Source organism: Bordetella trematum (assembly GCF_900078335.1).
Taxonomy (GTDB): Bacteria; Pseudomonadota; Gammaproteobacteria; order Burkholderiales; family Burkholderiaceae_B; genus Bordetella; species Bordetella trematum.
This window is the reverse complement of record NZ_FKBR01000006.1, coordinates 1-55,320: the sequence shown is the minus strand read 5'-3', so window position 1 is coordinate 55,320 and position 55,320 is coordinate 1. Positions and strand designations below refer to the sequence as shown.

Sequence of the window (55,320 nt, the reverse complement as noted above, 5' to 3'; positions counted from 1 at the left end):
CTGCCGGGACGCTGCCTAAGGGCATGCCGGGCGGGTATCATCGGAGTTTTGTTGACCCCTGGCGCGCCCTGCGGCGCGCCGCCTGCCTTCAAGTTCCTGCGCCATGCATCCTTTGTCAGATTCGATTCCCTCCGGCACGCCGGGTTCCGCCCGCTTCGCGGCCCTGCCCGGGTTGCGCGTGCTGGCCGCCAGCGGCGACGATACCCTCGCCTTTCTGCACGGTCAGTTGACCCAGGACGTCACCGGCCTGCCGCCTGATGCCGCCCGTTTCGCCGGCTACTGCACGGCCAAAGGCCGTCTGCTGGCCACCCTGGTGATGTGGCGCGGGCAACCCGAAGGCTGGCGCGCGCTGGTGCGCGCCGACCTGGCCGAGAGCCTGCTCAAGCGTCTGTCCATGTTCGTGCTGCGCGCCAAGGTGAAGTTCAGCCTGCCTGAGCTGGCCGTGGCCGGCATCAGCGCCCAGGCCGAAGACATCCCGGCGCTTGCCCAGGCAGCCGGCGGCGACCTGCCGACCGCGCCATGGGCCCTGGCCGAGCTGCCCAGCGGCACCTGGATCGCCGCCCCCGGCGCCCAACGCCGCTGGTGGTGGATCGCCAGCCCCGAGCAGCTGGCCAGCCATGGCGCCGCGCTCGCCGCCCGTCTGTCACACGGCGACGAACAAAGCTGGCAGGCCGCCGACCTGGCCGCCGGCCTGCCCTGGATCAGTGCCGCCACCCAGGATCTGTTCATTCCCCAGACCGTCAACCTCGAACTGATCGACGGCGTCAGTTTCACCAAAGGCTGTTATCCGGGCCAGGAAGTCGTCGCACGCAGCCATTACCGCGGCACCGTCAAGCGCCGCATGGCCCTGGGCACCACCGCCCTGCCCGCAGCGGCCCCGGGCACCGACGTCTATGACGCAGCCCAGGAAGGCGGCGAGCCGGTCGGCCGCGTGGTCGATGCCGCCGGCGCCGGCGAGCAAGCCTGGCTGCTGTTCGAAACCACGCTGGCGGCGCTGCCGGCCGGCCAGTTGCGCGTCGGCGCAGCGGATGGCCCGGCCATCACGCTGCAAGCGCTGCCCTACGCCATCAACTGACGGTCTTCAGACAGATACGTCGAACAAGGCGCCGACCCCGGCGGTCAGCGCCATTGCCAAAGCGCCCAGCACCCCGACCCGCAAGGCAGCGCGCCCCATCGGCGCGCCGCCGGTGCGGGCGGCCACGGCGCCAAGAATGCACAAACCGGTGACCGAGGCGCCGATCACCCAGGGAATCACGCCGTGCACCGGCACGCTCACGGCCACGGCGAGCGGCAAAGCCGCGCCGGCCGCGAATGAGGCCGCCGAGGCCAGCGCAGCCTGCACCGGCTGGGCGCGGTTGTAGGCGGAAATGCCAAGCTCATCGCGCGCATGCGCATCCAGCGCGTCATGGCGCGTCAACTGTTCGGCCACCTGGCGCGCCAGGGCGGGCTCCACGCCGCGCTCGGTATAGATGTCCGTCAGCTCCTGCAGCTCGCTGGCCGAGTTGACCTTGAGCGAGCGCTGTTCCATGCGCAGATCGGCGGCCTCGATGTCGGCCTGGGAATGCACCGACACGTACTCGCCTGCCGCCATCGACAAGGCGCCGGCGACCAGCGCCGCCACCCCCGAGGTCAGGATCACCATCGGCGAGGACTGTGCCGCGGCCACGCCGGTGATCAGGCTCGCGGTCGACACGATCCCATCATTGGCGCCCAGCACGGCAGCGCGCAACCAATTGGCTCGGAAAATACGGTGATGACTGGCGGCGGGCATGTGTCCTCCTGATACAAGTCGCATCAAGTATAGGAGGCTTGACCTATTCGCGATAGATATGGGGCCGCATCTCGTAAATGCGAATTCCTCTGGTGCGCATCGGGTTTAAGTATTGGTCCGGGCGGCCCGCAGGCCCGATGCGCCCGGCGCGCCGCGCCCCGTTGCAGGGCACGACGCGCGCATGCTCAGTCGCGCTCGCTGGCGTAGAGGTTGACGATGCTGGAGAAGTCCAGCCCGCCGCTGCCGCCGTTGCTGTGCAGGCTGTAAAGGTTGCGCGCCAGCTCACCCAGGGGAATGGCGCTGCGCGAGCTGAGCGCCGATTCGGCGGCCAGCCCCAGATCCTTGAGCATGAGGTCCACGCCGAAACCGCCCGCATAGCCCTTGGACGCCGGGGCATGTTCCATCACGCCGGGCCACGGGTTGTACAGTTCGGTGGCCCAGTTGCGCCCGGAGCTCTTGGCGACGATGTCCGACAGCACCTTGGGGTCCAGGCCGTTGGCCACGCCCAACGCGAGCGCCTCGGCCGTGCCGGCCATCAGGATGCCCAGGAGCATGTTGTTGCAGATCTTGGCGACCTGGCCCGCACCCGCATCCCCGGCATGGAAGATGTTCTTGCCCATCTTCTCCAGCACCGGACGGGCGCGCTCCAGCGCCGCCTGCGGGCCGCCCACGATGAAGGTCAGCGTGCCGGCGGCCGCGCCGCCCGTGCCTCCCGACACCGGCGCATCGATCATTTCCAGGCCGCGCGCCTGGGCGGCCTGAGCCACTTTGCGGGCCGAATCGGGCGCAATGGTGCTGCAATCGATCACCAGGGTGCCGGCGCCGATCTGGCCCAGCAGATCCTGCTCCAGGTAGACCCCTTCGACATGCTTGCTGGCGGGCAGCATGGTGATGACGATGTCTGCGCCCTTGACCGCGTCGGCGGCCGAGCCGGCCGCACGCGCGCCGGCGTCGGTCAGCTGGCGCACGGCGTTGGGGCTCAGATCGAACACGGTAAGCGCGTGGCCGGCCTTGACCAGGTTCAGCGCCATCGGCGCGCCCATGTTGCCCAGCCCAATGAATGCAATACTGCTCATGACGCCTGTCTCCTGCTTCTTGTTTGAAAATGGAAGTCGGCGGGCGCTCGCCCGCCCGGTTCAGATGCCCTGCCCCAGATCCGCCAGCGGATGCGGCGTGCCTTGCGGCCATGGCTCCTGGAAGAAGCGCTGAACCCAGGCCTCGTCGGCCTCGGCCAACGTGGCCGGCCGCCAGCGCGGCTGCCTGTCCTTGTCGATCAGCAAGGCGCGTATCCCTTCCTGGAAGTCGCCCTCGGCGACGCTGGCCAGCACCGCTACATACTCGGCCCGGAATACGTCGCCCAGCGAGCGCATGCGGGTGTGCTGCAACAGGGCGAAAGCCAGGCGGGCCGAGCCCGGCGCGCCTGCCAGCATGGTCGAGGCCGCGCGCGCCAGCCACGGATCGTCATGATCCTTGAGCGTGGCGATCTCGCCATAGACCTCTTCGAGGCGATTCGAGCCGCACAGGCTGTTGATCAGAAAGGCATGCTGACGCAGCGGCCCCGGCTCCAGCGGCGTGGCCGGCTCGCGGGCCAGCAGCGCCTGGCGCAGCAGGCCGTCATTGATCGAGCGCGGCGCCAGATTGCCGCTGCCCGGCCCGCCCGGCTGGGCGGCCCAGGGCTGGCGCAACAGATCTTCGCAGAATGCCGGCCAGTCGGCCGAATCCAGGCGGAAGTCGGCAATGCCCGCAAAAAAGGCGTCCGACGTATTGACGTTGGCGCCAGTCAGGGCAAGGAACAGCCCGCTGCGCCCAGGCATGCGGTTGAGCAACCAGTTGCCGCCCACATCCGGAAACAGGCCGATGGTGATCTCGGGCATGGCCATGCGCGAGGTCTCGCTGACCACGCGATGGCTGGCGCCCATCATCAGGCCCATGCCGCCGCCCATCACGATCCCGTGGCCCCAGCACAGCAAGGGTTTGGAATACGTGTGGATGCGGTAGTCCAGGCGGTATTCACGCTCGAAGAAGTCGCGCGCATAGGGATTGGCCCAAGGGCCCTGCCCCTGGTGCTCGCGCATGCTGGCGTACAGACCGTGCAGATCGCCCCCGGCGCAGAAGGCCTTGCCGCCCGCGCCCTGCAGGATCACCACGGCGATGGCAGGATCGCGCGCCCAGGCCTGCAGGCGCTCATCGAGCAGATCCACCATTTCCAGCGACAGGCCATTGAGGGTCTGGGGCGCATTCAGCGTGGCTACGCCCAGGCGCGCGCCATTGTCGGCGACACGCTCTTCGAACAATACTGCGTCACTCATCGGATATCCGCTCCCTTGTCGAGCAACTGGCGGGCCACGATCACGCGCATGATCTCGTTGGTGCCCTCCAGAATCTGGTGTACACGAGTATCGCGCACCAGACGCTCCAGCGGATAGTCACGCAAATACCCATACCCGCCATGGATCTGCTGCGCGTCCAGGCAGATCTGGAAGCCCATGTCCGTGGCGAAGCGCTTGGCCATGGCGCAATAGGTGCTGGCATCGGGCGAGCCGCCATCGAGCTTGCAGGCGGCCAGCCGCACCATCTGGCGCGCCGCCACCAGGTGGGTGGCCATGTCGGCCAGCTTGAACTGCAAAGCCTGGAACTCGGACAGCTTGCGATTGAACTGGCGTCGTTCGTCCATGTAGCGGCGCGCCGCATCCAGCGCCCCCTGGGCCGCGCCTACCGAGCAGGTGGCGATGTTGATGCGTCCGCCATCCAGGCCCTTCATGGCGATCTTGAAACCCTCGCCCTCGGCGCCCAGCATATTGGCTGCCGGCACCCGGACGTTCTCGAAAGTGATTGGACGGGTGGACTGGCTGTTCCAGCCCATTTTCTCTTCCTTGCGGCCATAGGTGATGCCGGCGGCGTCGGCCGGCACGGCAAAGGCCGACACGCCATTGGGGCCGGGGCCGCCGGTGCGCGCCATGACCACCAGCAGGTCGGTGTCGCCGCCGCCCGAGATGAAGGCCTTGGCGCCGTTGAGCACGAAGGCGTCGCCATCGCGCTCGGCACGTGTGGTGAGCGATCCGGCATCCGAGCCGGCATTGGGTTCGGTCAGGCAGTAGGAGGCCAGTTTCTGCCCGCTGGCCAGGGCCTCGCCCCACTCGGCGCGCAGCGCCTCGCCGCCCCACTGCCCGACCATCCAGGTAGCCATGTTGTGGATGGTGAGAAAGGCCGTGGTGGAAGGATCGACAGCGGCCATCTCCTCGAAGACCAGCGTGGCATCCAGACGCGGCAGACCGAGCCCGCCGATGCTTTCATTGGCATAGATGGCGCAAAAACCCAGCTCGCCGGCGCTGGCAAACGCCTCGCGCGGAAAAATCCCTTCTGCATCCCACTGGGCAGCGTGCGGCGCCAGCACGCCCTGCGCATAATCGCGCGCGGCTTGCGCAAACGCCCGCTGTTCGTCGTTGAGTTCGAGATCCACAGCCTGTCTCCTGTTTTTGTCGGTACGGTTCGGGCCAGCCTGCGCCGGCATCCGGAACCTGGCGTCAGCCATTTTGGCATGACGTTAACGTAAACGTAAACAACTGAGCGATGATAAGCCAGCTTGCGCCGCCAGCTTGTCTCGACGGCGACATTGCTGCAATGCAAAATGAAGCGGCTAGAGCAGTCCCGCCGGACGCACGCGTCCGCCCGTCTCGGCGATGCGCGCGCGACGGTGCGCGTCGCGCCGGCGGCGCGACTCTTTCGGGTCGAAGCTCAGGGCGCGGTAGATTTCCACCCGGTCGCCATCACGCAGGCGCGTCTGCGGCCCGGCACGCCGGCCGAACACCCCTGCCCCGTGCTGCCAGGGATCCTGCCCGCCGAACGCCTGGGCAAAGCCGCTGGCCTGCAGAGCCTGTTCCAGCGTGGCGCCGCCGGGCAACTGCAGGGTGCGCTCCCAGATGCCACCCGCCTGCGGCGGGCGTGCATAACAGACCGAGACAGTCAGTTCATTCGCCATAGACCTGCTGGGCCCGCTTGGTAAAGGACTCGATGAAACTGGTGGCGATTCGGTTGAACACCGGGCCGACCACCATCTCAAGCGCCCGATTGGAGAAGGCATACTCCATGGTGAACAGCACCTTGCAGGCGTCCTCGGCCAGCGGCTCGAACACCCAATGGCCCACCAGGCTGGAAAATGGGCCGTCCACCAGTTGAAGATCGATGCGATGGGGATAATCATGCGTATTGCGGGTGGTGAAGCGCTGCTTCATTCCCGCAAAGCTGATCATCACCGAAGCCTGCATCCCGTGTTCATCACGGGTCTGGACTTCGGCGCCGCCGCACCATGGCATGAATTCCGGGTACTTTTCCACCTCGGCCACCAGGTCAAACATCTGGGCCGCGCTATAAGGAACCAGGACGGAACGTTGTACTTTGTGCATCGCCTACCGCAAATGGCTAGAATGATCGGATTTTACCGGCATCACGTGCCCCATTCATTGCGTCTATGAGCATTATCGACAACCGCAAGGCCACGCACGACTATTTCATCGAGGATCGCTACGAAGCCGGCATTGTGCTCGAAGGCTGGGAAGTGAAGGCGATCCGCGCCGGTCGCGTCCAACTCAAAGAGAGCTACGTCATCGTACGCGACGGTGAACTATACCTGCTGGGCATGCATGTAAGCCCGCTGGCCACCGCCTCAACCCATATCCATCCCGACGCCATGCGCACGCGCAAGCTGTTGCTCAAGGCCGAGGAAATCCACAAACTGATCGGCAAGGTCGAGCAGCGCGGCTTCACGCTCGTGCCGCTGAACCTGCACTACAAGAATGGCCGCATCAAGCTGGATTTTGCCCTGGGCCGGGGCAAGAAGCTCTACGACAAGCGTGACACCGCCCGCGAGAAAGACTGGGAACGCGAGCGTGAACGCATCATGAAGCACGATACCCGCCGCCGCGACGGCTGAGTCCGGCATCGGGCGCGCCGCCTGGCGCGCCCTTTCCGTGCTCAGGCGCGCGTGCCCTGGGTACCCTTGACGATGGTCATGGCCGAAGCCACCAGGCCGCCCACATCCGACAGATTGGACGGCAGGATGAGGGTGTTGCCCTCCTTGGCTACCGCGCCGAAGGCATCGACATAACGCTCGGCCACCTTCAGGTTGACCGCTTGCATCCCGCCCGGCTGCTGCACCGCATCGCCGACCTGCGTAATGGCCTTGGCCGTGGCTTCGGCAATCGCCAGCACCGCGGCCGCCTCACCCTGGGCCTTGTTGATCTGCGCCTGCTTCTCTCCCTCGGAGCGGGCAATCGCGGCCTCGCGCTCGCCGGTGGCGATGTTGATCTGCTCCTGGCGGCGGCCTTCGGAAGCGGCGATCAGGGCGCGCTTTTCACGCTCTGCCGTGATCTGCGCCTGCATGGCACGCAGAATCTCATTGGGCGGCGTCAGATCCTTGATCTCGTAGCGCAGCACCTTCACTCCCCAGTTCAGGGCCGCCTCGTCCAGCGACGCCACGATGGTGGTATTGATGAAATCGCGCTCTTCGAAGGTGCGGTCGAGCTCAAGTTTGCCGATCACCGAACGCAGCGTGGTCTGGGCCAGTTGCGTGATGGCGGAAATATAGTTGGACGCGCCGTACGAAGCACGCATCGGATCGGTCACCTGGAAATACAGCACGCCGTCGACCTGCAGCTGCGTGTTGTCGCGCGTGATGCAAACCTGGCTGGGAACGTCCAGCGGGATTTCCTTGAGCGAATGCTTGTAGGCCACCCGCTCGATGAACGGAATGACGAAGCCGGCGCCCGGCGACAGGACGCGGTCGAACTTGCCCAGGCGTTCGACCACCCAGGCGTGTTGCTGCGGCACGATCGCGATGGCCTTGATGACCACCAGCAACGCCAGGACGACGATGACCACCAGGGCCGTGGTAGATGTGTCGAACTGCATGATTCCCCCTACTGAAGATGAACGGGCCGCACGCTCAGCGCGCGGCTTCGGATTTGGGCGCCAGCACCAGCACTGCGCCCCGGATGGCCGTGATCACATGCAGGCCGCCGGCCTGCGGCTGGCCCGCGGCCAGCTGCGCCTGCCATTGCGCACCCCGATACTGCACGCGTGTGCGCCCCTCGGGCGACCACGTCTGCACCATGACGGTCTGGCCGATATCCAGATTGACATCGGCATTGCGCGAGGCGTCGATCTCGCGCTTTTTCAGGATGCCGCGACGACGCAGCAACAGCAGGCCCAGCACCGCCACCCCTGCGCAGGCGAGCAACTGCCACTCGAACATCAGACCGGCCCAGGACGCCAGGCCGCCTGCTGCCAGGCCCAGGGCCACCAGCAGCAGATAGAACGTACCCGAGGCCACCTCGCCGATAAGGGCGAGCGCCGCCAGGCCAAACCAGATCCACATAGCTGCCTCCGGAAAGTCGATTCCACGATTGTACGGACACTGGGGCCCGGCGGCACGGCTTTCGCCTGCCCCCTTCGCTGCGGCCCTGCATGATCCGACCCCGCCTAAAAAGAAACGGCAGGATCGCTCCTGCCGTTTTCGGCGGCATGGGCGGCGCCGCCCATGCCTGCTGACATCGCCCGGCCTCAGTTCTTGGCCAGACGCTGCCAGGTATCGACCACCGTATCGGGGTTCAGCGACATCGACAGAATGCCTTCGGCCTTGAGCCAATCGGCAAAGTCGGGATGGTCGCTGGGGCCCTGGCCGCAGATGCCGACGTACTTGCCTGCCGACAGGCAAGCCTGGATGGCACGGCGCAGCATGAACTTGACGGCCTCGTCACGCTCATCGAAGTCGGCCGCCAGCAGCTCCATGCCGGAGTCGCGGTCCAGGCCCAGGGTCAGCTGGGTCATGTCGTTGGAGCCGATCGAGAAGCCGTCGAAGTACTCGAGGAACTGCTCGGCCAGAATGGCGTTGGACGGCACTTCGCACATCATGACCAGACGCAGGCCGTTCTCGCCGCGTTTCAGGCCATGGGCCGCCAACAGCTCGACCACGCGCTTGGCCTGGCCGACCGTACGGACGAAGGGCACCATGATCTCGACGTTGGTCAGGCCCATCTCGTCGCGCACCTTCTTGAGGGCCTCGCATTCCATGCGGAAGCACTCGGCGAAGTCCTCGGCGATATAACGCGACGCGCCGCGGAAGCCCAGCATCGGGTTCTCTTCCTCGGGCTCATAGCGCGAACCGCCCACCAGCTTGCGGTATTCGTTGGACTTGAAGTCCGACATGCGCACGATGACGGGTTGCGGCCAGAAGGCCGCGCCGATGGTCGCCACGCCTTCGGCCAGCTTGTCGACGAAGAAAGCGCGCGGGCCGGCGTGGCCACGGGCGGCCGACTCGACCGCCTGCTTGAGCTCGGCGTCGACGTTCGGGTAGTCAAGCACGGCCTTCGGGTGAATGCCGATGTTGTTGTTGATGATGAATTCCAGGCGGGCCAGGCCCACACCGGCATTGGGAATCTGCGCGAAGTCGAAAGCCAGCTGCGGATTGCCCACGTTCATCATGATCTTGACGTCGATCGGGGGCATGGCGCCACGGCGCACTTCCTCGACTTCGGTCTCGATCAGGCCGTCATAGATGCGGCCTTCGTCGCCCTCGGCGCAGGACACCGTCACCGGCTGGCCTTCCTTGAGCACATCGGTGGCTTCGCCGCAGCCGACCACGGCCGGGATGCCCAGTTCGCGCGCGATGATGGCGGCGTGGCAGGTACGCCCGCCACGGTTGGTAACGATGGCCGAGGCACGCTTCATCACCGGCTCCCAGTTGGGGTCGGTCATGTCGGTGACCAGCACGTCGCCCGGCTGCACCTTGTCCATTTCGGAGACGTCGCCCACGATGCGCACCGGGCCCGAACCGATCTTCTGGCCGATGGCACGGCCGGTGATCAGCACCTCGCCGGTGGCCTTCAGGCGGTAGCGCAACTGCACGTCATTGCTCGACTGCTGCGACTTCACGGTTTCCGGACGCGCCTGCAGGATGTAGATCTTGCCGTCGATGCCGTCACGGCCCCACTCGATGTCCATCGGGCGCTGGTAGTGCTTCTCGATGATGACCGCGTAGCGGGCCAGCTCGATGACTTCTTCGTCGGTGAGCGAGTAACGGTTGCGCTCGGAGACCGGCACATCGACCGTACGCACGGCGCGGCCTTCCGGACGCTCCGGGTCGAATTCCATCTTGATCAGCTTGGAGCCGATGCGGCGGCTCAGGATCGGGTAGTGGCCGCGCTCCAGCGCGCCCTTGAAGACGTAGAACTCGTCCGGGTTGACGGCGCCCTGCACGACGGTTTCGCCCAGGCCGTACGACGAGGTGATGAACACGACTTCTTCGAAACCCGACTCGGTGTCGATGGTGAACATCACGCCGGCGCTGCCCTTGTCGGAACGCACCATGCGCTGCACGCCGGCCGACAAAGCGACTTCGGCGTGGGCATAGCCCTTGTGCACGCGATAGGAGATGGCGCGGTCGTTGTAGAGCGAGGCAAACACGTGGCGGATCTTGTCCAGCACGTCGTCGATGCCCACCACGTTCAGGAAGGTTTCCTGCTGGCCGGCGAACGAAGCGTCGGGCAGGTCTTCGGCGGTGGCCGACGAGCGCACGGCGAAGGAACCCTTGCCGTCGGCATCCAGCTTGGCGAAGGCTTCGCGGATGGACTCCTCGAACTTGGCCGAGAACGGCGCATCGACGATCCATTGACGGATCTCGGCACCGGCGGCAGCCAGCTCACGCACGTCTTCGGGGTTGAGCGTCGCCAGGCGATCGGCGATGCGCTTGTCCAGGCCCGAGGCGGTCAGAAAATCGCGAAAGGCTTCTGCAGTCGTGGCAAAGCCGCCCGGAACGCGGACGCCCGCGCCAGACAGCTGACTGATCATTTCACCTAGCGATGCGTTCTTACCCCCTACCGAGTCCACGTCCGTCATGCGGAGCTGCTCGAAACTAACCACATACGACATTGAAGTCACCTTTTACAATGGAAGAAAGCGAGTTTGGTCAGAACAGAAAACCTGTGCTGGCCAAACTGGCCTCGGCGCCCTTGGGGTGACTCTTTTTCAGGGCTGTGATTGTACCCGCTCGGGTCCTCTTAGGCCTGTCCATGGTTGGAATTTTTTACATATGAGCACTAGCCCGATCGTCCGCACTGTTTATATCGTCTCCGATAGTACCGGCATCACCGCCGAAACCTTCAGCCAATCAGTGCTTTCGCAATTCGACCAGGTCGAATTCAAGCCCATCCGGCTGCCCTACATCGACACCCTCCAGAAAGCCGAGGATACTGCGGCGCGCATCAACCGCAACGCCGAGGAAACCGGCGTGCCGCCCATCGTCTTCAGCACCCTGGTTCATCCTGAAATCCTGGCTCGCGTGCGCCAGGCCAACGGCATTTTCCTGGATCTTTTCGGTACTTTCGTCAGCCATATCGAACAGGCGCTGGGCCAGAAATCCAGCCATTCCATCGGCCGTTCGCACATGGCGGTGGACTCGGAGCGCTACCGCACCCGCATCGATGCCATCAACTTCAGCCTGGCCCACGACGACGGCCAATTCATCAACCAGCTGGACCAGGCCGAGGTTATCCTGGTGGGCGTGTCGCGTTGCGGCAAAACCCCCACCAGCCTCTATCTGGCCATGCAGTACGCCATCAAGGCGGCCAACTTCCCGCTCACGCCCGATGACTTCGAGCGCGGCACCCTTCCCAAGACCATCGCGCCCTACCGCGACAAGCTGTTCGGCCTGTCGATCCAGCCGGAACGTCTGGCCGAGGTGCGCAACGAGCGTCGACCCAACAGCAGCTATGCCAAGCTGGAACAATGCCGCTACGAAGTCGCCGAGGCAGAACGCATGATGCGACGCGAAGGCATCCCGTGGCTGTCCACCACCACCAAGTCGATCGAAGAAATCGCCACGACCGTACTTCAGGAAGTGGGGCTGGATCTGTAAGGCACGCGGCCCCCGCTCAGGGGGCCGTCATACGCTGGCGGCGCTGCTCGAACAGACAGACCGCCGCGGCCGCTCCCACATTGAGCGATTCCACCGCCTGCGCGTCATGCGGGATGTGCAGTCGCCACTGCGCGCGCGCCTGCAGCGCGGCATCGACGCCCTGCCCTTCGTGGCCGAACACCCAGGCCAGCGCCGCCGGCAGGGGCGCGCCAAACAGACTTTGGGCATCTTCCAGGGTGGTGACCGCCAACGGCACCGCCAGACGGTCGATCAGGGCATGCAGATCGACCTGCTCATGCAGGGTAAGCGCGAAATGCGCGCCCTGCCCGCTGCGCAGCACCTTGGGCGACCAGGCCGAGGCGCTGCCAGGCGCCAGATAGACCGAGCGGACGCCGGCGGCCGCGCAGGTGCGCAGCAAGGTGCCGACATTGCCGGGATCCTGGATGCGGTCGATCAGCACGCAATTGTCTTCGATGCGCGCCGGCAAGACTGCCACCGGCGGCTGCACCACGAAGGCGACGCCCTGGTCGGCCTCGACGCTGCCCAGCCCACGCATCAGACGCGATTCCAGCGCCAGGCAGCGCGCCTCGGGCACCTGGGCGGCCAGGGCCGCCAGTTCCGGGCGCTCCAGCCGCGCCGCATCGAACACGGCCTGATCGGGAGCGCCATGGCGCTGCAGCCACGCCTGGCACAGATGCACGCCTTCCAGCAGCACTGCCTGTCCGCGCCGCCCGGCCTGTTCGGCCAGCCGGTACAAGGCCTTGACGGCCGGATTGTCTCGCGAGGAAATCAGTTTCATGCGGCCTGGCCGAAGGCTTTGATGGGGGCAAAGCTGCGCCGGTGCTCGGGACACGGACCGTGTTCGCGCAGACGGCTCAGATGCAAGGCCGTACCGTAGCCTTTGTGCTGGTCAAAGGCATATTGCGGATACTCGGCATGCAGACGCAGCAGATCGGCATCGCGCGCTGTCTTGGCGAGGATGGAGGCGGCCGAGATCGCCGGCACCTTTGCATCGCCCTTGATGACAGTCTGTACCGTGCAGGCCAGATGGGGCGCCTGATTGCCATCGACCAGCGCCACCCTGGGCGCCTGCGCCAACCCCTGGACCGCACGCTGCATGGCCAGCATGGTGGCGCGCAGGATATTCATGCTGTCGATCTCCGCGACGCTGGCGCTGGCGATGCACCAGCTGAGCGCATGGGCCTTGATCTCGGCAGCCAGCGCTTCGCGCGTCTGCGCCTTGAGGGCCTTGGAGTCGGCCAGCCCGGCGATCGGCCGCGAGGGGTCGAGGATCACGGCCGCCGCATAAACGGCGCCGGCCAAGGGCCCGCGGCCCGCCTCATCGACGCCGGCGACATCCGCGCCGGCCGGAATGATTTCGCCAAAGAGGTCAGGCTGGTCCATGCGCAACCTCCAGGATGGCCTGGGCCGCCAGCGTCGGCGTATCGCGCAGCAGCTCCTGGTGCAGCGCCGTGAAGCGTGCCTCGATGCGGGCCGCGCCGGCCGCATCGGTCAGGGACGTCCAGCACGCCTCGGCCAGTTTTTCGGGCGTGGCGTCGTCCTGCAGCAACTCGGGAACGGCGAAGTCCTTGAGCAGTACGTTGGGCAAGCCCACCCACGGCAGATATGGCCGCTGCTGGCCGGACTTCCAGGCCATGATGCGCCGCATCCACGGCGACAGCACATAGGAAATCACCATGGGGCGCTTGAACAGCGCCGTCTCGAGCGTCGCGGTACCGCTGGCGACCAGCACGGCGTCGGCCGCCTCCATGACGCTCCAGGCCACCGGCGTGCCGCCCGGCTCCTGTTCGGCAGTCACGCAACGCAGGCCCGGCACCGGATGTTGCGCCAGGATCTGTTCGAATTCGGCCTTGCGCTGCGCGTTGACCATGGGCACCACGCAACGCAAGGTCGGATCACGCTGGCGCAGCAGCGCGGCCGCCTGCAGGAAGCGGGGCGCCAGAATGCGGATTTCTGAGGAACGGCTGCCCGGCAGGATCGCCAGCACCCGCTCATCGGGCTGCAGGCCGAGCCGGCGGCGCGCCGCCGCACGATCCGGCTGCATCGGTATGACACCGGCCAGCGGATGGCCGACATAGGTCACCGGGATCCCTTCCTTGCGGTAGATCTCTTCCTCGAAGGGAAAAAGCACCAGCATGTGGGACACCGCAGCCCGGATCTTGTGGATGCGCTCGTAACGCCAGGCCCAGATCGACGGCCCCACGAAATGCACCGTGGGAATGCCGGCCTGCCGCATCTGCAGCTCCAGCCGCAGATTGAAGTCCGGCGCATCGATGCCCACGAAGGCTGCGGGGCGCTCAGCCAGGAAGCGGTCGCGGGTATTGCGATAAATGGACAGCAGGCTGGGCAGACGCTTGAGCGCATCGACGTAGCCGAACACGCTCAGGGCGTGCATCGGATGCCAGGCCTCGAATCCACGCGCCTGCATCTGCGGCCCGCCAATGCCGGCGGTATGCAGATCGGCGGCGCGCGCCTGCAGGCCGCCGATGATGCGCCCGGCCAGCAGATCGCCCGAAGGCTCGCCGGCCACCATCCCGATGGATAGCGTCATGGGCGGATGATGCCTCGGTTGGAGGCGTCCAGGAAATCAAGGATGACCTGCAGCGGCCCTGCCACCTCGGGCTCCTGTTGCTGGCGCTCGCGCAAGGCTTCACGCGCCTGATCCAGGGTCAACCCACGGCGATAGAGGATTTTGTAGGCTTCGCGCAGCGCCGAAAGACTGGCCGGCGAAAAACCCCGACGCTTGAGCCCTTCGACATTGATGCCGACCGGACGGCAAGGATTGCCCGCGCTCAGCATGAACGGCGGCGCGTCCTGCATCAGCGAACTGTTGCCCCCGGTCATGCTGTGCGCCCCGATCTTGGAGAACTGGTGCACGCCGGTCAGGCCGCCCACGATGGCGAAATCGCCCACGTGCACGTGACCGCCCAGCTGCACGGCATTGGCCAGGATGGTATTGCTGGCGATATGGCAGTCATGCGCAATGTGCACGTAGGCCATGATCCAGTTGTCGTCGCCCACCGTGGTGGCGCCGCCATCCTGGACGGTGCCGGTATTGAACGTGGTGAACTCACGCACCGTATTGCGATCGCCGATCACCAGCCGGGTAGGCTCGCCGGCATATTTCTTGTCCTGCGGCATGCCGCCGATGGAGCAGAAACGATAGAAACGATTATCGCGACCGATGGTCGTCACGCCATCGATGACACAATGCGGACCGATTTCGGTACCTGCGCCGATCGTCACGTCCGGCCCCACCACACTGTAAGGCCCGATAATGACTGAGCTATCGATACGGGCGGCCGGATCAACGACTGCGGTGGGATGGATGTTTGCGGACATTTACTCTTCCAGGCTGCGAACGGCGCACATGAGTTTGGCCTCGGCCACCAGTTGGCCATCGACCAGGGCACGGCCCTGATACTTGCAGATCGTGCGGCTCAGGCGCTCCGCCTCGACCTCGATGCGCAATTGGTCGCCCGGCACCACCGGACGGCGGAAACGCGCGCCGTCGATACCCACAAGATAATACGCCGTCTTGCCGCCTTCGCATTTCAGGCCGCCATTTTCATCCGTGAACGAAAACAGCGCCGACGCCTGCGCCATGGCCTCCACGATCAGGACTCCGGGCATGACCGGATGGTGCGGAAAATGGCCGGTAAAAAACGGCTCATTAATGGAAACGTTTTTGATGGCGACAATGGATTTCCCCGGCACCATTTCCAGCACGCGGTCGATCAGCAGCATCGGATAACGATGCGGCAGACGCTCCATAATCCCCTTGATATCGAGTTCCATGACTTTCGTTCCTGCAGTTTTAAGATGGCGCAAGGCGCCCGCGAGCGCCTTGCCTAGAGTTTTCCGCGACAGCGGCGGTTACGTCTTTTCGAGTGAGCGGATACGACGGCGCAAGGAGCCAAGCTGTTGTATCACAGCGGCGTTGCGCTGCCACTCGCCATGCTCGGCATAGGGATAGACGCCAGTGTAACGTCCGGGCTTGTGAATGCTCGAGGTCACCGGAGTGCCGCCCGAGATGGTCACATCATCGCAGATCGTGAGATGACCGGACAGCATGGCGGCCCCGCCGATGATGCAGCGCTCGCCGATCACGGTCGAACCGGCCACACCGACACAGGCGGCAATCGCCGTATGCGCCCCGATACGCACGTTGTGCGCGATCATGATCAGATTGTCGAGCTTGACGCCGTCGCCCACCAGCGTGTCTTCGAGGGCGCCGCGGTCGATGGTGGTGTTGGCGCCGACTTCGACATCGTCGCCCAGCGTTACGCCGCCCAACTGCGGAATCTTGCCCCAGGCGCCCTTGCCCAGGGCCGGGTCGGGCGCAAAACCGAAGCCATCGGCGCCCAGCACCACGCCACTGTGCAAAATGGCGCGGGCCCCGACGCGTACGCCCTCATAGAGGGTCACGCGGGCATGCAGGCGGCTGTCCGGCCCGACATGGCTGCCGGCGCCGATCACACAGCCGGGGCCCAGCACCGTGCCACGGCCGATGTGGGCGCCCGCCTCGATCACGCACTGCGGCCCGATACAGGCGCCGGATTCGATCACCGCATCCGCCGCCACCACGGCGCTGGGATGGACGCCGGCGGCGGGCACGCCGCGACGTTCGGCATCAAACCATTGAGCCAGGCGGGCAAACAGCAGATAGGGATGCTTGCAGAGCACCAGCGCGGCGGCAAACCCCTGCTCTCGCAGGGCCTGCGCCACCTCGGGCGTCACGATCACGGCCGCCGCGGCGGTCGTGGCAACCTGGCTTTGATAGCGCGGGTTGGCCAGAAAAGCGATTTCATGCGGGCCGGCGCCGGCCAGGGTGCCAATGCCGGCCACCTGCGGCGGCGTATCGGCATTCAGATCCAGCGTGGGATCCAGACCCTGGGTGTTGGCTTGCGACAGCAGCGTGTCCAGCCGCGGCGCGCGGCCGAGTTCCAGCAGAACCGGCATACCGGATCAGCGACCCAGTGCCTGGATCACTTTGTCGGTGATGTCGACACGCGGATTCACGGTCACGGCGTCCTGGATGATCAGGTCGTAGTTTTCCTGCTCGGCGATGCGCTTGATGGCGTCGTCGGCCTTGGTCACGATGCCGGAGAACTCTTCGTTGCGGCGACGGTTGAAGTCTTCCTGGAATTCACGGCGCTTGCGCTGCAGGTCCATGTCGAGGTTGGACAGCTCGCGCTGACGCTTGACGCGATCGGACTCCGACAGCACCGGAGCGTCCTTGTCGAACTTCTCGGCCTGCGTGCGCAGCGTGGTGCTCAGGCGCTGCAGTTCGTCGTCGCGACGCTTGAATTCGCTTTCGATCTTGCTTTGGGCGGCCTTGGCCGGACCCGACTCACGCAGGATCCGCTCCGTGTTCACGAAGCCGATCTTCGTGCCTTGGGCCTGCACCGTCGTCACCGCGGCGGAGCCGAACAACAGCGCGCCCGCCAGCGCAAGCGACATGCTCAGTTTGCCGGCGCGGCGGCCCGAGGTGTTGAGTGCGAAATCAGACATCATGAAAATCTCACCTTTGAAAGGTAAAGGGCAAAGACAATATTGTGCCACTAATTCGAATAGGCGCGAGCGCCGGCCTATGACCCCATGTTTCAAGCGTTACCGGCAAGGGCAGGCTCAAGGGGCATATTCGCCGGCGATCGTGCAGTTAATCACGCAAAGTCTTCAAGCCGTTTGATCCGCATCAGAATCCGGTGCCGATCTGGAACTGGAAGCTCTGCGTATCGTCGCCCGACTTGGAGTTGAGCGGACGAGCATAGGACAGCTGCAGCGGACCCAGCGGCGACTGCCACGACAGGCCGATACCGGCCGAATAACGCCAGCCGCAAGGATCTTCCACGGGGCTGCTGGACTTGCCTGCCGTGCAGCTCATGCCGCTGCCTGCCGACACCTGACCCGCATCGGCGAACACGAACCAGCGCAGCGTGCGGTCCTTGTTGGCGCCCGGGAACGGCAGGTAGAGCTGGGCATTGGCAACGATGCGGCGCGAGCCACCGAGGTAGTCGCCCGTGAGCGGGTCGCGCGGACCCAGCGAGGCGCCATCGTAGCCACGCACCGTGCCGATGCCGCCACCGTAGACGTTCTTGATGACCGGATAGTCCTTGCCGCCATACGAATGGCCGTAATCGACCAGGCCGTTGAGCGCAAAGGTGTAGTCGCGACCCAGCGGGATGTAGTACTGCTGCTGAGCGCTCAGCAGGTAGTACTTCAGATCCATGGTGGAGAAGTCGCCCTTCAGGCGGGTGTATCCGCCCTTGGTCGGCGCCAGCGCGCTGTCACGCGTGTCCTTGGACCAGCCCACGTTGAAGATCATCGCGTTGGTCGTATCGCTGTACTGATTGACGAAGTCGCGATACGCCTGCGGCGAGTTGTTGTACAGATCGATCTGGTTGCGTTCGTAGTTGGCGCCCAGGAAGATGCGGTCGTACTCGGAGATCGGCACGCCGAAGTTCATGCCCAGACCCATGGACTTCACGCGGTAGTCACCGTCGTTGTTGTTCCAGGGCTCGGTGACGCGGTAGTACAGCGACGTCGTGCGGCTGATGCCTTCCTTGGTGAAGTACGGGTCGGTATGCGAGAGCACCGCGGCGCGGTTGCTCTTGCTGGTGTTTACCTGCAAGGACAGGTTGGTGCCGCTGCCGAAGACGTTGTCCTCGCTGATCCCGGCCGACAGAATGGCCTTTTCGGACGAGCCATAGCCGACCCCGAGGTTGATCATGCCGGTGGGCTTCTCCTTCACGTCGACGTTGATGTCGACCTGGTCGGGCGAGCCCGGCACCGGGTCCGTCTTGACGTTGACGTCGTTGAAGTAGCCCAGACGGTCGACCCGGTCGCGCGACACCTTGATGTCGGAGGCGTCGTACCAGGCGGCCTCTTGCTGGCGCATCTCGCGGCGCACGACTTCATCACGGGTACGTGTGTTGCCGCCGATCTGGATGCGGCGCACGTACACGCGGCGGCTCGGGTCGATGTAGAACGTCACATCGGCTTCGTGCTTTTCGCGGTCCAGCTGCGGGTTCGGGTTCACGTTGGCGAACGCATAGCCCAGATCACCCAGGTAATCGGTGATGGCCTTGGCCGAGTTGTTGGCCTTGGCCGCCGAGAACAGTTCATCGGGCTTGATCTCGATGAGCTGCTCGATTTCTTTGTTCAGCCCCAGCAGGTTGCCCGCCAGCTTGACGCTGCGCACCTTGTAGGGCTCGCCTTCGTGCAGAGTGACGGTGATGTAGATGTCCTTGCGGTCCGGCGAAATGGTCACCTGCGGCGGCTCGACCGAAAACTCCAGGTAGCCGCGATCGAGGTAGAAGGAGCGCAGGCGCTCGATATCGCCTTCGAGCTTTTCGCGCGAATACTTGTCGGTATTGGTGTACCAGGTCAGCCAGCCCGGGGTGCTCAGGTCGAACTGATCGAGCAGTTCGCTTTCCGAGAAGGCCTTGTTGCCGACCACGCGGATTTCGCGGATCTTGGCGACGTCGCCCTCGAACACGTCAAAGCTGACGCCGACGCGATTGCGCGGCAACGGCGTGACGGTCGCCGTGACCTCGACGCCGTACTTGCCCTTGCTGAGGTACTGCTCCTTGAGCTCGTACTCGGCGCGCTCGAGCATGGACTGGTCGAAAATGCGGCCTTCGCCGAAACCGACCTGCGCCAGCGACTGGATGATGTTCTTGGAATCGAACTCACGCATGCCGTTGAAGCTGATCGAGGCGATGGTCGGGCGCTCCTGCACCGCCACCACCACCACATGGTTCTCGGTGCGGATCTGCACGTCGCTGAAGAAGCCCGTGGCGTACAGCCGGCGGATGGCCTCGGTGGCATCGGCCTCGCTGAAGGTCTCGCCTACCTTGACGGGCAGGTATCCGAAAACCGTGCCGGCATCGGTCCGCTGAATGCCTTCGACGCGGATATCGCGCACCACGAAGGGATCGAAAGCGTGGGCCAAGGCCGGCAACAGCAGCGCCGCAACCAGGCTGGGCAGACGGGCGGCTTTGAACGCGCGCCCTTGCGTGTGCCTTGCGCCCCGTTGGGGATCAAACATCCGGCGTAAAGACATCCTTTGCTATCCTTGGTCGTGCAAATGGCGGGGGATTTTATTCGATTCGCGCCTACGTGAACAGGCGCGTCAAATCATTGAACAAGGCCAGCCCCATAAGGCAGGCCAGCAAACCGATACCGGCCCGCTGCCCGATATCGACCCAGCGATCGGACAGGGGTCGGCCTCTTACGATTTCGACGAGATAGTACAGCAGATGCCCGCCATCCAGCATAGGAATCGGCAGGAGGTTGAGCACGCCGAGACTGATGCTGATCAAGGCCAGGTAGGCAATATAGGCCTCCAGCCCGATGCGGGCCGTCTGCCCGGCATAGTCGGCGATGGTCACCGGGCCGCTGATATTGCGCAGCGACACTTCACCCATGACCATGCGCCCCATCATGCGCAGCGACAGCCATGCAGTATCCCAAGTGCGCTCGACACCACGCCAGAGGCTGTCCACGGGCCCGAAACGCTCGACCACCATGGGCACCTGCCCGCCGATCTCCACGCCGACGCGACCGATGCGCCGGCCGTCAACCGTTTCGGCCCGCGGCGTCAGCGTAAGGTTGATCGGCGTGCCGTCGCGGCTGAGCACCAGAGCCAGAGGCTCGCCGGCATGCTGCTGGATTGCCTGCACCAGGGCGTCCGCGTTGGGCACCTCGCGCCCTGCGGCGCTGAGGATCAGGTCGCCGGGCTGCAGGCCGGCCGCCTCGCCCACGCCGCCCTCGATGACCTTGCGCACCACGGGCCGGGCCTGCTGCAGGCGCAGCCCGATGACCTGCACCGGATCCGCCTGGGAAGGGTCTAGCCGCAGCCCGGCCGGCAGCGCCAGCGTCAGGTCGCGTCGCGCACCGTCGGCGTCCTTGAGCGTCAGACTGACCGGCTGGTCGGAGGACAGGCGCTCGAACAAGCGCCAGCGCGCCTCGGTCCAGGACAACACCGGCCGACCGTCGATGTCTTCGATGATGTCCCCGGCGCGCACCCCCGCCTGCTGGGCCGGCGTGCCGGCGGCCGGCTGACCCAGCACGGGCGCCGGCACTTCGGTGCCTGCCATGCCCAGCCCGGCATACAGCACAACCGCCAGGATCAGATTGAAGACCGGCCCGGCCGCCACGATGGCAAAACGTTGCCATACCGATTTGGCGTTGAACGACTCAGCCACCTGCGCCGGCGTCGCACCGGCAGGCGGTTCGTCCTGCATCTTGACGTAGCCACCCAGGGGAATGGCCGAGACGGCCCACTCGGTGCCGTGTCGGTCGCGACGACGCAGCAGCACGCGGCCGAAGCCGACCGAGAAACGCAAAACGCGTACGCCACACAGGCGCGCAACCCAGTAGTGCCCCAGCTCGTGAAAGGTGATGAGCGTGCCCAGCGCAATGACAAAAGCCAGCAGGGTAAAAATCATGTTTCAGGCAGCCCCGGACAGTAGCGGCTCCTGCCGGACAGCAGGAAGGAAAAGCGTGGCAGGCCGTGCGCCGGGAATGTGGCACGGCAACCAGGCCCGGCGCCGCGGGCCTGGATGAGAGGCCTGGCCCGGGATATCAGGCAAGGCCGAGATTGCCGGCAAAAACACGCACCTGACCATCCAGCGACAGCACGTCGCCAAGGCTGTCAAGCGTAACAGAAGGCCGTCCGGCCTGCCACTCAAGCGCCGCCTCGATCACCCGCGCAATCCAGGTGTAAGGCAGACGCCCCTCAAGAAAGGCGGCCACCGCGACCTCGTTGGCGGCGTTGAGCGTGATGCATGCGGCCTGCCCTGCGCGCAAGGCCGCATAGCTCAGCGCCAGACACGGAAAGCGCTTGAGATCCGGCGCTTCGAAATCGAGCCGTCCCAGGCGGGCGAAGTCCAGCGGGCTGACGCCGGAGCGCAGCCGCTGCGGGAAACCCAGCCCGTAGGCAATGGGAGTACGCATGTCGGGCTGGCCCAGTTGCGCCAGCACCGAGCCGTCTTCGTACTCGACCATGGAGTGCACCACGCTCTGCGGGTGGATCACCACCTCGATGCGGTCGGCCGGCATGGCGAACAGCCAGTGCGCCTCGATGACCTCCAGGCCCTTGTTGACCATGGTGGCCGAATCGACGGAAATCTTGCGCCCCATGCTCCAGTTGGGATGCGCGCAGGCCTGCGCAGGCGTCACCTGGTGCAGGTCTTCCAGGTCCATGCGGCGAAACGGCCCGCCCGAGGCGGTCAGGATGAGTTTGCGCACCCCCTCGGCCGGACGCTGCGGAGCCCCGGCGTGCCCGCCTTGCGGCAGGCATTGGAAAATGGCGTTGTGTTCGCTGTCGATGGGCAGCAGTTCGGCGCCCGACTGGCGCACCGCTGCCATGAAGAGCGAGCCGGCAGCCACCAGCGCCTCTTTGTTGGCCAGCAGCACGCGCTTGCCGGCTTGCGCGGCAGCCAGCGCGGCAGGCAGGCCGGCGGCGCCGACGATGGCGGCCATGACGGTGGTGCAGCCGGGATCGGCGGCCGTGTCGGCCAGCGCCTGCGCACCGACCCGCAGCTGCGGCATCGGCCCTGTGCCCGCCCAGGCGCGGCGAAAGCGCTGCGCGGCGGCGGCATCGGGCACCACCACGACCTCGGCCCCGGTCGCCGCCGCCTGCAGCGCGAGCTTATCCATGCGGCTATAGGCCGACAGCGCATATACCCGCAGCTGCTCCGGGTAGCGCGCAATGACATCCAGGGTGCTTTCGCCGACCGACCCGGTCGAGCCCAGCACCGCGATGCGTTGAAAACCGGTCAAAACAGGACTCCAGACATAAGCAAGGCCACAGGCGCGACCGGCAGAACGGCGTCCAGACGATCATAGACACCGCCATGCCCCGGCAAGAGATTGCTCGAATCCTTGCGGCCGGCGCGGCGCTTGAGCAGCGACTCGAACAGGTCGCCGACGATGGACAATACACCCAGCAAGGCCGAGGCGATGATGGCTGCCGCCCAGCCGGCCTGCAGCAGGTCATGCCCGAAGGTGCCTTCGTACTGGCCGCTGGCCAGCGTCCAGACCACGGCGCCCAGCACGCCGGCGACCGCACCGGCCTGCGTCTTGCCCGGGCTGACCTTGGGGGCCAGCTTGCGTTTGCCGAAGGCCCGGCCGGCGAAGTAGGCGGCCACGTCGGCCACCCACACCAGCGCCAGCAGCGACACCACGTAGAGCGCGCCATGCCGGATGAAAAAGAGCGCCAGCGCCGACCAGGCGGCCAGCGCGGCAAAAACGGCGAACACCGACCAGCCCAGGCTGGCCGGCTCGGCATCCGAGCGGCCACGGAACACGGCCACCCAGGCGAAGACAATCCAGACGACGGAGACCACCGGCGCCAGGCCCTGCCGGACCCAATCCTGCGTCAGGGCGGCGGCGCCCTCCCCTGTGAGCCACAGGTCGGCCAGCCACAGCATGCCGAGAAACAGCAGCGCCGACACGCCGACGGCCACCACGCCGCTGCCGCGAGGCAGCGTCAGACGCAGCCACTCCCAGGCCGCGCACGCAGCGCCCAGCGCCAGCAGCGCGACGAACCACCAGGGGTTGGCACTGGCCAGCGTGGCGGCCAGTACGGCCAGAAGCACGATGGCGGTAACGATACGCTGACCCAGCATGAACCTGTCTCCTTGTCGGTATCGCCAGCCGATCAGCGCGCGGCGCGCAGCTGCTCGCTGGTTCGGCCGAAACGGCGTTCGCGACCCTGGTACCAGGCGATGGCCTCATCCAGTTGCGCGGCGCCGAAATCCGGCCAGAAAGCATCGGTGAAAAACAGCTCGGTATAGGCGAGCTGCCAGATCAGAAAATTCGAGATGCGCTGCTCGCCGCCGGTACGGATGAACAGATCCGGCTCGGGCGCCCAGGCCATGGACAGGTGACGCGCCAGCCGGGCCTCGTCGAGGTCCTGGGGCCGCGCCGCCAGTTCCGGCTCGGCCGTCAGCAGGGCGCGCGTGGCCTGAAGGATGTCCCAGCGCCCGCCATAGTTGGCAGCCACGCTCAGGTGCAGGCGGTCGTTGTGGCGCGTACGCTCCTGGGCCTCGTGAATCAGGGTCTGCAGGCGCGGCTCGAAGGCGCTCAGGTCGCCGATGACGTGCAGGCGCACGCCCTGCTCCTGCAGCTTGTCCACTTCGCGCTCGAGCGCCTGCATGAACAGCCGCATCAGCAGCGACACTTCTTCGGCCGGCCGGCGCCAGTTCTCGGAGCTGAAGGCGAACAGGGTCAGATAGCGAACCCCGCGTCGCCCGCAGGCCTCGACCACCCGACGCACCGCCTGGACTCCCTTGGCATGGCCCGCGGTACGCGGCAGATGGCGTCGCGTGGCCCAACGGCCATTGCCATCCATGATGATGGCCACATGCTGCGGAATCGCGGCTGCCTCGGGAATCGCCTGAGTGGAACTGGTTGCCATGTGAAATGTTTCACGCCCCGTCTTTTCCACGGAGGCGTGCAAGAGGGCCGCAAATGCTGGCCTGCGGCAAGGCCGGCCTCGGCCGTAAAACCAAACGCCGCCGCAAATTCTGCCGCCCGCTCAAACGGACAGCGGCGCGGCGGCGCCAAGAATCTGCGCCTGACCCGGCTTGCGGCGGGTTTTGCGTTTAAAAGCAAAGCCCTGGCTGCAAAGCAGGCCGGACGCCTGAAAAACCCATCGTCCATGAAAATCCGCTGCGGCGCAAATTTTTTTGCACCGCAGCGGGATTTTCTCAGACAGTCATGATTTCCGCTTCTTTCTGCGCCACCATCTTGTCAATATCGGTAACAGCGCGGTCGGTCAGCTTCTGGACTTCATCCTGGGCGCGACGCTCGTCGTCCTCGGAGATGGTCTTGTCCTTGACCAGCTTCTTCAGGCCTTCGTTGGCTTCGCGGCGCAGGTTGCGCACCGCCACCTTGGCGTCCTCGCCTTCGCTCTTGACCACTTTGGTCAGGTCGCGGCGGCGCTCTTCGGTGAGGGCCGGCATCGGCACACGCAGGGTGTCGCCCATCGAGATGGGGTTCAGGCCCAGATCCGACTCACGGATGGCCTTCTCGATCGGGCCGGCCATCTGTTTTTCGTAGGGCTGCACGCTGATGGTGCGGGCATCGACCAGGTTGAGGTTGGCAACCTGGCTGACCGGCACCGGCGAACCGTAATAGTCCACCAGCACATGATCCAGGATACCGGCGTGGGCACGACCGGTGCGGATCTTGGACAGGTTGGTCTTGAGCGTTTCCAGGGACTTGCTCATCCTGGTCTCGGCCGAATTACGAATGTCTGCGACGCTCATGGATTTTCCTCTTCTTAAACGTGCACCAAGGTGCCTTCGTCCTCGCCCGAAAGCACTCGCTTGAGCGCGCCGGACTTATTGATCGAAAACACTTTGATGGGCAATTTCTGGTCGCGGCACAGCGCAAAGGCGGTGGCGTCCATGACTTCGAGGCGGCGCACGATGGCCTCGTCAAAACTGATGCGCGAATAACGCGTCGCCGTCGGGTCCTTGTTGGGATCCGCGCTGTAGATGCCGTCGACCTTGGTGGCCTTGAGCACGATCTCGGCGCCGATTTCGGCGCCACGCAGGGCGGCTGCCGTATCCGTCGTGAAGAACGGATTGCCGGTGCCCGCGGCGAAAATGACCACTTTGCCCTCTTCGAGGTAGCGCAGGGTCTTGGGACGAATATAGGGTTCGACAACTTGATCGATGTTCAACGCCGACTGCACCCGCGTGTCCACCCCTTTGTGCTTGAGGGCGTCCTGCAGGGCCAGCGCGTTCATGATCGTGGCCAGCATTCCCATGTAGTCCGCCGTCGCGCGGTCCATGCCCTGCGCGCCCGGGGCCACGCCACGGAAAATATTGCCACCACCGATGACGATAGCCAGCTCGACGCCCATGGCGGCGACTTCGGCGATCTCATCGGTCATGCGGACGATGGTGGAGCGATTGATGCCAAAGGCATCGTCGCCCATCAGCGCCTCGCCGGAAAGTTTGAGAAGAACCCGTTTATACGATCTGCTGCTCATAGGTGATATCCCGAGAAACGATCCGACGAAAGTGTAAGACAAGAAACGGGCCGGTCACAGGGGATTTTGCCCCACTGCACCGGCCCACAGGCTCGATTGACGCGTCAGGCCTGGCCAACGGCGGCGGCGACTTCAGCGGCGAAATCGGTGGTCTTCTTCTCGATGCCTTCACCAACGACGTACAGAGCGAACTGCGAAATCGAAGCGCCCTTTTCCTTGAGCATCTGCTCAACCGTTTGCTTGTCGTTCTTGACGAAGGGCTGCGACAGCAGCGTGACTTCCTTCAGGAACTTCTGCACCGAACCGTCAACCATCTTGGCGACGATTTCGGCCGGCTTGCCCGATTCGGCGGCCTTCTGGGCGGCGACCGAACGCTCGGCTTCGATGTCGGCGGCAGGCACGCCGTCGGCATTCAGGGCCTTGGGCTTGGTGGCGGCGATGTGCATCGCCAGGTCCTTGCCCACTTCTTCGGCGCCGGCGTATTCGACCAGCACGCCGATACGACCGCCGTGCAGGTAGCTGGCCAGCGAGTTCGGGGTTTCGATGCGCTGGAAACGACGGATCGAGATGTTCTCGCCGATCTTGCCGACCAGAGCGGTACGGGTCGTGTCGACGGTGCCTTCGCCGAAGGCCAGTTCGGACAGGGCAGCCACGTCGGCCGGGTTCTTGGCGGCAACCAGTTCGGCCAGCTTGCTGACGAACTCGATGAAGTCCGGGTTCTTGGCAACGAAGTCGGTTTCGCAGTTGACTTCGATGACGGCGCCTTGCTTGCCGTCGGCGGCGATGAACAGGCCGACCAGACCTTCGGCGGTCACACGCGTGGCGGCCTTGCTGGCCTTGTTGCCCAGCTTGACGCGCAGGATTTCTTCGGCACGGGCCAGATCGCCGTCAGCTTCGGTCAGCGCTTTCTTGCACTCCATCATGGGTGCGTCGGTCTTCTCGCGCAGTTCCTTGACCAGGGCAGCGGTAATTTCAGCCATGTTTGCTCCAATTCGCTAAGACATGCCCCGGACAGCACCGGGACATCGGTTTGATTCTTTGAGACACCCTGCAGGCAGCGTTAGCCGCCCGCAGGGTCAGAGGCGGGAGCCCGCCTCGGCGTGGGCGCCGCCGGATGACCGGCGGGCCGGACCGGCCTATCAGGCCTGGTCTTCCTGCACTTCGACGAACTCTTCGGCTTCGGTGATTTCTTCCACCAGGCCGTTCAGGCTCTGCTCGCGGCCTTCCAGCACGGCGTCGGCGATGCCCTTGGCATACAGGGCGATGGCGCGGGCCGAGTCGTCGTTGCCGGGGATGACGTAGTCAACGCCGTCGGGCGAGTGGTTGGTATCGACCACGGCCACGACCGGGATGCCCAGCGTGCGGGCTTCGGCCACGGCAATCTTGTGGTAGCCGACGTCGATCACGAACAGGGCGTCGGGCAGGCCGGGCATGTCCTTGATGCCGCCGATGGACTTGTTCAGCTTGTCCAGCTCGCGCTGGAACAACAGGCCTTCCTTCTTGGTCAGGCGCTCGACGCTGCCGTCGGCAACCATGGCTTCCATGTCCTTCAGGCGCTTGATCGAGCTCTTGACCGTCTTGAAGTTGGTCAGCATGCCGCCGAGCCAGCGGGCGTCGACGTAGGGCATGCCGCAGCGTTCGGCTTCGGCAGCGACCAGCTCACGGGCGGCGCGCTTGGTGCCGACGAACAGGATGTTGCCACCGCGGGCAGCGATCTGCTTGGCGAACTTGGCGGCTTCCTGGAACTTGGCGACCGTCTGTTCCAGGTTGATGATGTGGATCTTGTTGCGGTGACCGAAGATGTAGGGAGCCATCTTCGGGTTCCAGTAACGGGTCTGGTGACCGAAGTGGACACCGGCTTCGAGCATTTCACGCATAAGGGACATAACTATCTCCGAGGGTTGGGTCTTGCATCAAGCCTGCACCGTCATTGCGGCACCCTGGGTGGCTTGACACGCGATTACCTGCCGGCAACCCGGCAGGGGTAGAAACAGAAACGGGCCGGCCGATCGCAACACGCCGATATTGCGCTCGCGACAAACCCAGACGACCGTCGTGGTGCTAGACCACGGCGAATCTCGGCCGTTTTGTTGGCGACGGAATCCGGCTGCCCGCATCAGGGCCCGGGGCATTTCTCCAGCGAAACCCGGAGGATCCGCGAGAACTTAAGCCGGGCGCCCACACCGCGCCTGCACCGCCGCTCTAAAACGTGATCGAGATTGCTTGTGGACGTGCCTGGACAGCCTACCGGCCATACCTTCGCGCCGCATCCACCGCGCCCGATTTCTGCTTTACTGCTTTCTTGCCTGAAACATCATCCTTGCAGCCCGGTTGATCGAGCCAGCCCGTCACATCGTGAGCAATCGGCGGAAAGCGGCGATGCCCGGCCCTGTCCGTGCCCTGATGCCTGGCCGCGCAAGCCGCCCGGACCTCGATTGCAACCCCCGCCGTTCCTTCGCAACGACGGCGCCCGCGCCTGAGCACCCGGCCTTCCCGCATGGGCAGACCCAAAACAAAAACCACCTTGGCAAACGCAAGGAAACCACACGCCCGGGACATGCCTTCGCCACATCCACGGTACGATGCCGGCACGCCAGCGCCTTGCGAAGCGCCCGCGCGAAACATCTGCGCCGATCTCTTTCGTTACACTATCCTGCTGACCACGCCCGACACTCCGGACAGGCTTAGCGGAGCACCCCGAAAAAAGCCTTTACAAGGGGATCCGCAATGCCGCTGAACTGTCAAAACCAAAACTAAAAGGGCAAGGTTTTTTGGCAAGCCTATAATTGTACTATTTTTCAAAGCCGATACTCAAGCTGATACATGGGCATAGTTACCGACCCCGCCGACCTGGACAAGATGCGCGCCGCCTGCCGGGATGCGGCCAAGATTCTCGATTTCATCACGCCGCACGTAAAGCCCGGCGTGACCACGGGCGAACTCGACAAGCTCGCCCTCGATTTCCTCACCAATGAACTGAAGGTCAAATCGGCCACCGTCGGCTACGCTCCTCCGGGCTACCCGCCCTTCCCTGGCGCGCTGTGCACCTCCGTGAACCATCAGGTCTGCCACGGGGTGCCGGGCGACAAGGTGCTGAAGAACGGGGATGTGCTCAATATCGACGTCACCATCATCAAGGATGGCTGGTTCGGCGACACCAGCCGCATGTACTACGTCGGCGAACCCAGCATCCTGGCACGCCGCCTGACCGACGTCACCTTCGAATGCATGTGGAAGGGCATTTCCGCCGTGCGCAATGGCGCCACGCTGGGCGATGTCGGCCACGCCATCCAGAAGTACGCCGAGGCGCAGGGCTTTTCCGTGGTGCGCGAGTTCTGCGGCCACGGCATCGGCCAGCGCTTTCACGAAGATCCGCAGGTGCTGCACTACGGCAAACCCGGCAGCGGCGTGAAACTCAAGACCGGCATGCTGTTCACCATCGAGCCGATGATCAACGCCGGCCGGCGCGAAATCCGCCAGCTTTCGGACGGCTGGACCGTGGTCACGCGCGATCACAGCCTGTCGGCCCAGTGGGAGCACGCCATCTGCGTGACGGACACCGGCTGCGAGGTGCTGACGGTGTCCTCCGGCATGCCGCGCCCGCCGGCCTTCGTGCCCGAGACGGTCATCGTTCCGACCCTCTGAACCCGCCCGACCCGCGCCGCCGTTCCGCATGAGCCCGCTTGATCTCACCCCCATCAAGACGCGCATGCAGACGGCGCGCACCAACGCGCTGATGGCGTTCCGCGCGCACCCACGGCCGGACACCCTGCTGTCCGAGTTGCGCCGCATCGTCGATCAGGCGCTGCGCGAGCTGATCAAGCTGCGCCCCCTGCCGGTCGGCGCCACCCTGGCTGCCGTGGGCGGCTATGGGCGCGGCGAACTTTACCCCGGGTCCGACGTGGACCTGCTGATCCTGCTGCCCGCGCCCCCCGCCGCAGCCGACGCCGCCTCCGTCGAGGCCCTGGTGGCCGCGCTCTGGGACCTGGGGCTGGAGCCCGGGCACAGCGTGCGCACCATCGCCGAGTGCGAAACCGAAGCCAACGCCGATATCACAGTCGAGACTGCGCTGCTCGAGTCGCGCTGGCTGGCCGGCAGCCGCAGCCTCATGAAGCAGTTCGAGGCGGCCATGGCGGCCCGGCTGGATGCGCGCGCCTTCTTTCAGGCCAAGCGGGTCGAGATGCAGCAGCGCCACGTGCGCTACCAGGACACCCCCTACGCGCTGGAGCCCAACGCCAAGGAGTCGCCGGGCGGCCTGCGCGACCTGCAGGTGATCCTGTGGATGGCACGCGCGGCCGGCTTCGGCCAGAATTGGCGCGCCGTCGCGCGCGCCGGGCTGCTGACGTCCTCCGAGGCGCGCGACCTGCGCCGCGCCGAACAGGCCTTCAAGCGCCTGCGCATCGAACTGCACCTGCTGACCGAGCGACGCGAAGATCGCCTGCTGTTTGACCTGCAACCGGCGCTGGCCGAGGTCTATGGGATCAAATCCACCGCCACGCGGCGCGCCAGCGAGCTGTTGATGCAGCGCTATTACTGGGCCGCGCGGCTGGTCACCCAGCTCAATGTGATCCTGGTGCAGAACATAGAGGAAAGACTCTTCCCGCGTCCGGACAGCGATGCCCGCGCCATCGACGAGGATTTCCGCAGCCTGCACGAGCGCCTGGACATCATCCGGGAGGATTGTTTCGAGCGCAAACCGCAGCTGCTGCTGCGCGCCTTCCTGGTGATGCAGCAGCACCCGGAGCTCAGCGGCATGTCGGCGCGCACGCTGCGCGCCATCTGGCACTCGCGCCACCGCATCGACGCCCAGTTCCGACGCAATCCGGTGAACCGCAAGCTGTTCCTGCAGATTCTGCAGCAGCCGCGCGGCATCGTGCATGAGCTGCGGCGCATGACCATGCTGAACATCCTGCCGCGCTACCTGCCGGTGTTCCGCCGCATCGTCGGCCAGATGCAGCATGACCTGTTCCACGTCTACACGGTGGACCAGCACATCCTCACGGTGATTCGCAATCTGCGCCGCTTCACCATGCCCGAGCATGCCTCCGAGTATCCGCTGGCCAGCCAGCTGATGGCCGGACTGGAGCGGCACTGGTTGCTGTATGTGGCTGCGCTGTTTCACGATATCGCCAAGGGACGCGGCGGCGACCACTCCGAACTGGGCGCGCGCGACGTGCGGCGTTTCGCCCACGAGCACGGGCTGGCCCCCGAAGACGCCGAACTGGCCGAGTTCCTGGTGCGCGAACACCTCGCCATGTCCAATGTGGCGCAGAAACGCGACCTCTCCGACCCGGAGGTCATCAACGCCTTCGCGCTGAAGGTTGGCAGCCAGCGTCGGCTGAGCGCCCTCTACCTGCTGACGGTGGCCGATATCCGCGGCACCAGCCCCAAGGTCTGGAACGCCTGGAAAGGCAAACTGCTGGAAGACCTTTACCGCCTGACCCTGAACGCCCTGGGCGGCCCGCAGGACGCCAACACGGTGCTGGCCGAGCGCAAGGAAGAAGCCGCCCGCCTGACGCGCCTGGCCGGGCTGCGCGATGACGCCCGCGATGCCTTCTGGGCGCAACTGGACGTGGCCTATTTCCTGCGCCATGACGCCTCTGAGATCGCCTGGCACACCCGCCACCTGTACTACCAGGTGCAGCCCGAGAATCCGGTGGTGCGGGTGCGCCTGACCGAACAGGGTGGTGGGTTGCAGATCATGGTCTATACCCGCGACATGCCGGACCTGTTCGTCAACATCTGCGGCTACTTCGACGGCAAGGCGCTCAATATCCAGGATGCCCGCATCCACACCACGCGCCATGGCTGGGCGCTGGACAGCTTCATCGTGCTGCCCACCAGCCCCGACACGGATCTGCGCGCCCAGGCCACGCTGGTCGAACATGAGCTGGGCGAGCGGCTGCTGCAGATCAGCAGCAACCCGCGCGCCGCGCCGTCACGCACGCTGATGCGCAGCCGCCCTTCGCGGCTGTCGCGCGTCTTTCCGGTGCGCCCCCAGGCTGAACTGCAACCCGACGAACGCAGCCGTTCCTGGCGGCTGTCGGTCACCGCGACCGACCGTCCCGGCCTGCTGTATGCCCTGGCCAGGGTCATGGCCGACCACGACGTGGACCTGGTCACCGCCAAGATCATGACGCTGGGCGATCGGGTGGAAGACGTTTTCATCATTTCCGGCGCCGCGCTGGAACGCCCGCGCAGCCAGATGCAGTTCGAATATGCGGTGCTCGATGCGCTGGCAGGCGAAGATTCGCGCCACGTCGCCCCCCAGAAGCCGGCCTGAGGCATACAATCGGCCTTTTCCCGGCCGGTATCGCCCATGACCTTCACCCGACAACGCCTACTGCTGCTGATCGCCCTGTTCTGCTTTGCGGCAGTCGGTCTGGCCCTGCTGTCCCAGCATGTCTTCGACATGCCCCCCTGCGCCTGGTGCGTGCTGCAACGACTGGTGTTCGTGGTCATTGGCGTGGTGAGCCTGATCGGGGCGCTGGCGCCGGCGCTGGCGCGTCTGGGCGCCGCCCTGGCCAGCCTGCTGGCGCTTTGCGGCATGGCCGCAGCCCTGTACCAGTACACCGTCGCGGCCAATATGCTGTCCTGCGACCAGACCTTCGCCGACCGCTTCATGACCGGCACGGGCCTGGAATCCGCCCTGCCCTGGGTTTTCGGCATCTACGCCACCTGCATGGATGCCGTGGTGAGCGTGCTGGGCATCGAATACGCCCTCTGGAGCCTGGCCTTGTTCGTGATCCTGTTCCTGATGGCGCTGCCGGTGGCCCTGGGGCGGGTCGCGCGCTGAGTCCGCTCTCGGCACAAAACAGGGGCGCCACGAGGCGCCCCTGTTTTTCTTTCAGCGGCATCAAGCCGCTTTTCGAGTGACGCTCAACCGCGGTTGGCGGCGTAACCCATGTTCGACTGCAGACCGCTGGCCACCAGCTCGGGATCGACCTCGCTGCGGGCCTGCTCGCCCAGGCGCGCCAGATACTCCGGCGTGATGTCGCCGGTGACATATTGCCCGTCGAAGCAGGACGCCTCAAAACGCTTGAGGGTCGGATTGAAATCCCGCACCGCCTGCTGCATGTCCGCCAGATCCTGATAGACCAGACCGTCAGCACCAATGGCGCGAGCGATTTCCTGGTCGTCGCGGCCGGTGGCGATCAGTTCGGCCTGGGTCGGCATGTCGATGCCGTAGACATTGGGGTAGCGCACCGGAGGCGCCGCCGAGGCGAAATACACCTTGTTGGCCCCCGCGGCCAGGGCCATGTCTACGATTTCACGGCTGGTGGTGCCACGGACGATGGAGTCATCGACCAGCAGCACGTTCTTGCCCTTGAACTCCATGCCGATGGCATTGAGTTTTTGGCGCACCGACTTACGGCGCACCGCCTGACCGGGCATGATGAACGTGCGGCCCACGTACCGGTTCTTGATCAGGCCCTCGCGGTAATCGAGATTCAGGCGCGCGGCCAGCTGCATGGCGGCCGGGCGCGAGGAGTCGGGAATGGGCATCACCACATCGATATCGCCCAGCCGCATATTGCGCGCCACCTTGTCGGCCAGATACTCGCCCATGCGCAGACGCGCGGCATAGACCGAGACGCCATCGATCAGGGAGTCCGGACGGGCGAAATAAACGTACTCGAATATGCAGGGAACCAGCTCGGCGTTGTCGGCGCACTGACGGCTGACCAGACGCCCGTCGAGGTCGATGAAGACCGCCTCGCCCGGCTGGACGTCGCGCACAAAGGTAAAGCCATTGCCGTCGAGGGCAACAGACTCCGAGGCCACCATCCACTCGACGCCCTCGTCGGTGTCCTGACGCCCGATGCACAGCGGCCGGATGCCATGCGGGTCACGAAAGGCCAGCATGCCGTAGCCGGAAATCTGCGCCACCACGGCATAGGCGCCCCGCACGCGGTTGTGCAAGGCCGAGACGGCGCGGAAGATGGCGTCCTCGTCGAGCGACACGCCATTGGCGGCCGACTGCAGCTCGTGCGCGAGCACGTTGAGCAGCACTTCGGAGTCGGAATTGGTGTTGATGTGCCGGCGATCGACGCGATAGAGCGATTCGCGCAGCTCGCGCCAGTTGGTCAGGTTGCCGTTGTGGGCGAACATGATGCCGAACGGAGCATTGACGTAGAACGGCTGGGCTTCCTCTTCGCTGGCGCTGGAGCCGGCGGTGGGGTAACGCACCTGCCCCAGGCCGCTGGAACCCGGCAGGGCGCGCATATTGCGCGTGCGGAACACGTCGCGTACCAGGCCGTGCGCCTTGTACATGTTGAAGTGATTGCCATGCACCGTTGCGATGCCCGCAGCGTCCTGGCCACGATGCTGCAAAAGGAGCAGGCTGTCATAGAGCAGCTGGTTGACCGGCCCGCGCCCAATGACCCCGACGATTCCACACATGGTGAGTTCCTAGATATATAGAGGTGAAACGTAAAACAAACCGCAGTTCAGTACGGCAGCCAGGCGGCCAGCGACGGCGGCAGCGCGGCCTTGATCTTGCGTACGGCATCCATGGCCGACGGCGAAAACATCGCGTCCTTCCACCAGGGCTCTTCGGGCAGCGGCGTGTAACCGGCCAGCGATACCAGCACCACGATGATGAGCAGGCCGCGCGCCAGCCCGAATACCCCGCCCAGCCCGTGATCGGCCGGCGACAGGCCGGTAGTCCGTATCAGCGCCGACAGCGTCATGTTGACCAGCCCCACGCCCAGCAGCACGATGATGAAGACGGCCGCATACGACAGGCCCATGCGCAGCAGATCGGTTTCGATATACGGCTGCAGCCAGGTATAGACCGTCGGCCCCCACCAGATCGCTGCCGCGAAAGCGACCAGATACGCGACCAGCGACAGCATTTCCTTGAGCAGCCCGCGCACCAGCCCCAACGTGCCGGACACGATCAGTATTGCAATGACGACGAAGTCGAAGCCGGTCACTGTGCAGCGATGAAGCCGTTGTCGTAACCCAGCGTGCGCAGACGCGCCTGGGCAGCCTGGGCCGCCTCACGCGAGGGGAAGGGCCCCACGCGCAAGCGGTACTGCTGTTTGCCATTGATGTTGGCCTGCTCGACAAAGGCGTTGGTGACGCCGGCCTGATGCAATTTGCTGCGCCGCTCCTGGGCGTCTGCCTGGGTGGTGTACGCCGCCACCTGCAACACGAAATTGCCTTTGGTGGCCGCAGGCTTGGGCTTGGGCGCCTCGGCCGGACTGCGGCCCTCCAGCAGCGCGAGGGCGCGCGCGCCGTCATCGGAGCGGGTTTCGGGCTTGGGTTTTTCGACCGGCTTGGGCGGGACCGGCTTTTCCACCGGGCGCGGCTCGGGCTTGGGAGCCGGCGCAAGCGGCGCCACGGGCGGCGCCGGCGGCGGCGTGACGGCGGGCGCAGGGGTCGTCACCGCCGGCGGCGGCGTGACCGTGGCAGGCGCCCCGCCCTCGCCGGCCGGCTGGCCATCGCCCCCGGGCTCGGCGGGCGCGGGCGCCGGCTCAGCCAGATTGGGCTGGAACGGCGTATTGCGGCTGGGAATATTGATGGGGATATCATCGGCCACCGGCACGGGCTCGGAATCGAGCACCATGGGCAGGATGATCACGGCCGCCAGCACCAGGGCGATGGCGCCGGCCAGGCGGCGCCTTGCACGGCCCCGCAACTCGGCCGCCTGAGCCTCGCTGGAGACCGACGGACGCGGCCGGGAAGGCGAGGATTCGGAGGCGGAATCTTTGCGTGTGAACAAACCCATGGAACTCACATCCTAGCGGCCAGGTCTGCGCGCAAGACCGGCGGTCGTTGCAGGCGTTTGGCTGCGGGCCAGACGGCGGTTGCGTTCAAGCTCGGCGCCCCAGGGCCTGCAAAACGCCGGCCACCGTAAAAAAGGACCCGAACACTACGATTCTATCACCCTCACCCGCCTTTTCGCGGGCCGCCGCAAGCGCCTGAGTTACATCCTCGTACGCATTGAGGGTCGGCGCATCGGGGCCTTGCGCGGCATCACCCAGCGCCTGCTGCACGCGCTCGCACAGCTGCGGCCCCGACAGCCCGCGCGGCCCCGGCAAGCCGGCGCAGTACCAGTGGTCGATGCGCGTGCCGAGCTTGCCGACCACGCCGGCCAGGTCTTTGTCGTTGAGCATCCCGAATACCGCGTGGGTGTAGGGGTGATAGCCCATGTTGTCGAGGTTCTGAGCCAGCACGGCGGCAGCATGCGGGTTGTGCGCCACGTCGAGGATGATCAGAGGCTGGCCGGGCAGGATCTGGAAGCGGCCCGGCAAGGCAGCCTGCAACAGACCCAGCCGCACGGCCTGCTGCGGCACCGGCAGGCGCATGCGCACCGACTCCAGGGCCGCCAGCGCGGCCGAGGCGTTGAGCAATTGATTGGCGCCGCGCAGCGCCGGGTAGCCGAGCGAATTGCGGCGCGTCTCGCGCCCGCCATAAGCCCACTGCTGGCGATCGCCGGAGTAATTGAAATCACGGCCGAACAGCCACAGATCGGCGCCGATGGCAGCGGCATGGTCCAGCAGGCTTTGCGGCGGCACCGGATCGCTGCAGATGGCTGCGCGCCCGGGACGGAAGATGTGGGCCTTCTCGAGGCCGATCTGTTCGCGGGTATCGCCCAGATAGTCCTGATGATCCAGATCCACGCTGGTGACGATGGCACAGTCGGCGTCCACGATGTTGACGGCGTCCAGCCGCCCGCCCAGGCCGACCTCCAGGATGACCGCATCCAGGGGCGACTGCGCGAACAGGCGCATGATGGCCAGCGTGGTGAACTCGAAATAGGTCAGGCTGATGTCGCCGCGAGCCGCTTCGACCGCCTGGAACTGGGCGATCAGGTCGGCATCCGAGGCAATCTGGCCGTTGACGCGCGCGCGCTCGTTGAAATCGATCAGGTGCGGCGAGGTGTACAGACCCACCCGGTAGCCCGCCGCCTGCAGAATCGCTTCGAGCATGGCACAGGTCGAGCCCTTGCCGTTGGTGCCTCCGACCACGAAGGTCACGGCGTCGAGTTTGAGCGCGAGGCGTTCAGCCACCGCCTTGACGCGATCCAGGCCCATGTCGATGGGCTTGGCATGCAGGGATTCCAGGTATTGCAGCCAATCGGCCAGGCTGGCCGAGGCGTCGGGGCGAGAAAGCATGGCGACGACTAGAGTAAGACAACCGACATTTTAGCAGGCGCCCCCCGCCTGGCGACCAAGTTCGCCGCGCGCCTAAAGTTTGGCGCAGCGCGGCCGTTATGTAGCGTGAGAATAGCCAGCCGAACCGCCCGGTCCACGCGCCAGGCCGTATCCCCTATGCCGTCATCGCTTGCTGGAGTGACCATGGAAGTCAGCCCCATCAGCCCTGCCCTGCATGTCGCCTCGGCGCCGGCCGCGCCGGCGCTGCCGCCCGATCCTGCCGCCCTGGCCACTCCGGCGGCCGCCGGCGCCAGCAGCCAGGGCAGCCACAACAATGCCTCGCCCGACCCCCGGTCGGGCGGCGATCAGCCCGCCTCATCCGAGGCCGCCCTGGATGAAATCAACAAGCAGTTGCGCGCCTGGTCGACCGAGCTGCAATTCGAAATGGACCCGGAACTGCAGAAAATCGTGGTGTCGGTCCGTGACGCGGAAAGCGGCGAGGTGCTTCGCACCATCCCTTCGGATGCCGTCATCCGCATCGCCAAGATGATCGTGTCGATGCAAGGCAACGCCGTAAGCACGAGCGTCTGAACCGCCGGGGCGCGGGTCGCGCGGGCCTGAAAAGCCAGAACTAGCCCGACCTTATGCCCTTTCACGACGCTTCGCCACAGCAAAGAATTTGACAAAATCGCATTCCCTGGAAGGAGTACCCCATGGCCACCATTTCGTCGCTCGGCTCGTCCGGCTTGCCGTTGCAAGAGACGCTCGACAAGCTGGAGAAGGCAGAAAACCGGCGCCTGCAACTGATTGCCAATCAGCAGGCCAGTCAGGAGACGCGGATCTCCGCCTTCGGCAAGGTTCAAGGCGCGGTCGAAGCCGTACAGAAAGCCGCCGCCGACCTGGGAAAGATGGGCAGCGCCAGCACCCTGAGCACGACGGTCACCGGAGATGGCCTGACCGCCTCGACCGACAACAAGGCGTCGGCCGGCAACTACACGGTCAAGGTGACCCAGTTGGCCATGGCGCAATCGCTGCGCTCGGGCGCCTTCAGCAGCCGTACCGCAGACAACGGCACCGGCGGCACCCTGAACGTGACGATCGACGGCAAGGTGAAAACCCTGGAGCTTGGCTCGGACACTTCGCTCAACGGTATCGCCAAGACCATCAATGGCGACAGTTCGCTGGGCCTGAGCGCGACCGTCATCAATGACGGCCAGGACAATTTCTACCTGATGCTGACGGCCAAGAGCGAAGGCGAGAAAGCCGCGGTCACCAAGCTGGAGATCAGCGGCAACAGCGAGCTGGCCGACAAGCTGAACTTCACCGCCGGCGCCAGCGGCACCGGCATGCAGGAACAGGTCAAGGCCAGGAACGCCGAGTTGACCATCAACGGCGTGGCCGTCATCAGCCAGTCGAACACGGTCACCCAGGCCATCGACGGGGTGACGCTGAATCTGAGCGCCGTGACGGCCGAGGACAGCCCGGGCGCCACAGTCAAGATCGCGATGGACGTGACCAAAGTCCACACGCTGACCCAGGCTTTCGTGAATGCCTACAACGCCTTGCAGGTGACGATTTCCGGCCTGACCGCCTTCGACGTGCAGAAGGAGAGCCAGAGCCCCCTGACCGGCGACGGCACGGTGCGCGGCATCCAGGCGTCGGTGGCGGCGGCATTGCGCGTGGCCACGCCGGAAGGCGATATCCGCACGCTGACCGGGCTGGGCATCAGCATCGATCCGAACAACGGCCAGCTCAAGTTCGATAGCGAGAAGTTCAACAAGGTCGCCGCCGAGAACATCACCGATGTGACGCGCGTTTTCGCGGGCCCGGATGGCCTGTCTGCCAAGATGAACGAGGCGACCTCGAAGATCCTCGGCGCCGAGGGTTCGATCAAGAGTCGCACCACCGGGCTGGAAAAACAGCTCGCCTCGCTGGAGAAGCAATACAAATCCACCGAGCAGCAGATCGCCGGAACCATGAGCCTTTACCGCACGCAGTTCGCCAAGCTGGACGCCCTGGTCGTCCAGATGAAGGGCACCAGCGAGTATCTGAATCAGCAGTTCGCCGCCCTGAACAACACCAAGAAGTAGCGATACGCCATCATGACCTACGCCATGCGCCGCCCCTCGGGCTATTCAGCCCGTTCGTACCAGGATATCGGCCTGGAGACCGAAGTGATGAGCGCCGCCCCCGAGCGCCTCATCACCTTGCTGTACCGGGGCGCGCGCGCCGCCATCGCGCAGGCGCGGCTGCACATGGAAGCCGGGCGGGTGCCCGAGCGCGGCCTGGCGATTGCCAAGGCAACCCGGATCGTTGACGAAGGCCTCAAGCAAGGGCTCAATCTGGAGGCAGGCGGGGAGATCGCCCGCAACCTCTCGGAACTCTACGACTTCATTACCCGTACCCTGCTCAAGGCCAACCTGCACGCCGACACAGCGCAGCTGGACCTCGCCGATCAGTTGCTGCTCGAGCTCTCCTCGGCCTGGCAGACCTCTGTGGATCCGGTCATTCCGGACACGCCCACCTGACCGCCCCTTCCTCCCCCTTCGCCTCCGATTGCGAGATTTCCATGATGGCTCTCACGCAGCAAGTCCCTGTGCTCGACATTTACCAGGACATCGCCACGGCGACCGGCGACATGCTGGCCGCCGCCCGCGACGGCGACTGGGGCCGCGTGCTGCTGTACGGCCACCAGTACGTCGAGCGGGTCGAACACTTGCGCGCACTGGAACCAGGCATGCCCCTGGATGAGGCGTCACGCGCCATGAAGTACGACCTGCTGGTCCGCATTCTGGAAAATGACGCTGCCGTGCGCGACCTGGCGATGCCGCAACTGGCGCGCCTGAGCGACCTGCTGGGCCGCATGAAGCGCCAGCACACGCTGCTGGCGACCTACGGCGGCACGGCAGGCGACGCATGAGCGTCGGCCCGCCCGCACTGGGCAACGTCCTGGTGCAGCGCCTGGACGCCGTGCTGGGCACCACCATGGCTGCCCATGCCAATCTGGTCACAGGCGCGCGACCCGACGCCGTCTCCCGCCCCGGCGAGGCGGCCAGACCCGGGCAGAGCGAGCATGCCACCCGCGGCCCGCGCCAGGCCGACGCACAGGGCCTGCGCAGCGAGCGGCAGGCTCCGGCGCTGGACGCCCGCAGCGCCGCCTTGCTGGCCAGCCGGCTGCTCGTCACACGCCAGGACAGCACCGCTTCGGCGCCCACCACCCTGGGCGGCACGGCGCGGGTGATCCTGGCCTTGCTGGCGCAGTATCCCGAGACGGCCCCGCCTGCGCAGGGCCGCACACCACTGTGGACGCCGCCCGCCGGCACGACTGCCCAGGCGGGCGCGACCCAGCTCGCCAACGCTCGGGTCGCCGCAAGCGGCCCCGGCGTGCAACCGGCTGGCGCAGCGGTGATGGCCCGCCCCGACGCCCCGCACTTTGCGCAGGCGTTGCGCCAGAGCCTGGAAAACAGCGGGCTTTTCTATGAATCCCACCTGAGCGACCTGGCCTTCGGCAAACGCACCCCGGACAGCCTGCGCGCCGAACCGCAGGCCAGGCTGCCACAGCCGCCGCCCATGCCGCTGACCACCCCGACTGCCGCGGCCGCGCGCAAAGACCCGCCGACGCTGCCGCCCCCCGGCGGCAGCGCTGTCTCCCTGTCGCCGGCGGCCAGCTCGCCCGAGGCCGCGCCCACGGCAGCAGGCACGCCGGTGCCGGGGGTCCACCCCGAGAGCAATGCGCTGGTGCGCCAGCAACTGGAGATCCTCGCCAACCAGGTAATCCAGTGGCAAGGCCAACCCTGGCCGGGCGCGGAAATGGAATGGGAAGTCCGCCGCGACCCGTATGGCGAGGCGCCCGAAGATCCGGACAGCCACTGGTCGACCCGCCTGACGCTGCGCCTGCCGCAACTGGGTGAAGTCCAGGCACGCCTGACCCTGGCAGGCCAGCAAGTCGTGCTGCAGTTGATTGCACCGCAAAGCGCGGTCCTTCTGGACGCGCACGCCCCCGCGCTGCGCCAGAGCCTGGACGCGGCAGGCCTGGCAGTCGGCAGCCTGACGGTGCAGACAGAGGCGCCGCGCCCCTTCCTGACCACCGACTACTCCTTCCTGGATCCATGAGCCAAGACGATCTCACGCCGGCCGAGCGCTCCAGTGCGATCGCTTTGCGCTACGATGCCAATGAAACCGCGCCTCGCGTGGTTGCCAAAGGCTATGGCCAACTGGCCGATGCCATTGTGCGCAGCGCGCAGGAGCACGGCCTCTATGTCCATGAATCTCCGGAATTGGTGGGGTTGCTGATGCAGGTCGATCTGGATTCACACATTCCGCCGCAGCTGTATACCGCTGTGGCGCAGTTGCTGGCCTGGCTCTATCAACTGGATGCGCAAGCCGCCGCGTCCACAGCCGCTTCTGCCGCGAGGCCGTAATGCCCTCCACCCGTTATCCGCAAGGCTTGATGCATACCGAGTTGCTGCGCGATCAGGACGAAATCGACCTCGCCCTGCATAGTGCCGCCAGCGCCTTCCAGGCAGCACGCGCCAACGATGGGCAGGGCCATGAATGGGCGATCCGCGTGCTGGGCGCCGATGCCCAGGCGCGCATTCTGTTCTGGCGCCCCGAAGACCTGCTTCAGACCGGCGCTACCTCGAGCGGCGTCCAGTTGCTGGGCGGCAGGCTGTCGATCAATCTGGTCCTTGATGCCGGCCACGGCGGCAAGCTGCTGTTCGAGGCCGGACGTCCGCTGGTGCTGCACTTTGCCGACAATAGCGTGGCCATGGTGAGCGACTTCCCGACACTGCTGCAGCGCGACACACCCCTGGCGCCCCCGCACTGAAGCGCGCCCGGCCTGCGCGGCCGTCAGATCGACATCGACGAAATTTCCTTATAGGCGGCAACCAGGCGGTTGCGTACCTGCACGGCGGCCTGGAACCCCAGGCTGGCCTTCTGAAGATCGATCATCACATCGTTGAGCGAGACATCGGGCGAACCCAGCTCGAACGCCTTGGCTTGCGCGGTCGCGGCGTTCTGCGTCTGCGATACCCGTCGGATCGCCCCCTGCAGTTCGGCCGCAAAGCCTCCGGAGGCGGGAGCCAGCTCTGCCGGGCTGGCGGCCTGATTCTGGGCCACGCGCACCACGGCACGCATTTGCTGCAACATGTTTTCGATGCCCGAAATACCCGCTGGCGTCATGGCGTTCTCTTCCTTGCCGTCATTTACACACGATGGCGGCAAGCCTATCAGGGCCCGCACGCGCGCAGTGGCATCAATAGCAGGCAAATTGCGCCGCACTTCGCCGTTTGCCTGCGCCAGCCCTGCAGGTCCAGGCCGGCGCCCGGGTCTGGCGCGCAAATAACGCCAGAAAACCGCTTGTGTTCATCGATTGGGATAACCGGGGCCACAGCCATAATCCAGCGTCCCTAGTCAAAGCTGGTTGCATCTGTAACTTGCCCATCCCGTCCATGTCGCTTCACTCCACGCTCCGCGTTGCCTGCGGGGGCCGCCAATGAACCAGCAGGCCACCCTGAGCTCGTCCTTGCTGGCCAGGTTTCCCGTTCTGGAAAAACTGCGCACCCTGCCCAAACCCGTGCTGATGGGCGCCGCGGCCGCCGTGGTGGCGGTGATCGTGGCCCTGGCGCTCTGGGGCCGCGAGCCTGACTACAAAGTGCTGTTTTCCAATCTGGAAGACCGCGATGGCGGCGCCATCGTCTCCGCGCTGGGCCAAATGAACGTTCCCTACCGCTTCAGCGACAACGGCGGCGCCATTCTCGTGCCGGCCAACCGGGTCTACGACGCGCGCATGCAGCTGGCCGCCCAGGGCCTGCCGCGCGGCGGCTCGGTGGGCTTCGAGCTGATGGACAACGCCCGCTTCGGGGCCAGCCAGTTCGCCGAGCAGATCAATTACCAGCGCGGCCTGGAAGGCGAGCTGGCGCGTTCCATCGAGGCCATGCATTCGGTGCAACGCGCCCGGGTGCACCTGGCCATGCCGCGTCAATCGCTGTTCGTGCGTGACCGCCAGCCGCCGACCGCCTCGGTACTGCTCAATCTCTATCCGGGCCGCGGCCTGGCCGATGCGCAGGTGTCGGCCATCGCGTGGCTGGTGGCATCGAGCGTGCCGGACCTGAATGTGGACAATGTGTCCATCGTGGACCAGAACGGCCGCCTGCTGTCGGCGCCGGCCGGCGAAGGCATGGGCATGGATGCCGACCAGATGCGTTTTGTGCGCGAGGTCGAGCAGCGCACGGTCGAACGCATCCTGACCATCCTCAATCCGCTGGTGGGCCCCGGCAACGTCCACGCTCAGGCCAGCGCCGAGGTCGACTTCGCACGCCGCGAAGAAACCTCCGAGATCTACCGCCCCAACCAGGAACCCGGCCAGGCCGCCGTGCGCAGCCAGCAGACCAGCAATTCGCGCCAGGTTGGCGTGGCGCCGGCCGTGGGCGTGCCGGGCGCGCTGAGCAACCAGCCGCCGGCCGCCCCGCAGGCGCCGATCGCCAATCCGGCCCCTGCCGCCGGCCAGGGCAATGCCGCCGGCCAGGCCAACGCGGCAGGCCAGGCCAACGCCGCGCCAGGCACCGAACGTCACGATGCGACCACCAACTATGAAGTGGACCGCACCATCAGCCACGTCAAACAGGCGACCGGCCAGATCAAGCGGCTGTCGGTCGCCGTGGTGGTCAATCACCTGCCCGACAAGGACGGCGAGCCGCAGGCCCTGCCGGCCGACGAACTCAACAAGCTGACCAATCTGGTGCGTGAGGCCATGGGCTACTCCGACGCGCGCGGCGATTCGCTCAACGTGGTCAACAGCCAGTTCAACGACGTTCAGCCGAGCACGCCGCTGTGGCGCGACCCGGAACTGATCGACATGGTGAAGACGGCCCTGGCCTGGGTGTTCGGCCTGCTGATCGTGTTCTGGGCCTATCGCAAGGTGCGCCCCATGATCAGCGAGCACTTCTATCCGCAGGAAGATCCGGAGCTGGCCGCCATCGCCCGCCAGGAAGCCGAGCGCGAAGCACAGGCCACCGCCCGCGCCAAGGAGATCAGCCGCTACGAAGACAACCTGCAACGCGCCCGAGAAATGGCCACCAAGGACCCGCGCGCCGTGGCCATGGTGCTGCGTGCCTGGATGACGAACGATGAAACCTGAAAGCAATGCCCTGAACGGCCTGACCCGTAGCGCCGTGCTGCTCATGTCCTTGGGCGAGGACGCGGCCGCCGAAGTCTTCAAGTACCTCACGGCCCGCGAGGTCCAGCAGGTTGGCGCCACCATGGCCACGCTCAAGCAGGTCACGCGCGGCGATGTGGCCAACGTGCTCGAGGAGTTCCGCCAGGAGGCCGATCAGTTCATGGCGGTGACCCTGGGCTCGGATGACTACATCCGCACCGTGCTGACCAAGGCGCTGGGCAGCGACCGCGCCGCCGGCCTGATCGAGGACATCCTGGAAGCCAGCGACGGCAGCAGCGGCATCGACGCCCTGAACTGGCTCGACGCGCATACCGTGGCCGAGCTGATCGGCGAGGAACACCCGCAGATCATCGCCACCATTCTGGTGCACCTGGAGCGCGACCGCGCCGCAGGCGTGCTGGGCATGCTCTCGGAACGCCTGCGCAACGACGTCATGCTGCGCATTGCGACGTTCGGCGGCGTACAGCCGGCGGCGCTGTCCGAACTGACCGAAGTACTGAACTCCGTGCTGGCCGGCCAGGGCGCCAAGCGCAGCAAGATGGGCGGCGTGCGTACCGCCGCCGAGATCCTCAACATGATGAACTCGGCCCAGGAAGAGGCCGTGGTGGTCAGCCTGCGCGAACGCGACGCTGACCTGGCGCAGAAAATCGTCGACGAGATGTTCGTCTTCGACAACCTCATCGAGGTCGAGGACCGGGGCATCCAGCTCATCCTCAAGGAAATCGACAACGACACCCTCATGGTGGCGCTCAAGGGCGCGCCGGAAGAGCTGCGCGCCAAGTTCCTGCGCAACATGTCCAGCCGTGCGGCCGAGATGCTGCGCGAGGATCTGGACGCGCAGGGGCCCATCCGCATGTCCAAGGTCGAGAGCGAACAGAAGAAGATCCTGCAGATCGCCCGCCGTCTGGCCGAGAGCGGCCAGATTACCCTGGGCAACCAGGGCGACGACACCTATGTCTGAGACGCCGTTGCACGATGGGAACTTCGGCCAACCCTGGCGGCGTTGGCAGATGACCTCGTTCGACCCTGTACCGGCCGAGCCCGCGCCGGCTCCCGAGGCGCAGGAACCCTGCGGGCCGGATCCGGCCGAATTGCTGCGCCAGTGGCGCGCCGAGGCCGAAGCCGAAGGACATGCCCAGGGTCACGCCCAGGGCCATGCCGAGGGCCTGGAGGCCGGCTTGCAGCAAGGCCAGGAACAAGGCTGGAACACCGGCCACGAGGCCGGTCTGGCCGCCGGCCTGGCCGAGGGTCGCGCCCAGGCGCGCGAGGAGGCGCAACGCCTGGCCACGCTGGCCACGGCCTGCGCAGGCGCCCTGACGCAGATCGAAGAGAAGCTGGGCCAGGACCTGCTGACGCTGGCCCTGGATATTGCCGGACAGGTGTTGCGCACCACCCTGCGCGAGCAACCCGAAAGCCTTCTGCCCGCCTTGCGCGAGGTGCTGCAGACTCCGCCCGCCAGTCAGGCTGCGGTGCTGCGCCTGTGGGTGCACCCCGACGATCTGGAGCTGGTGCGTCTGCATCTGGCCGACGAGCTGCGCGACGGCAACTGGCGCGTGCTCAGCGACGAATCGATCGCGCGCGGCGGCTGCCGCGCCGAGACCCCGTATGGCGACATCGATGCCACGTTGCAGACCCGCTGGCGGCGGGTGGCCGCCGCGCTGGGCCGTAACCAGCCCTGGGAGGAAACGGCATGAGTACGCCGCCTGCCGTACCGGTGATCGAACGCTGGCGCACCCAGCTGCAGATCGGCTCGATCCGGGCCGCCTCGATCGAGCCGACGCTGGCGACCGGACGCATCACGCGGGCCACCGGCCTGGTGTTGCACGCCACGGGCCTGCGTCTGCCGGTTGCTGCGGCCTGCCGTATCGAAATCGCGCGCGGCCATGACTACTGGGCCGATGCCGAAGTGGTCGGCTTCGATGGCAATACGCTGTACCTCATGCCGCAGGCGGATATTTCCGGCCTGCCGCCCGGCGCTCGCGTGGTACCGGCCGAACCCGCCGTACAGCAGGCGATTCCGCTGCCCCGCAAAGCCGAGCTCAATGGCAACGCCCAGCCCCAGCTGGGCCGCCACCTGCCGGTCGGCAATGCCCTGCTGGGGCGGGTGGTCGATGGCGCCGGCCGCCCCCTGGACGGTCTGGGCCCGCTGGTCGGAGCGCAACTCGCGCCCCTGGCGGCCCAGCCCATCAACCCCCTGTCGCGTGCGCCGATCGATTCGGTGCTGGATGTCGGCGTGCGCGCCATCAACGGCCTGCTCACCGTCGGGCGCGGCCAGCGCATGGGGCTGTTTGCCGGCTCCGGGGTGGGCAAGAGCGTGCTGCTGGGCATGATGGCCCGCTACACGCGGGCCGACGTCATCGTGGTCGGGCTGATCGGCGAGCGCGGCCGCGAAGTCAAGGAATTCATCGAGCACAACCTGGGCGCCGAAGGCCTGGCGCGCGCGGTCGTCGTGGCCGCGCCGGCTGACGTGTCGCCCTTGCTGCGCCTGCAGGGGGCCGCCTACGCCACCCGTCTGGCCGAGTACTTCCGCGACCAGGGCCTGGATGTGTTGCTGATCATGGATTCGCTCACCCGCTACGCCATGGCGCAACGCGAGATCGCGCTGGCCATCGGCGAGCCGCCGGCCACCAAGGGCTATCCGCCATCGGTGTTCGCCAAGCTGCCGGCGCTGGTCGAGCGCACCGGCATGGGCGCTCCGGGGCCGGACGGCAAAGCCGGCTCCATCACGGCCTTCTATACCGTGCTGGCCGAAGGCGATGACCAGCAGGATCCGATCGCCGACTCAGCCCGCGCCATCCTGGACGGCCACGTCGTGCTGTCGCGCCAGCTGGCCGAAGCCGGGCACTACCCGGCCATCGACATCGAAGCCTCGATCTCGCGCGCCATGACGTCGCTCATCCCGCCGCAGCAGTTCAACCTGGTGCGACGCTTCAAGCAGATGCTGTCACGCTACCAGCGCAACCGCGACCTGATCTCCGTGGGAGCCTATGTCGCCGGCGCCGACCCCCAGCTGGACGAAGCCATCGCGCGCTATCCGCGCCTGGAGGCTTTTCTGCAGCAGAACATCGGCGAGAGCGTGAGCTACGCCGATGCGCAGGAAATCCTACGCGCCACTTTCGCCCTCGGAGACGCTCATGCCTAGTCAACTGCCGCTGGATATGCTCATCGGCCTGGCGCAGGACAGCACCGATGCCGCCTCGCGCGAACTGGGCCGTCTGAGCGCCGAACACGCGCGCGCCGGCCAGCAGCTCGAAATGCTGCAGGATTACCGGCAGGATTACCTGAAGCGCCTGCAGGACGCCATGCTCGCCGGCATGTCGGCCGCCGATTGCCAGAACTACCAGCGCTTCATCAACACCCTGGATGACGCCATACGCCAGCAATACAACGTCTTGCACCAGGCCGAACAGCAGCTGGCCCAGGCGCGCCTGCACTGGCAGCAGGAAAAGCGCCGGCTCAACTCCTTCGACACCCTGGCCCAACGCGATGCGCGTTCACGCGCCCTGACCGAAGCGCGCCGCGAGCAGCGCGCCAATGACGAAATCTCCGCCCGCCTGGCGCATCGCCGGGCCGGTTTTTAAGGCTCTGCCATGACCAGTCCCGCCTTGCCGATCCCTCTGGCCAACGCCGCGCCCACGCCGGGCAATGCTGCCGCCTCCAACAACACGGCCGCTGCGCGCGACAAGCGCGACGGCTTTGCCCAGACGCTGGCTCGCCAGCAAGACAGCAGCGCCCCGCGCACGCCCACCCCGGCGACCGCAACCGGCACGCTCCCCGCCCGGGCGGACACGGGCACGGACGACAGCGACGCGCCCCTGACGCCCCAGACGCTGCCCGCGGAGACGCCGGTGCTGGCGCTGCCCGTCGAGGCCGTGGCCCTACCCGCGCCGGGCGACCTGGCACCGGCCCTGCCGCAACAGGCCCTGGAAATCGCCAGCCAGGCAGCCGACCTGCAGGCGCAGATGCGGGCAACGACGGCAGCCGCCGCCACGCCGCAGCCGGTCCTGCCGCAGGCCACGGCGGCCCGACCGGCGCCGCCAGCTCCCCCGTTGGCGCCTGCAGACCTGGCCATGACGCCCGCCATGCCGGCGACGCCCGCCGCCACCGGGCCGACCCTGCGCCTGCCGCCTGAGCCGGCGCCGCCTCAGGCCTCAGAACAATCTCTGCCGGCGGCGGCCCTGCCGCCCGGCCCCGGGCTGACTGCGCTCTTGCCGCCCGCCCAGCCGGCGACCGAGACGCTCAACGCAGCGCCAGCTCCCCGTGAGCGCGACACCCCCGATATGCTGCCGGCGATGGGCCAGGCCGGCTTCTTCGCGGCCACGCCGTCGGCGCCCATCGCCACCCCCGCCACGCCAGCGATGCAGCTTGCCTTGCCGGTCGGCGCGAGCCAGTGGGGCAATGAACTGGGTCGCGAAGTCACCCGTTTCAGCGTCGCGGCACAACACGGCACGCATACGGCCGAGCTGCGCCTGGATCCACCCGATCTGGGGCCGCTGCGCGTGACGCTCAGCCTGCATGACGGCGTGGCAAGCGCCAGCTTCGTCTCGGCCCATGCCAGCGTACGCCAGGCGGTGGAATCCGCCCTGCCCCAACTGCAGCAGGCGCTGGCCGAGGCCGGTATCGCCCTGGGCCAGGCCGATGTGGGCAGCCAGGAGCAGCCCCGGCAACAGCAAGGCAACGGTGCGCCCACGGCGACGGCTTCCGGCAGCGTGCCGGACACGCCGGAAGCCCTTCCGCAGACCATTGCCGCCGCCCGCAAGGCCGTACACCACGACGGACTGGTCAATACCTATGCCTGAGCGCGCCCCGCTTTGGCGGCAATAGCCTGAGATACCCTGCTTTCGCCCTGTTTTTCGCCTGCCTGGGGCAGCGCGACTTGGGGCAGAATCAACCGGTTTCGATCAACCCCGGCGCCTCGCCCCGACACACCAATACCGATGGCCACTAACAAATCCTCCACCGCACCCGCCGGCGGCTCCGGCAAGCTGCTGCGCATCGTGCTGGCGCTCCTGCTCCTGTTGATCGTGGTCGTGGCCAGCGTGGCGGGCACCTGGTACTTCCTGTCGCGCTACCAGCAACAGCAGCAGTATGCGGTGCAGCTGGGCGTCGGCCAGAACCAGGGCCCTGGCCAGGCCCCGGGGCAGATGACGGGAGCGATGCCGACCACTTTCGTGCCGCCTCCGGCCCAGCCGGCGGTCGTGCCGGCGCCCATCTTCATCCCGCTGGAAGCGTTCACCGTGACGCTCAGCGACGGTGACAATGAACGCATCCTGCATCTGGGCCTGACCCTGCGCGTGAGCGATGACCAGAGCCGCCAGCGCATCGAGCGCTACATGCCGGAGGTCCGCAATCGCGTGCTGATGGTGCTGTCTTCGCAGAAGCCGCAGGTGGTGCAGTCGCTCGACGGCAAGCTGGCGATGGCCAAGGCCCTGCAGGCCAGCATCAACAGGCCGTTCGCGCCCCTGCCTGACGGGCAGTACGTCACCGACGTTCTGTTCACGGCCTTCGTGGTGCAATAAGCATGGCCTACGAGTCATTTCTTTCCCAGGACGAAGTCGACGCCCTGTTGGCAGGCGTCACCGGCGAAAGCGACGACAAGCAACGCCAGCCGAACGAGCAGGAAGGCCCGCGCGCCTATGACCTGAGTTCGCCCGACCGCGTCGTGCGCCGCCGCATGCAAACGCTGGAGCTGATCAACGAACGTTTTGCGCGCACCATGCGCCACGTGCTGTTGAACTTCATGCGGCGCAGCGCCGATATCACGGTCGGGTCGATCAAGATCCTCAAGTACGCCGACTTCGAGCGCAATCTGCCGGTACCCAGCAATCTGAACATGATTCAGATGAAACCGCTGCGCGGCACGGCGCTGTTCACCTACGACCCCAGCCTGGTGTTCCTGGTGATCGACAGCCTGTTCGGCGGAGATGGCCGCTATCACACACGCGTCGAGGGTCGCGACTTCACCACCACCGAGCAGCGCATCATCCGCCGTCTGCTCAACCTGACCCTGGAGAGCTACGGCAAATCCTGGGAGCCCGTCTACCCGATCGAATTCGAGTATGTGCGTTCGGAGATGCACACCAAGTTTGCCAGCATCACCGGCAACAACGAAGTGGTGGTCGTGTCATCCTTCCATATCGAGTTCGGGGCCACTGGCGGCGACCTGAACATTTGCCTGCCCTATTCCATGATCGAGCCGGTGCGCGACCTGCTCACCCGGCCATTGCAGGACACCGCGCTCGAAGAGGTGGACCAGCGCTGGGCGCAACAGCTTTCGCGGCAGGTGCGCAGCGCCGACATCGACCTGGTGGCCGAGTTCGGCCGCATCCCGGCGACCATCGGCATGCTGATGAACCTCAAGCCCGGCGATGTGCTGCCGCTGGACATCCCCCAAACCCTGACTGCCCATGTCGACGGCGTGCCGTTGATGGAGTGCGGCTATGGCGTCTTCAACGGACGCTACGCGCTGCGCGTGCAGAACATGCTCAATCAAGACGATATCCACGAGGCTTCCGACCATGAATGACAACACCCAGCGGCCGGACGCCGGCAGCGCAGTTGACGACTGGGCCGACGCACTGGCCGAACAGGCACGCGGCGCGGCGCCCGCCACCCAGGCCGACGGCCTGCGGGCCGAAGATGACTGGGCCAGCGCCATGGCTGAACAGCAGGCGGCCGCGCAGCCCGCCGACACGCCCCCGGCCGCCGCGCAGCCGACGCCGCCCCAGGCCCAGCCTGCCGGCCAGGCCGTCTTCAAGCCTCTGGACCAGAAAGGCGGCGCAGGCGTCAACGATATCGACATGATCATGGACGTGCCGGTCCAGCTGACGGTCGAACTGGGCCGCACCCGCCTGACCATCAAGAACCTGCTGCAACTGGGCCAGGGTTCGGTGGTCGAGCTCGACGGCCTGGCTGGCGAGCCGATGGACATCTTCGTCAATGGCTATCTGATCGCCCAGGGCGAAGTGGTCGTGGTCGAGGAAAAGTACGGCATCCGCCTGACGGACATCATCACCCCGTCCGAACGCATCAATCGCCTGAACAACCGCCGCTGACACCATGCCGGACGCCAGCCTGACGCGCATGATCATCGGCCTGCTGCTGGTGCTGGCCGCCATCCTGGCGGCCGGCTGGCTGGCACGCCGCGCGGGCCTGGGCCGGCGCGCCGGCGGTCCGCTGTTGCGTCAGATTGCCTCCCAGAGTCTGGGGCCGCGCCAGCGCGTGGTGATCGTCGAAGTCGAACAGACCTGGCTGGTGCTGGGTGTGACGCCCGGCCAGATCACCACGCTGCACACCCTGCCCGCCGGACAGGCCCCTGAGCCGGCCGCGTTCGCGCAGGTACTGGGCCAGGCGCTCAAGCGCTCCTGACCGGCCGCCGCCTCCCGCCATGACCGCTGCTTTTTCTTCGTATTTGCCCCGTCTCGGGCTTGCCGCCCTGGCCGCCCTGCTGCTGGCGCCAGGCGCCGCACTGGCCCAGGCCGCCCTGCCCGCGCTGACCGCGACCCCGGGGCCGGGCGGCTCGCAGACCTACTCGCTCAGCATGCAGACCCTGCTGCTGATGACCTCGCTGTCCTTCCTGCCAGCCGCGCTGCTGATGATGACGGGCTTCACCCGCATCATCATCGTGCTGGGCCTGCTGCGCAGCGCCATGGGGACGGCAATGTCTCCCCCCAACCACGTGCTGGTGGGCCTGGCGCTGTTCCTGACGTTCTACACCATGTCGCCGGTGTTCGACAGCATTTACACCGAGGCTTACCAGCCGCTGAGCCAGGGCAGCATCACCTTCGAGGCGGCCGTCGAACGGGCGGCCAAGCCGCTGCATGGCTTCATGCTGCACCAGACCCGCGAGACCGACCTGGCGCTGTTCGCCGATCTGTCCAACCAGGGCAAGATCGAAGACCCCCAGGCCGTGCCGATGCGCATCCTCATTCCGGCTTTCATCACCAGCGAGCTGAAGACCGCCTTCCAGATCGGCTTCACCATTTTCATTCCGTTCCTGATCATCGACCTGGTCGTGGCCAGCGTGCTCATGGCGCTGGGCATGATGATGGTGCCGCCGGTCACGGTATCGCTGCCGTTCAAGCTGATGCTGTTCGTGCTGGCCGACGGCTGGAACCTGCTGTTGGGTTCGCTGGCCAAGAGCTTCTATCTGTGACCCGGAATCCCGCACAATGACTGCCGAAACCGTCATGACCATGGCCTACCAGGCCATGAAAGTCGCCCTGGCGCTGGCCGGGCCGCTGCTGCTGGTGACGCTCGTGGTCGGCCTGGCCATCGCCATCTTCCAGGCTGCCACCCAGATCAACGAGATGACGCTGTCCTTCATCCCGAAGCTATTGGCCATGTGTGGCGTGCTGGTGCTGCTGGGTCCCTGGCTGATCGATATGCTGGTCGACTACATCCGCCAGCTCATCGGCGGCATTCCCATGCTGGTTTCCTAGACCGTGCTGCAGGTCACCATCGAGCAGCTCAACGGCTGGATGGCGCAGTTCCTCTGGCCTTTCGTGCGCCTGCTCGCCCTGGTGGGCACCGCGCCGCTGTTTTCGGAATCGGCCATTCCCATCAAGGTGAAGATCGGCCTGGCCTTTGTGCTCACCGCCGCCATCGCCCCCGGCCTGCCGGCCTTGCCGCCGGTGCCGCCCAGCAGCTACGAAGGCCTGCTGCTGCTCGCGCAGCAGGTGCTCATCGGCGTGGCCATGGGTTTCACGATGCGGCTGGTCTTCGCCGCCGTGCAAACGGCCGGGGAATACATCGGCCTGCAGATGGGCCTGTCGTTCGCCTCGTTCTTCGATCCGGCCACCGGCTCCAACACCGCCGTGCTGTCGCGGCTGCTGAACATCCTGGCGATGCTGGTATTTCTGGCGCTGGACGGCCACCTGCTGGTGCTGGCCGCCCTGGTGCGCAGTTTCGACGTCCTGCCGCTCAGCCCCGGCGTCATGCACCGCGAAGGCTGGGGCGTGCTGGTGCAATGGGGCGGCGTGGTCTTCACCAGCGGCCTGTTGCTCGCCCTGCCCCTGATCTGCGCGTTGTTGACCATCAACCTTGCCATGGGCATCCTCAACCGCGCCGCGCCCCAGCTGACCGTCTTTGCGGTGGGCTTCCCCATCATGCTGATCGTCGGCCTGCTGGTGCTGACCGCCGTGCTGCCCCATGCCGCCCCCTTCCTGGAGCATCTGTTCCAGCGCGGCCTGCACGCCATGAGTGAAGTGGCCAACGGATTCTCCAGCCCGGCGTCGCCCGGACGCTGAGCCGCAACACCGCAAACGCCGCAAGGCGGCGCTCAGCGCACCCCGGATGCGGCTGCAGGGGCTAGGCCGGCCCGACATCGGCCGGCCCCGCGCGGCAGGCTGCCCTGCCGTTCCCACACCGGATTGCCGGCCTGGCGGGCCGCAGGTCGCTCAGGACAGACGGCGTACGTTCGCGATCGGCGCCGGGGATCCTGCGCCGCGCTCCAGCCGGAAGACCTGGATGGTTTCATGCAATGTGGCCGACTGGCCGCCCAGTTGCGCCACGGCCGCGCCCAGCTCCTGCACCAGACTGCTGTTCTGCACCGTCATGCCGTCCATTTCGGAGACGGCCTGATCGATCTGCTCGATGCCGCTGGCCTGTTGCTGCGAAGCCACCGAGATCTCGCCGATGATGTCGGTAACGCGCTGCACCGCCTCGACGATTTCCTGCATGGTGGCGCCGGCGCGCTCGGCCTGCGAGGATCCTTCGGTGACGCGCTGTACCGAGTCCTCGATCAGGTCCTTGATCTCGCGGGCCGCCTGAGCGCTTTTCTGCGCCAGGCTGCGGACCTCGCCGGCCACGACGGCGAAGCCCTTGCCGGACTCGCCGGCGCGCGCGGCCTCGACCGCCGCGTTCAGCGCCAGGATGTTGGTCTGGAAGGCGATGCCCTCGATGATGGTGACGATATCGGCGATGCGGCGCGAACTGTCGGAGATGCCGTGCATGGTATGCACCACCTGATCGACCACTTCGCCGCCCCGGCGCGCCACCTGCATGCTGGTGGCCGCCAGCGAATTGGCCTGCCGGGCATGATCGGCGTTCTGGCGCACGGTGGAGGTCATCTCCTGCATGCTGGCCGCCGTGTTCTGCAGCGAGGCCATCTGATCTTCGGTGCGCTGGGACAGGGATTGATTGCCCTGTTCGATTTCCATGGCGGCGCGCGCGGTGCCGGCGATGCCTTCGTGCACATCGCTTGCAATGCCGATCAGGCTTTTGCGCATCACGTCCAGGGAAAAGGCCAGACTGCCCACTTCATCGTGCGAATCGAAGAACATGCGGGTGGTCAGGTTGCCGGCGGCCACCTGGCGCGCCATGTCCGCCGCCTCGTGCATCGGGCCCAGCACGCCGCGCGCGGCGCGCCATTGCGCCACCAGGATCGCCAGCACCCCCAGCGCCGCGGCGCCGGTCCCCAGGCCGGCCTGAAGCGGACTCAGCGCCGACCAGTTCTCGTACAGCAGCCAACCGGCCAGGCCCCCGAACAGGCCGCCCGATATCAAGGCCGAGCGCAGCATGCGCCCGCGCACGCCGCGCCGCAGGGGCGCGACGGTCATGCGCAGCAAACGCCGCCAGCCGGTGTAGACCGGCTGCCCGCCCTTCAGGCGCCAGCCACGGGCGCGGTTCTCGCGCAACTGCGCGTATAGTTCCTCGGCCTGCTCGATCTGCTCGTCGCTGGCGCGCACCCGCACCGAGGAGTAGGCCACCACTTCGCCATCCTCGAAGATGGGCGTGGCATTGGCCAGCACCCAGTAATAGCCGCCGTCCTTGCGGCGGTTCTTGACCACGCCCAGCCAGGAGCGGCCGGCCTGCAGGGTGTTCCAGAAATCCTCGAAGGCCTGCGAAGGCATGTCGGGATGACGCACGATGTTGTGGGCCTTCCCCATCAACTCATCGCGTTCGAAGCCGCTGACCTCGACAAATGCCGGGTTGGCATAGACGATGCGGCCCTTCGTGTCGGTACGCGAGATCAGATACTGATCATCCCGCAGCCGGGTTTCGACATCATAGATAGGAAGGTTCACACGCACGAGCTGTCTCCTGTCATGAATCTTGAGCGCCTAGGCCCGTCACCTGCATTGAAAAAGACGATCCGGCCTACCCGGATCGTCATCGATCTGAACGCTGCCGCATGCCTGCGGCAGCCGTGTTCCCGTGCGGGACGGCTTAACCCTGGGCCACCATGGGGCGGCCGTAGCTGCCTTCCAGTTGCGCGCTCGGCACGTCAATGACTTCGCCCCCGCTGAGCTTGAATATCGCCACCGCCTCGGCCAGTTGCTGGGATTGCTCCTGCAGGGCGGCGGCGGCCGCGGCCGC

At 66.1% G+C, this 55,320-nt stretch carries 57 protein-coding genes; 26 read left to right on the top strand and 31 right to left on the bottom strand.

Translation table 11 applies throughout. The features are described 5' to 3' along the window. The first annotated feature begins 103 nt into the window (after positions 1-103). Positions 104-1,075, top strand: a complete 972-nt coding sequence (ygfZ, locus tag A7V84_RS00905) for a CAF17-like 4Fe-4S cluster assembly/insertion protein YgfZ (protein WP_063492306.1) — start codon at positions 104-106, stop codon at positions 1,073-1,075. Between the two features lie 6 nt (positions 1,076-1,081). Here the strand turns inward: ygfZ and A7V84_RS00900 are convergent, their stop codons facing one another. The 6 genes from A7V84_RS00900 to A7V84_RS00875 all read right to left on the bottom strand — a co-directional run bounded on the left by A7V84_RS00900 (position 1,082) and on the right by A7V84_RS00875 (position 6,174). Continuing rightward, positions 1,082-1,771, bottom strand: a complete 690-nt coding sequence (locus A7V84_RS00900) for a VIT1/CCC1 transporter family protein (protein WP_025515993.1) — start codon at positions 1,769-1,771, stop codon at positions 1,082-1,084. A 185-nt stretch (positions 1,772-1,956) separates the two neighbouring features. Beyond that, complete coding sequence (mmsB, locus tag A7V84_RS00895; RefSeq protein ID WP_063492307.1) at positions 1,957-2,847, bottom strand: 3-hydroxyisobutyrate dehydrogenase; 891 nt, start codon at positions 2,845-2,847, stop codon at positions 1,957-1,959. 60 nt (positions 2,848-2,907) lie between these two features. Further along, the gene (locus tag A7V84_RS00890; protein WP_025515990.1) at positions 2,908-4,080 is read right to left on the bottom strand and encodes an enoyl-CoA hydratase/isomerase family protein; all 1,173 of its coding nucleotides are present in this window, start codon (positions 4,078-4,080) and stop codon (positions 2,908-2,910) included. Continuing rightward, positions 4,077-5,231 (bottom strand): acyl-CoA dehydrogenase family protein, encoded by a 1,155-nt coding sequence (locus tag A7V84_RS00885; protein ID WP_025515989.1) that lies wholly within the window; start codon positions 5,229-5,231, stop codon positions 4,077-4,079. The genes A7V84_RS00890 and A7V84_RS00885 overlap by 4 nt, the downstream gene beginning before the upstream one ends. Before the next feature lie 177 nt (positions 5,232-5,408). Beyond that, positions 5,409-5,750 (bottom strand): RnfH family protein, encoded by a 342-nt coding sequence (locus A7V84_RS00880; protein ID WP_063492308.1) that lies wholly within the window; start codon positions 5,748-5,750, stop codon positions 5,409-5,411. Continuing rightward, positions 5,740-6,174: a type II toxin-antitoxin system RatA family toxin gene (locus A7V84_RS00875; RefSeq protein ID WP_025515986.1), complete on the bottom strand. Its 435-nt coding sequence runs from the start codon at positions 6,172-6,174 to the stop codon at positions 5,740-5,742. The genes A7V84_RS00880 and A7V84_RS00875 overlap by 11 nt, the downstream gene beginning before the upstream one ends. A 65-nt stretch (positions 6,175-6,239) precedes the next feature. Here A7V84_RS00875 and smpB point away from each other — a divergent pair, with 65 nt between their 5' ends. Then, positions 6,240-6,701 carry an SsrA-binding protein SmpB gene (smpB, locus tag A7V84_RS00870; protein WP_025515983.1) on the top strand — a complete coding sequence of 154 codons (462 nt, stop codon included), beginning with the start codon at positions 6,240-6,242 and terminating at the stop codon, positions 6,699-6,701. 41 nt (positions 6,702-6,742) lie between these two features. Here the strand turns inward: smpB and A7V84_RS00865 are convergent, their stop codons facing one another. The 3 genes from A7V84_RS00865 to ppsA all read right to left on the bottom strand — a co-directional run bounded on the left by A7V84_RS00865 (position 6,743) and on the right by ppsA (position 10,696). After that, positions 6,743-7,678 (bottom strand): SPFH domain-containing protein, encoded by a 936-nt coding sequence (locus A7V84_RS00865; RefSeq protein WP_025515980.1) that lies wholly within the window; start codon positions 7,676-7,678, stop codon positions 6,743-6,745. A 34-nt stretch (positions 7,679-7,712) separates the two neighbouring features. Then, entirely contained in the window at positions 7,713-8,144 is a 432-nt protein-coding gene (locus tag A7V84_RS00860; protein ID WP_025515979.1) for an NfeD family protein, read from the bottom strand. A 185-nt stretch (positions 8,145-8,329) separates the two neighbouring features. Beyond that, positions 8,330-10,696, bottom strand: a complete 2,367-nt coding sequence (gene ppsA / locus A7V84_RS00855; RefSeq protein ID WP_025515977.1) for a phosphoenolpyruvate synthase — start codon at positions 10,694-10,696, stop codon at positions 8,330-8,332. A gap of 160 nt (positions 10,697-10,856) precedes the next feature. Here ppsA and ppsR point away from each other — a divergent pair, with 160 nt between their 5' ends. Beyond that, positions 10,857-11,681 carry a posphoenolpyruvate synthetase regulatory kinase/phosphorylase PpsR gene (ppsR, locus tag A7V84_RS00850; RefSeq protein WP_025515975.1) on the top strand — a complete coding sequence of 275 codons (825 nt, stop codon included), beginning with the start codon at positions 10,857-10,859 and terminating at the stop codon, positions 11,679-11,681. Positions 11,682-11,697: 16 nt separating this feature from the next. Here the strand turns inward: ppsR and A7V84_RS00845 are convergent, their stop codons facing one another. From A7V84_RS00845 to rpsB, 16 genes are all read right to left on the bottom strand, one after another. Beyond that, positions 11,698-12,480, bottom strand: coding sequence for a TrmH family RNA methyltransferase (locus tag A7V84_RS00845; RefSeq protein WP_025515973.1), 783 nt, complete (start codon positions 12,478-12,480; stop codon positions 11,698-11,700). After that, a complete protein-coding gene (gene rnhB, locus A7V84_RS00840) occupies positions 12,477-13,085 on the bottom strand; it encodes a ribonuclease HII (RefSeq protein ID WP_025515971.1) in 609 nt (202 codons plus the stop codon). The genes A7V84_RS00845 and rnhB overlap by 4 nt, the downstream gene beginning before the upstream one ends. Next, positions 13,072-14,253 carry a lipid-A-disaccharide synthase gene (gene lpxB / locus A7V84_RS00835; protein WP_025515970.1) on the bottom strand — a complete coding sequence of 394 codons (1,182 nt, stop codon included), beginning with the start codon at positions 14,251-14,253 and terminating at the stop codon, positions 13,072-13,074. Before lpxB ends, rnhB begins: the two co-directional genes overlap by 14 nt. After that, positions 14,250-15,044, bottom strand: a complete 795-nt coding sequence (lpxA, locus tag A7V84_RS00830; RefSeq protein WP_033534755.1) for an acyl-ACP--UDP-N-acetylglucosamine O-acyltransferase — start codon at positions 15,042-15,044, stop codon at positions 14,250-14,252. The genes lpxB and lpxA overlap by 4 nt, the downstream gene beginning before the upstream one ends. Next, on the bottom strand, positions 15,045-15,500 hold the full coding sequence (gene fabZ, locus A7V84_RS00825) for a 3-hydroxyacyl-ACP dehydratase FabZ (RefSeq protein ID WP_025515967.1): 456 nt from the start codon (positions 15,498-15,500) through the stop codon (positions 15,045-15,047). A 78-nt stretch (positions 15,501-15,578) separates the two neighbouring features. Next, the gene (lpxD, locus tag A7V84_RS00820; protein ID WP_025515965.1) at positions 15,579-16,664 is read right to left on the bottom strand and encodes a UDP-3-O-(3-hydroxymyristoyl)glucosamine N-acyltransferase; all 1,086 of its coding nucleotides are present in this window, start codon (positions 16,662-16,664) and stop codon (positions 15,579-15,581) included. Positions 16,665-16,670: 6 nt separating this feature from the next. Then, on the bottom strand, positions 16,671-17,219 hold the full coding sequence (locus A7V84_RS00815; protein WP_025515963.1) for an OmpH/Skp family outer membrane protein: 549 nt from the start codon (positions 17,217-17,219) through the stop codon (positions 16,671-16,673). A 181-nt stretch (positions 17,220-17,400) separates the two neighbouring features. Further along, positions 17,401-19,770: an outer membrane protein assembly factor BamA gene (gene bamA, locus A7V84_RS00810; RefSeq protein WP_025515962.1), complete on the bottom strand. Its 2,370-nt coding sequence runs from the start codon at positions 19,768-19,770 to the stop codon at positions 17,401-17,403. 52 nt (positions 19,771-19,822) lie between these two features. After that, positions 19,823-21,157 carry an RIP metalloprotease RseP gene (rseP, locus tag A7V84_RS00805; RefSeq protein WP_025515960.1) on the bottom strand — a complete coding sequence of 445 codons (1,335 nt, stop codon included), beginning with the start codon at positions 21,155-21,157 and terminating at the stop codon, positions 19,823-19,825. Positions 21,158-21,293: 136 nt separating this feature from the next. Beyond that, the gene (locus tag A7V84_RS00800; protein WP_025515958.1) at positions 21,294-22,493 is read right to left on the bottom strand and encodes a 1-deoxy-D-xylulose-5-phosphate reductoisomerase; all 1,200 of its coding nucleotides are present in this window, start codon (positions 22,491-22,493) and stop codon (positions 21,294-21,296) included. Continuing rightward, complete coding sequence (locus A7V84_RS00795; RefSeq protein WP_025515957.1) at positions 22,490-23,341, bottom strand: phosphatidate cytidylyltransferase; 852 nt, start codon at positions 23,339-23,341, stop codon at positions 22,490-22,492. The genes A7V84_RS00800 and A7V84_RS00795 overlap by 4 nt, the downstream gene beginning before the upstream one ends. A gap of 32 nt (positions 23,342-23,373) precedes the next feature. After that, positions 23,374-24,132, bottom strand: coding sequence for a polyprenyl diphosphate synthase (gene uppS, locus A7V84_RS00790; RefSeq protein ID WP_025515955.1), 759 nt, complete (start codon positions 24,130-24,132; stop codon positions 23,374-23,376). A 292-nt stretch (positions 24,133-24,424) separates the two neighbouring features. Further along, positions 24,425-24,985, bottom strand: coding sequence for a ribosome recycling factor (gene frr, locus A7V84_RS00785; RefSeq protein WP_025515953.1), 561 nt, complete (start codon positions 24,983-24,985; stop codon positions 24,425-24,427). A 14-nt stretch (positions 24,986-24,999) separates the two neighbouring features. Beyond that, entirely contained in the window at positions 25,000-25,716 is a 717-nt protein-coding gene (gene pyrH, locus A7V84_RS00780; RefSeq protein WP_025515951.1) for a UMP kinase, read from the bottom strand. Between the two features lie 104 nt (positions 25,717-25,820). Further along, complete coding sequence (tsf, locus tag A7V84_RS00775) at positions 25,821-26,696, bottom strand: translation elongation factor Ts (protein WP_025515949.1); 876 nt, start codon at positions 26,694-26,696, stop codon at positions 25,821-25,823. A 159-nt stretch (positions 26,697-26,855) separates the two neighbouring features. Further along, complete coding sequence (rpsB, locus tag A7V84_RS00770) at positions 26,856-27,602, bottom strand: 30S ribosomal protein S2 (protein WP_033534757.1); 747 nt, start codon at positions 27,600-27,602, stop codon at positions 26,856-26,858. A gap of 937 nt (positions 27,603-28,539) precedes the next feature. Between rpsB and map the strand changes: the two genes are divergently transcribed. Genes map through A7V84_RS00755 form a run of 3 tightly spaced genes read left to right on the top strand, consistent with a single transcriptional unit; the run spans position 28,540 to position 32,512 of the window. After that, on the top strand, positions 28,540-29,361 hold the full coding sequence (gene map, locus A7V84_RS00765) for a type I methionyl aminopeptidase (protein WP_025515945.1): 822 nt from the start codon (positions 28,540-28,542) through the stop codon (positions 29,359-29,361). Positions 29,362-29,389: 28 nt separating this feature from the next. Continuing rightward, positions 29,390-31,999: a [protein-PII] uridylyltransferase gene (locus A7V84_RS00760; RefSeq protein WP_063939964.1), complete on the top strand. Its 2,610-nt coding sequence runs from the start codon at positions 29,390-29,392 to the stop codon at positions 31,997-31,999. Positions 32,000-32,035: 36 nt separating this feature from the next. Next, positions 32,036-32,512 (top strand): disulfide bond formation protein B, encoded by a 477-nt coding sequence (locus tag A7V84_RS00755; RefSeq protein WP_025515941.1) that lies wholly within the window; start codon positions 32,036-32,038, stop codon positions 32,510-32,512. Between the two features lie 83 nt (positions 32,513-32,595). On the opposite strand, the gene purF is transcribed toward A7V84_RS00755, so the two are convergent. From purF to folC, 4 genes are all read right to left on the bottom strand, one after another. After that, positions 32,596-34,119, bottom strand: a complete 1,524-nt coding sequence (gene purF / locus A7V84_RS00750) for an amidophosphoribosyltransferase (protein WP_025515940.1) — start codon at positions 34,117-34,119, stop codon at positions 32,596-32,598. A 47-nt stretch (positions 34,120-34,166) separates the two neighbouring features. After that, on the bottom strand, positions 34,167-34,655 hold the full coding sequence (locus A7V84_RS00745; RefSeq protein WP_025515938.1) for a CvpA family protein: 489 nt from the start codon (positions 34,653-34,655) through the stop codon (positions 34,167-34,169). After that, positions 34,652-35,452: an SPOR domain-containing protein gene (locus A7V84_RS00740; protein ID WP_025515936.1), complete on the bottom strand. Its 801-nt coding sequence runs from the start codon at positions 35,450-35,452 to the stop codon at positions 34,652-34,654. The genes A7V84_RS00745 and A7V84_RS00740 overlap by 4 nt, the downstream gene beginning before the upstream one ends. 85 nt (positions 35,453-35,537) lie before the next feature. After that, a complete protein-coding gene (folC, locus tag A7V84_RS00735) occupies positions 35,538-36,842 on the bottom strand; it encodes a bifunctional tetrahydrofolate synthase/dihydrofolate synthase (RefSeq protein ID WP_063492309.1) in 1,305 nt (434 codons plus the stop codon). A 183-nt stretch (positions 36,843-37,025) separates the two neighbouring features. On the opposite strand from folC, the gene A7V84_RS00730 reads away from it, so the two are divergent. The 7 genes from A7V84_RS00730 to A7V84_RS00700 all read left to right on the top strand — a co-directional run bounded on the left by A7V84_RS00730 (position 37,026) and on the right by A7V84_RS00700 (position 41,649). Next, positions 37,026-37,412 carry a flagellar protein FlaG gene (locus tag A7V84_RS00730; protein WP_025515932.1) on the top strand — a complete coding sequence of 129 codons (387 nt, stop codon included), beginning with the start codon at positions 37,026-37,028 and terminating at the stop codon, positions 37,410-37,412. Positions 37,413-37,534: 122 nt separating this feature from the next. Beyond that, complete coding sequence (gene fliD, locus A7V84_RS00725; RefSeq protein WP_033534760.1) at positions 37,535-38,911, top strand: flagellar filament capping protein FliD; 1,377 nt, start codon at positions 37,535-37,537, stop codon at positions 38,909-38,911. 12 nt (positions 38,912-38,923) lie between these two features. Then, complete coding sequence (fliS, locus tag A7V84_RS00720) at positions 38,924-39,349, top strand: flagellar export chaperone FliS (protein WP_025515930.1); 426 nt, start codon at positions 38,924-38,926, stop codon at positions 39,347-39,349. 41 nt (positions 39,350-39,390) lie between these two features. Beyond that, the gene (locus A7V84_RS00715; RefSeq protein ID WP_025515928.1) at positions 39,391-39,741 is read left to right on the top strand and encodes a flagellar protein FliT; all 351 of its coding nucleotides are present in this window, start codon (positions 39,391-39,393) and stop codon (positions 39,739-39,741) included. Further along, positions 39,738-40,934: a flagellar hook-length control protein FliK gene (gene fliK, locus A7V84_RS00710; RefSeq protein WP_063492310.1), complete on the top strand. Its 1,197-nt coding sequence runs from the start codon at positions 39,738-39,740 to the stop codon at positions 40,932-40,934. Before A7V84_RS00715 ends, fliK begins: the two co-directional genes overlap by 4 nt. Continuing rightward, entirely contained in the window at positions 40,931-41,242 is a 312-nt protein-coding gene (locus tag A7V84_RS00705; RefSeq protein WP_025515926.1) for an EscU/YscU/HrcU family type III secretion system export apparatus switch protein, read from the top strand. The genes fliK and A7V84_RS00705 overlap by 4 nt, the downstream gene beginning before the upstream one ends. Continuing rightward, positions 41,242-41,649 (top strand): hypothetical protein, encoded by a 408-nt coding sequence (locus A7V84_RS00700; protein ID WP_025515925.1) that lies wholly within the window; start codon positions 41,242-41,244, stop codon positions 41,647-41,649. The genes A7V84_RS00705 and A7V84_RS00700 overlap by 1 nt, the downstream gene beginning before the upstream one ends. A gap of 23 nt (positions 41,650-41,672) precedes the next feature. Here the strand turns inward: A7V84_RS00700 and fliE are convergent, their stop codons facing one another. Beyond that, complete coding sequence (fliE, locus tag A7V84_RS00695) at positions 41,673-42,005, bottom strand: flagellar hook-basal body complex protein FliE (protein WP_025515923.1); 333 nt, start codon at positions 42,003-42,005, stop codon at positions 41,673-41,675. A gap of 313 nt (positions 42,006-42,318) precedes the next feature. On the opposite strand from fliE, the gene fliF reads away from it, so the two are divergent. From fliF to fliR, 13 genes are all read left to right on the top strand, one after another. After that, complete coding sequence (gene fliF, locus A7V84_RS00690; RefSeq protein WP_033534762.1) at positions 42,319-43,962, top strand: flagellar basal-body MS-ring/collar protein FliF; 1,644 nt, start codon at positions 42,319-42,321, stop codon at positions 43,960-43,962. Further along, positions 43,952-44,962, top strand: a complete 1,011-nt coding sequence (fliG, locus tag A7V84_RS00685; RefSeq protein WP_025515919.1) for a flagellar motor switch protein FliG — start codon at positions 43,952-43,954, stop codon at positions 44,960-44,962. Before fliF ends, fliG begins: the two co-directional genes overlap by 11 nt. Continuing rightward, on the top strand, positions 44,955-45,695 hold the full coding sequence (fliH, locus tag A7V84_RS00680) for a flagellar assembly protein FliH (RefSeq protein ID WP_025515918.1): 741 nt from the start codon (positions 44,955-44,957) through the stop codon (positions 45,693-45,695). The genes fliG and fliH overlap by 8 nt, the downstream gene beginning before the upstream one ends. Further along, positions 45,692-47,143 (top strand): flagellar protein export ATPase FliI, encoded by a 1,452-nt coding sequence (fliI, locus tag A7V84_RS00675; protein ID WP_025515917.1) that lies wholly within the window; start codon positions 45,692-45,694, stop codon positions 47,141-47,143. The genes fliH and fliI overlap by 4 nt, the downstream gene beginning before the upstream one ends. Beyond that, positions 47,136-47,582 (top strand): flagellar export protein FliJ, encoded by a 447-nt coding sequence (gene fliJ, locus A7V84_RS00670; RefSeq protein WP_025515915.1) that lies wholly within the window; start codon positions 47,136-47,138, stop codon positions 47,580-47,582. Before fliI ends, fliJ begins: the two co-directional genes overlap by 8 nt. A 9-nt stretch (positions 47,583-47,591) precedes the next feature. Further along, positions 47,592-48,800 (top strand): flagellar hook-length control protein FliK, encoded by a 1,209-nt coding sequence (locus A7V84_RS00665; RefSeq protein ID WP_063492311.1) that lies wholly within the window; start codon positions 47,592-47,594, stop codon positions 48,798-48,800. Between the two features lie 138 nt (positions 48,801-48,938). Beyond that, positions 48,939-49,520, top strand: coding sequence for a flagellar basal body-associated FliL family protein (locus A7V84_RS00660; protein WP_063492312.1), 582 nt, complete (start codon positions 48,939-48,941; stop codon positions 49,518-49,520). Positions 49,521-49,522: 2 nt separating this feature from the next. Then, positions 49,523-50,527 carry a flagellar motor switch protein FliM gene (gene fliM / locus A7V84_RS00655; RefSeq protein WP_025515909.1) on the top strand — a complete coding sequence of 335 codons (1,005 nt, stop codon included), beginning with the start codon at positions 49,523-49,525 and terminating at the stop codon, positions 50,525-50,527. Continuing rightward, positions 50,520-51,056: a flagellar motor switch protein FliN gene (fliN, locus tag A7V84_RS00650; protein WP_063492313.1), complete on the top strand. Its 537-nt coding sequence runs from the start codon at positions 50,520-50,522 to the stop codon at positions 51,054-51,056. The genes fliM and fliN overlap by 8 nt, the downstream gene beginning before the upstream one ends. Positions 51,057-51,060: 4 nt before the next feature. Next, positions 51,061-51,369 (top strand): flagellar biosynthetic protein FliO, encoded by a 309-nt coding sequence (fliO, locus tag A7V84_RS00645; RefSeq protein WP_025515905.1) that lies wholly within the window; start codon positions 51,061-51,063, stop codon positions 51,367-51,369. Between the two features lie 19 nt (positions 51,370-51,388). Next, positions 51,389-52,156 carry a flagellar type III secretion system pore protein FliP gene (fliP, locus tag A7V84_RS00640; RefSeq protein WP_025515903.1) on the top strand — a complete coding sequence of 256 codons (768 nt, stop codon included), beginning with the start codon at positions 51,389-51,391 and terminating at the stop codon, positions 52,154-52,156. Positions 52,157-52,172: 16 nt separating this feature from the next. Beyond that, positions 52,173-52,442, top strand: a complete 270-nt coding sequence (gene fliQ, locus A7V84_RS00635; RefSeq protein WP_025515901.1) for a flagellar biosynthesis protein FliQ — start codon at positions 52,173-52,175, stop codon at positions 52,440-52,442. Positions 52,443-52,445: 3 nt separating this feature from the next. Beyond that, entirely contained in the window at positions 52,446-53,249 is an 804-nt protein-coding gene (gene fliR / locus A7V84_RS00630; protein ID WP_063492314.1) for a flagellar biosynthetic protein FliR, read from the top strand. A gap of 150 nt (positions 53,250-53,399) precedes the next feature. Here fliR and A7V84_RS00625 read toward each other — a convergent pair whose 3' ends face one another. Beyond that, complete coding sequence (locus tag A7V84_RS00625; RefSeq protein ID WP_025515898.1) at positions 53,400-55,034, bottom strand: methyl-accepting chemotaxis protein; 1,635 nt, start codon at positions 55,032-55,034, stop codon at positions 53,400-53,402. Positions 55,035-55,320 lie beyond the last annotated feature (286 nt).

What these genes read in the sequence shown, in the direction of transcription:
- ygfZ (WP_063492306.1), top strand. Translation starts at nt 104, where the DNA reads ATGCATCCTTTGTCAGATTCGATTCCCTCCGGCACGCCGGGTTCCGCC.
- A7V84_RS00900 (WP_025515993.1), bottom strand. Translation starts at nt 1,771, where the DNA reads ATGCCCGCCGCCAGTCATCACCGTATTTTCCGAGCCAATTGGTTGCGC.
- mmsB (WP_063492307.1), bottom strand. Translation starts at nt 2,847, where the DNA reads ATGAGCAGTATTGCATTCATTGGGCTGGGCAACATGGGCGCGCCGATG.
- A7V84_RS00890 (WP_025515990.1), bottom strand. Translation starts at nt 4,080, where the DNA reads ATGAGTGACGCAGTATTGTTCGAAGAGCGTGTCGCCGACAATGGCGCG.
- A7V84_RS00880 (WP_063492308.1), bottom strand. Translation starts at nt 5,750, where the DNA reads ATGGCGAATGAACTGACTGTCTCGGTCTGTTATGCACGCCCGCCGCAG.
- A7V84_RS00875 (WP_025515986.1), bottom strand. Translation starts at nt 6,174, where the DNA reads ATGCACAAAGTACAACGTTCCGTCCTGGTTCCTTATAGCGCGGCCCAG.
- smpB (WP_025515983.1), top strand. Translation starts at nt 6,240, where the DNA reads ATGAGCATTATCGACAACCGCAAGGCCACGCACGACTATTTCATCGAG.
- A7V84_RS00865 (WP_025515980.1), bottom strand. Translation starts at nt 7,678, where the DNA reads ATGCAGTTCGACACATCTACCACGGCCCTGGTGGTCATCGTCGTCCTG.
- A7V84_RS00860 (WP_025515979.1), bottom strand. Translation starts at nt 8,144, where the DNA reads ATGTGGATCTGGTTTGGCCTGGCGGCGCTCGCCCTTATCGGCGAGGTG.
- ppsA (WP_025515977.1), bottom strand. Translation starts at nt 10,696, where the DNA reads ATGTCGTATGTGGTTAGTTTCGAGCAGCTCCGCATGACGGACGTGGAC.
- ppsR (WP_025515975.1), top strand. Translation starts at nt 10,857, where the DNA reads ATGAGCACTAGCCCGATCGTCCGCACTGTTTATATCGTCTCCGATAGT.
- A7V84_RS00845 (WP_025515973.1), bottom strand. Translation starts at nt 12,480, where the DNA reads ATGAAACTGATTTCCTCGCGAGACAATCCGGCCGTCAAGGCCTTGTAC.
- rnhB (WP_025515971.1), bottom strand. Translation starts at nt 13,085, where the DNA reads ATGGACCAGCCTGACCTCTTTGGCGAAATCATTCCGGCCGGCGCGGAT.
- lpxB (WP_025515970.1), bottom strand. Translation starts at nt 14,253, where the DNA reads ATGACGCTATCCATCGGGATGGTGGCCGGCGAGCCTTCGGGCGATCTG.
- lpxA (WP_033534755.1), bottom strand. Translation starts at nt 15,044, where the DNA reads ATGTCCGCAAACATCCATCCCACCGCAGTCGTTGATCCGGCCGCCCGT.
- fabZ (WP_025515967.1), bottom strand. Translation starts at nt 15,500, where the DNA reads ATGGAACTCGATATCAAGGGGATTATGGAGCGTCTGCCGCATCGTTAT.
- lpxD (WP_025515965.1), bottom strand. Translation starts at nt 16,664, where the DNA reads ATGCCGGTTCTGCTGGAACTCGGCCGCGCGCCGCGGCTGGACACGCTG.
- A7V84_RS00815 (WP_025515963.1), bottom strand. Translation starts at nt 17,219, where the DNA reads ATGATGTCTGATTTCGCACTCAACACCTCGGGCCGCCGCGCCGGCAAA.
- bamA (WP_025515962.1), bottom strand. Translation starts at nt 19,770, where the DNA reads ATGTCTTTACGCCGGATGTTTGATCCCCAACGGGGCGCAAGGCACACG.
- rseP (WP_025515960.1), bottom strand. Translation starts at nt 21,157, where the DNA reads ATGATTTTTACCCTGCTGGCTTTTGTCATTGCGCTGGGCACGCTCATC.
- A7V84_RS00795 (WP_025515957.1), bottom strand. Translation starts at nt 23,341, where the DNA reads ATGCTGGGTCAGCGTATCGTTACCGCCATCGTGCTTCTGGCCGTACTG.
- uppS (WP_025515955.1), bottom strand. Translation starts at nt 24,132, where the DNA reads ATGGCAACCAGTTCCACTCAGGCGATTCCCGAGGCAGCCGCGATTCCG.
- frr (WP_025515953.1), bottom strand. Translation starts at nt 24,985, where the DNA reads ATGAGCGTCGCAGACATTCGTAATTCGGCCGAGACCAGGATGAGCAAG.
- pyrH (WP_025515951.1), bottom strand. Translation starts at nt 25,716, where the DNA reads ATGAGCAGCAGATCGTATAAACGGGTTCTTCTCAAACTTTCCGGCGAG.
- tsf (WP_025515949.1), bottom strand. Translation starts at nt 26,696, where the DNA reads ATGGCTGAAATTACCGCTGCCCTGGTCAAGGAACTGCGCGAGAAGACC.
- rpsB (WP_033534757.1), bottom strand. Translation starts at nt 27,602, where the DNA reads ATGTCCCTTATGCGTGAAATGCTCGAAGCCGGTGTCCACTTCGGTCAC.
- map (WP_025515945.1), top strand. Translation starts at nt 28,540, where the DNA reads ATGGGCATAGTTACCGACCCCGCCGACCTGGACAAGATGCGCGCCGCC.
- A7V84_RS00760 (WP_063939964.1), top strand. Translation starts at nt 29,390, where the DNA reads ATGAGCCCGCTTGATCTCACCCCCATCAAGACGCGCATGCAGACGGCG.
- A7V84_RS00755 (WP_025515941.1), top strand. Translation starts at nt 32,036, where the DNA reads ATGACCTTCACCCGACAACGCCTACTGCTGCTGATCGCCCTGTTCTGC.
- purF (WP_025515940.1), bottom strand. Translation starts at nt 34,119, where the DNA reads ATGTGTGGAATCGTCGGGGTCATTGGGCGCGGGCCGGTCAACCAGCTG.
- A7V84_RS00740 (WP_025515936.1), bottom strand. Translation starts at nt 35,452, where the DNA reads ATGGGTTTGTTCACACGCAAAGATTCCGCCTCCGAATCCTCGCCTTCC.
- folC (WP_063492309.1), bottom strand. Translation starts at nt 36,842, where the DNA reads ATGCTTTCTCGCCCCGACGCCTCGGCCAGCCTGGCCGATTGGCTGCAA.
- A7V84_RS00730 (WP_025515932.1), top strand. Translation starts at nt 37,026, where the DNA reads ATGGAAGTCAGCCCCATCAGCCCTGCCCTGCATGTCGCCTCGGCGCCG.
- fliD (WP_033534760.1), top strand. Translation starts at nt 37,535, where the DNA reads ATGGCCACCATTTCGTCGCTCGGCTCGTCCGGCTTGCCGTTGCAAGAG.
- fliS (WP_025515930.1), top strand. Translation starts at nt 38,924, where the DNA reads ATGACCTACGCCATGCGCCGCCCCTCGGGCTATTCAGCCCGTTCGTAC.
- A7V84_RS00715 (WP_025515928.1), top strand. Translation starts at nt 39,391, where the DNA reads ATGATGGCTCTCACGCAGCAAGTCCCTGTGCTCGACATTTACCAGGAC.
- fliK (WP_063492310.1), top strand. Translation starts at nt 39,738, where the DNA reads ATGAGCGTCGGCCCGCCCGCACTGGGCAACGTCCTGGTGCAGCGCCTG.
- A7V84_RS00705 (WP_025515926.1), top strand. Translation starts at nt 40,931, where the DNA reads ATGAGCCAAGACGATCTCACGCCGGCCGAGCGCTCCAGTGCGATCGCT.
- A7V84_RS00700 (WP_025515925.1), top strand. Translation starts at nt 41,242, where the DNA reads ATGCCCTCCACCCGTTATCCGCAAGGCTTGATGCATACCGAGTTGCTG.
- fliE (WP_025515923.1), bottom strand. Translation starts at nt 42,005, where the DNA reads ATGACGCCAGCGGGTATTTCGGGCATCGAAAACATGTTGCAGCAAATG.
- fliF (WP_033534762.1), top strand. Translation starts at nt 42,319, where the DNA reads ATGAACCAGCAGGCCACCCTGAGCTCGTCCTTGCTGGCCAGGTTTCCC.
- fliG (WP_025515919.1), top strand. Translation starts at nt 43,952, where the DNA reads ATGAAACCTGAAAGCAATGCCCTGAACGGCCTGACCCGTAGCGCCGTG.
- fliH (WP_025515918.1), top strand. Translation starts at nt 44,955, where the DNA reads ATGTCTGAGACGCCGTTGCACGATGGGAACTTCGGCCAACCCTGGCGG.
- fliI (WP_025515917.1), top strand. Translation starts at nt 45,692, where the DNA reads ATGAGTACGCCGCCTGCCGTACCGGTGATCGAACGCTGGCGCACCCAG.
- fliJ (WP_025515915.1), top strand. Translation starts at nt 47,136, where the DNA reads ATGCCTAGTCAACTGCCGCTGGATATGCTCATCGGCCTGGCGCAGGAC.
- A7V84_RS00665 (WP_063492311.1), top strand. Translation starts at nt 47,592, where the DNA reads ATGACCAGTCCCGCCTTGCCGATCCCTCTGGCCAACGCCGCGCCCACG.
- A7V84_RS00660 (WP_063492312.1), top strand. Translation starts at nt 48,939, where the DNA reads ATGGCCACTAACAAATCCTCCACCGCACCCGCCGGCGGCTCCGGCAAG.
- fliM (WP_025515909.1), top strand. Translation starts at nt 49,523, where the DNA reads ATGGCCTACGAGTCATTTCTTTCCCAGGACGAAGTCGACGCCCTGTTG.
- fliN (WP_063492313.1), top strand. Translation starts at nt 50,520, where the DNA reads ATGAATGACAACACCCAGCGGCCGGACGCCGGCAGCGCAGTTGACGAC.
- fliO (WP_025515905.1), top strand. Translation starts at nt 51,061, where the DNA reads ATGCCGGACGCCAGCCTGACGCGCATGATCATCGGCCTGCTGCTGGTG.
- fliP (WP_025515903.1), top strand. Translation starts at nt 51,389, where the DNA reads ATGACCGCTGCTTTTTCTTCGTATTTGCCCCGTCTCGGGCTTGCCGCC.
- fliQ (WP_025515901.1), top strand. Translation starts at nt 52,173, where the DNA reads ATGACTGCCGAAACCGTCATGACCATGGCCTACCAGGCCATGAAAGTC.